The sequence below is a fragment of the Ruegeria sp. O4 genome (assembly GCF_056535125.1).
Genome location: NZ_JBQERO010000009.1, coordinates 1 through 57,671, shown reverse-complemented (window position 1 = coordinate 57,671; position 57,671 = coordinate 1). Strand labels below are relative to the sequence as shown.

The 57,671-nt window shown below is 57.1% G+C and carries 51 protein-coding genes (1 of these 51 running past the window's edge); 22 read left to right on the top strand and 29 right to left on the bottom strand.

Going from position 1 to position 57,671, the window contains the following annotated elements; genetic code table 11:
- A protein-coding gene (locus ACR0J7_RS11875; protein WP_267365200.1) for a coiled-coil domain-containing protein crosses the window boundary here: on the bottom strand, positions 1-415 show its 5' end (the start). The gene continues 665 nt to the left of window position 1, outside the view; the window shows 415 of its 1,080 coding nt (coding positions 1-415); it begins with the start codon at positions 413-415; its stop codon lies beyond the left edge, outside the window.
- 286 nt (positions 416-701) lie between these two features.
- Between ACR0J7_RS11875 and ACR0J7_RS11870 the strand changes: the two genes are divergently transcribed.
- Positions 702-2,177, top strand: coding sequence for an NAD-dependent succinate-semialdehyde dehydrogenase (locus ACR0J7_RS11870; RefSeq protein ID WP_480587288.1), 1,476 nt, complete (start codon positions 702-704; stop codon positions 2,175-2,177).
- A 168-nt stretch (positions 2,178-2,345) separates the two neighbouring features.
- On the opposite strand, the gene ACR0J7_RS11865 is transcribed toward ACR0J7_RS11870, so the two are convergent.
- The 7 genes from ACR0J7_RS11865 to ACR0J7_RS11835 all read right to left on the bottom strand — a co-directional run bounded on the left by ACR0J7_RS11865 (position 2,346) and on the right by ACR0J7_RS11835 (position 9,664).
- A complete protein-coding gene (locus ACR0J7_RS11865) occupies positions 2,346-3,272 on the bottom strand; it encodes a DMT family transporter (protein WP_480914389.1) in 927 nt (308 codons plus the stop codon).
- A 170-nt stretch (positions 3,273-3,442) separates the two neighbouring features.
- Entirely contained in the window at positions 3,443-3,910 is a 468-nt protein-coding gene (locus tag ACR0J7_RS11860) for an Hsp20 family protein (RefSeq protein WP_209599221.1), read from the bottom strand.
- Between the two features lie 122 nt (positions 3,911-4,032).
- Positions 4,033-4,848: a trypsin-like serine peptidase gene (locus ACR0J7_RS11855; protein ID WP_480914387.1), complete on the bottom strand. Its 816-nt coding sequence runs from the start codon at positions 4,846-4,848 to the stop codon at positions 4,033-4,035.
- Positions 4,845-5,636, bottom strand: coding sequence for a trypsin-like serine peptidase (locus ACR0J7_RS11850; protein WP_480900053.1), 792 nt, complete (start codon positions 5,634-5,636; stop codon positions 4,845-4,847). Before ACR0J7_RS11850 ends, ACR0J7_RS11855 begins: the two co-directional genes overlap by 4 nt.
- Positions 5,637-5,756: 120 nt before the next feature.
- Entirely contained in the window at positions 5,757-7,070 is a 1,314-nt protein-coding gene (glcF, locus tag ACR0J7_RS11845) for a glycolate oxidase subunit GlcF (RefSeq protein WP_480773966.1), read from the bottom strand.
- Positions 7,071-7,074: 4 nt separating this feature from the next.
- Entirely contained in the window at positions 7,075-8,175 is a 1,101-nt protein-coding gene (locus tag ACR0J7_RS11840) for an FAD-binding protein (RefSeq protein WP_480773965.1), read from the bottom strand.
- Positions 8,176-8,224: 49 nt separating this feature from the next.
- The gene (locus ACR0J7_RS11835; RefSeq protein WP_480900055.1) at positions 8,225-9,664 is read right to left on the bottom strand and encodes an FAD-linked oxidase C-terminal domain-containing protein; all 1,440 of its coding nucleotides are present in this window, start codon (positions 9,662-9,664) and stop codon (positions 8,225-8,227) included.
- An 80-nt stretch (positions 9,665-9,744) separates the two neighbouring features.
- Between ACR0J7_RS11835 and ACR0J7_RS11830 the strand changes: the two genes are divergently transcribed.
- The gene (locus ACR0J7_RS11830; RefSeq protein WP_480507274.1) at positions 9,745-10,455 is read left to right on the top strand and encodes a DUF599 domain-containing protein; all 711 of its coding nucleotides are present in this window, start codon (positions 9,745-9,747) and stop codon (positions 10,453-10,455) included.
- 35 nt (positions 10,456-10,490) lie between these two features.
- A complete protein-coding gene (locus tag ACR0J7_RS11825) occupies positions 10,491-10,838 on the top strand; it encodes a hypothetical protein (protein WP_480900095.1) in 348 nt (115 codons plus the stop codon).
- Between the two features lie 3 nt (positions 10,839-10,841).
- Here the strand turns inward: ACR0J7_RS11825 and ACR0J7_RS11820 are convergent, their stop codons facing one another.
- The 4 genes from ACR0J7_RS11820 to ACR0J7_RS11805 form a co-directional block, all read right to left on the bottom strand.
- Positions 10,842-11,327 (bottom strand): flavodoxin family protein, encoded by a 486-nt coding sequence (locus ACR0J7_RS11820; protein WP_480914384.1) that lies wholly within the window; start codon positions 11,325-11,327, stop codon positions 10,842-10,844.
- Between the two features lies 1 nt (position 11,328).
- Positions 11,329-11,799: a 23S rRNA (pseudouridine(1915)-N(3))-methyltransferase RlmH gene (gene rlmH, locus ACR0J7_RS11815; protein WP_480914382.1), complete on the bottom strand. Its 471-nt coding sequence runs from the start codon at positions 11,797-11,799 to the stop codon at positions 11,329-11,331.
- Between the two features lie 44 nt (positions 11,800-11,843).
- Positions 11,844-12,203: a ribosome silencing factor gene (gene rsfS / locus ACR0J7_RS11810; RefSeq protein ID WP_209599225.1), complete on the bottom strand. Its 360-nt coding sequence runs from the start codon at positions 12,201-12,203 to the stop codon at positions 11,844-11,846.
- Between the two features lie 164 nt (positions 12,204-12,367).
- Positions 12,368-13,720, bottom strand: a complete 1,353-nt coding sequence (locus ACR0J7_RS11805) for a mechanosensitive ion channel family protein (protein WP_480914381.1) — start codon at positions 13,718-13,720, stop codon at positions 12,368-12,370.
- A 32-nt stretch (positions 13,721-13,752) separates the two neighbouring features.
- On the opposite strand from ACR0J7_RS11805, the gene ACR0J7_RS11800 reads away from it, so the two are divergent.
- The 4 genes from ACR0J7_RS11800 to leuD are packed head-to-tail and all read left to right on the top strand — an operon-like array spanning position 13,753 to position 16,606.
- Positions 13,753-13,932: a hypothetical protein gene (locus tag ACR0J7_RS11800; RefSeq protein ID WP_480914379.1), complete on the top strand. Its 180-nt coding sequence runs from the start codon at positions 13,753-13,755 to the stop codon at positions 13,930-13,932.
- A 43-nt stretch (positions 13,933-13,975) separates the two neighbouring features.
- Complete coding sequence (leuC, locus tag ACR0J7_RS11795) at positions 13,976-15,379, top strand: 3-isopropylmalate dehydratase large subunit (protein WP_480900059.1); 1,404 nt, start codon at positions 13,976-13,978, stop codon at positions 15,377-15,379.
- 37 nt (positions 15,380-15,416) lie between these two features.
- The gene (locus ACR0J7_RS11790; protein ID WP_209507240.1) at positions 15,417-15,959 is read left to right on the top strand and encodes an HdeD family acid-resistance protein; all 543 of its coding nucleotides are present in this window, start codon (positions 15,417-15,419) and stop codon (positions 15,957-15,959) included.
- A 41-nt stretch (positions 15,960-16,000) separates the two neighbouring features.
- Positions 16,001-16,606, top strand: coding sequence for a 3-isopropylmalate dehydratase small subunit (gene leuD, locus ACR0J7_RS11785; RefSeq protein WP_480773959.1), 606 nt, complete (start codon positions 16,001-16,003; stop codon positions 16,604-16,606).
- Between the two features lie 24 nt (positions 16,607-16,630).
- Here leuD and ACR0J7_RS11780 read toward each other — a convergent pair whose 3' ends face one another.
- Positions 16,631-16,834: a hypothetical protein gene (locus ACR0J7_RS11780; protein ID WP_480914377.1), complete on the bottom strand. Its 204-nt coding sequence runs from the start codon at positions 16,832-16,834 to the stop codon at positions 16,631-16,633.
- 105 nt (positions 16,835-16,939) lie between these two features.
- Here ACR0J7_RS11780 and ACR0J7_RS11775 point away from each other — a divergent pair, with 105 nt between their 5' ends.
- Together ACR0J7_RS11775 and ACR0J7_RS11770 are read left to right on the top strand one after the other, a co-directional pair.
- Positions 16,940-17,770: a hypothetical protein gene (locus tag ACR0J7_RS11775; protein ID WP_480914375.1), complete on the top strand. Its 831-nt coding sequence runs from the start codon at positions 16,940-16,942 to the stop codon at positions 17,768-17,770.
- Positions 17,767-18,795, top strand: a complete 1,029-nt coding sequence (locus ACR0J7_RS11770; RefSeq protein ID WP_480914373.1) for an endonuclease/exonuclease/phosphatase family protein — start codon at positions 17,767-17,769, stop codon at positions 18,793-18,795. The genes ACR0J7_RS11775 and ACR0J7_RS11770 overlap by 4 nt, the downstream gene beginning before the upstream one ends.
- Here ACR0J7_RS11770 and ACR0J7_RS11765 read toward each other — a convergent pair.
- Complete coding sequence (locus tag ACR0J7_RS11765; protein WP_480773957.1) at positions 18,792-19,694, bottom strand: Rossmann-fold NAD(P)-binding domain-containing protein; 903 nt, start codon at positions 19,692-19,694, stop codon at positions 18,792-18,794. The two genes, ACR0J7_RS11770 and ACR0J7_RS11765, sit on opposite strands and share 4 nt — an antisense overlap.
- 84 nt (positions 19,695-19,778) lie before the next feature.
- Here ACR0J7_RS11765 and ACR0J7_RS11760 point away from each other — a divergent pair, with 84 nt between their 5' ends.
- The gene (locus ACR0J7_RS11760) at positions 19,779-20,672 is read left to right on the top strand and encodes a LysR family transcriptional regulator (RefSeq protein ID WP_209599231.1); all 894 of its coding nucleotides are present in this window, start codon (positions 19,779-19,781) and stop codon (positions 20,670-20,672) included.
- Between the two features lie 3 nt (positions 20,673-20,675).
- On the opposite strand, the gene ACR0J7_RS11755 is transcribed toward ACR0J7_RS11760, so the two are convergent.
- Complete coding sequence (locus tag ACR0J7_RS11755) at positions 20,676-21,203, bottom strand: redoxin domain-containing protein (protein WP_480900063.1); 528 nt, start codon at positions 21,201-21,203, stop codon at positions 20,676-20,678.
- A gap of 91 nt (positions 21,204-21,294) precedes the next feature.
- Between ACR0J7_RS11755 and leuB the strand changes: the two genes are divergently transcribed.
- Positions 21,295-22,398, top strand: a complete 1,104-nt coding sequence (gene leuB / locus ACR0J7_RS11750) for a 3-isopropylmalate dehydrogenase (RefSeq protein ID WP_209507247.1) — start codon at positions 21,295-21,297, stop codon at positions 22,396-22,398.
- 73 nt (positions 22,399-22,471) lie between these two features.
- Here leuB and ACR0J7_RS11745 read toward each other — a convergent pair whose 3' ends face one another.
- Positions 22,472-24,646, bottom strand: a complete 2,175-nt coding sequence (locus ACR0J7_RS11745) for a transglycosylase domain-containing protein (RefSeq protein ID WP_480870592.1) — start codon at positions 24,644-24,646, stop codon at positions 22,472-22,474.
- 259 nt (positions 24,647-24,905) lie between these two features.
- On the opposite strand from ACR0J7_RS11745, the gene ACR0J7_RS11740 reads away from it, so the two are divergent.
- Together ACR0J7_RS11740 and ACR0J7_RS11735 are read left to right on the top strand one after the other, a co-directional pair.
- Positions 24,906-25,244: a P-II family nitrogen regulator gene (locus tag ACR0J7_RS11740; protein ID WP_209507249.1), complete on the top strand. Its 339-nt coding sequence runs from the start codon at positions 24,906-24,908 to the stop codon at positions 25,242-25,244.
- Positions 25,245-25,277: 33 nt separating this feature from the next.
- A complete protein-coding gene (locus tag ACR0J7_RS11735) occupies positions 25,278-26,603 on the top strand; it encodes an ammonium transporter (RefSeq protein ID WP_480900065.1) in 1,326 nt (441 codons plus the stop codon).
- Positions 26,604-26,675: 72 nt separating this feature from the next.
- Here the strand turns inward: ACR0J7_RS11735 and ACR0J7_RS11730 are convergent, their stop codons facing one another.
- The 4 genes from ACR0J7_RS11730 to ACR0J7_RS11715 all read right to left on the bottom strand — a co-directional run bounded on the left by ACR0J7_RS11730 (position 26,676) and on the right by ACR0J7_RS11715 (position 29,637).
- Positions 26,676-27,860 carry an amino acid aminotransferase gene (locus tag ACR0J7_RS11730; RefSeq protein WP_480488174.1) on the bottom strand — a complete coding sequence of 395 codons (1,185 nt, stop codon included), beginning with the start codon at positions 27,858-27,860 and terminating at the stop codon, positions 26,676-26,678.
- Positions 27,860-28,714, bottom strand: a complete 855-nt coding sequence (gene sseA / locus ACR0J7_RS11725; RefSeq protein ID WP_480488175.1) for a 3-mercaptopyruvate sulfurtransferase — start codon at positions 28,712-28,714, stop codon at positions 27,860-27,862. Before sseA ends, ACR0J7_RS11730 begins: the two co-directional genes overlap by 1 nt.
- Before the next feature lie 93 nt (positions 28,715-28,807).
- Positions 28,808-29,077 (bottom strand): CBU_0592 family membrane protein, encoded by a 270-nt coding sequence (locus ACR0J7_RS11720; RefSeq protein ID WP_480483876.1) that lies wholly within the window; start codon positions 29,075-29,077, stop codon positions 28,808-28,810.
- The gene (locus ACR0J7_RS11715; protein WP_480483875.1) at positions 29,074-29,637 is read right to left on the bottom strand and encodes a helix-turn-helix domain-containing protein; all 564 of its coding nucleotides are present in this window, start codon (positions 29,635-29,637) and stop codon (positions 29,074-29,076) included. Before ACR0J7_RS11715 ends, ACR0J7_RS11720 begins: the two co-directional genes overlap by 4 nt.
- A gap of 108 nt (positions 29,638-29,745) precedes the next feature.
- Between ACR0J7_RS11715 and ilvD the strand changes: the two genes are divergently transcribed.
- Positions 29,746-31,578 carry a dihydroxy-acid dehydratase gene (ilvD, locus tag ACR0J7_RS11710; protein WP_480488176.1) on the top strand — a complete coding sequence of 611 codons (1,833 nt, stop codon included), beginning with the start codon at positions 29,746-29,748 and terminating at the stop codon, positions 31,576-31,578.
- Positions 31,579-31,705: 127 nt separating this feature from the next.
- On the opposite strand, the gene ACR0J7_RS11705 is transcribed toward ilvD, so the two are convergent.
- A complete protein-coding gene (locus ACR0J7_RS11705; RefSeq protein WP_209599235.1) occupies positions 31,706-32,524 on the bottom strand; it encodes a sulfotransferase family protein in 819 nt (272 codons plus the stop codon).
- 143 nt (positions 32,525-32,667) lie between these two features.
- Between ACR0J7_RS11705 and ACR0J7_RS11700 the strand changes: the two genes are divergently transcribed.
- A complete protein-coding gene (locus ACR0J7_RS11700) occupies positions 32,668-34,245 on the top strand; it encodes a DUF5928 domain-containing protein (RefSeq protein ID WP_480483872.1) in 1,578 nt (525 codons plus the stop codon).
- 318 nt (positions 34,246-34,563) lie between these two features.
- The gene (locus tag ACR0J7_RS11695) at positions 34,564-38,163 is read left to right on the top strand and encodes a flavoprotein (RefSeq protein ID WP_480914370.1); all 3,600 of its coding nucleotides are present in this window, start codon (positions 34,564-34,566) and stop codon (positions 38,161-38,163) included.
- On the opposite strand, the gene ACR0J7_RS11690 is transcribed toward ACR0J7_RS11695, so the two are convergent.
- From ACR0J7_RS11690 to ACR0J7_RS11680, 3 genes are all read right to left on the bottom strand, one after another.
- Positions 38,160-39,323 carry a hypothetical protein gene (locus ACR0J7_RS11690; protein ID WP_480520108.1) on the bottom strand — a complete coding sequence of 388 codons (1,164 nt, stop codon included), beginning with the start codon at positions 39,321-39,323 and terminating at the stop codon, positions 38,160-38,162. The genes ACR0J7_RS11695 and ACR0J7_RS11690 overlap by 4 nt on opposite strands.
- Positions 39,324-39,343: 20 nt before the next feature.
- On the bottom strand, positions 39,344-42,619 hold the full coding sequence (locus ACR0J7_RS11685; RefSeq protein ID WP_480914369.1) for an ATP-binding protein: 3,276 nt from the start codon (positions 42,617-42,619) through the stop codon (positions 39,344-39,346).
- Positions 42,620-42,715: 96 nt separating this feature from the next.
- The gene (locus ACR0J7_RS11680; protein ID WP_480914367.1) at positions 42,716-43,621 is read right to left on the bottom strand and encodes a LysR family transcriptional regulator; all 906 of its coding nucleotides are present in this window, start codon (positions 43,619-43,621) and stop codon (positions 42,716-42,718) included.
- Between the two features lie 103 nt (positions 43,622-43,724).
- Here ACR0J7_RS11680 and ACR0J7_RS11675 point away from each other — a divergent pair, with 103 nt between their 5' ends.
- From ACR0J7_RS11675 to ACR0J7_RS11655, 5 genes are read left to right on the top strand one after another with little or no spacing between them, the layout of a single operon-like run.
- On the top strand, positions 43,725-45,167 hold the full coding sequence (locus ACR0J7_RS11675) for an aldehyde dehydrogenase family protein (protein WP_480914366.1): 1,443 nt from the start codon (positions 43,725-43,727) through the stop codon (positions 45,165-45,167).
- Positions 45,167-46,141: a membrane dipeptidase gene (locus tag ACR0J7_RS11670; protein ID WP_480914364.1), complete on the top strand. Its 975-nt coding sequence runs from the start codon at positions 45,167-45,169 to the stop codon at positions 46,139-46,141. Before ACR0J7_RS11675 ends, ACR0J7_RS11670 begins: the two co-directional genes overlap by 1 nt.
- Before the next feature lie 4 nt (positions 46,142-46,145).
- Positions 46,146-47,834 (top strand): hypothetical protein, encoded by a 1,689-nt coding sequence (locus tag ACR0J7_RS11665; RefSeq protein WP_480914362.1) that lies wholly within the window; start codon positions 46,146-46,148, stop codon positions 47,832-47,834.
- Entirely contained in the window at positions 47,831-48,460 is a 630-nt protein-coding gene (locus ACR0J7_RS11660; RefSeq protein WP_480900083.1) for a DUF3726 domain-containing protein, read from the top strand. The genes ACR0J7_RS11665 and ACR0J7_RS11660 overlap by 4 nt, the downstream gene beginning before the upstream one ends.
- Before the next feature lie 11 nt (positions 48,461-48,471).
- A complete protein-coding gene (locus tag ACR0J7_RS11655) occupies positions 48,472-49,491 on the top strand; it encodes an Ldh family oxidoreductase (RefSeq protein ID WP_480900085.1) in 1,020 nt (339 codons plus the stop codon).
- 41 nt (positions 49,492-49,532) lie between these two features.
- Here ACR0J7_RS11655 and ACR0J7_RS11650 read toward each other — a convergent pair whose 3' ends face one another.
- Positions 49,533-50,840 carry an aminotransferase class I/II-fold pyridoxal phosphate-dependent enzyme gene (locus tag ACR0J7_RS11650; RefSeq protein ID WP_480900087.1) on the bottom strand — a complete coding sequence of 436 codons (1,308 nt, stop codon included), beginning with the start codon at positions 50,838-50,840 and terminating at the stop codon, positions 49,533-49,535.
- Positions 50,841-50,936: 96 nt separating this feature from the next.
- Between ACR0J7_RS11650 and ACR0J7_RS11645 the strand changes: the two genes are divergently transcribed.
- Positions 50,937-51,815 (top strand): LysR family transcriptional regulator, encoded by an 879-nt coding sequence (locus ACR0J7_RS11645; RefSeq protein WP_480900089.1) that lies wholly within the window; start codon positions 50,937-50,939, stop codon positions 51,813-51,815.
- A 261-nt stretch (positions 51,816-52,076) separates the two neighbouring features.
- On the opposite strand, the gene ACR0J7_RS11640 is transcribed toward ACR0J7_RS11645, so the two are convergent.
- From ACR0J7_RS11640 to ACR0J7_RS11625, 4 genes are all read right to left on the bottom strand, one after another.
- Positions 52,077-52,505, bottom strand: a complete 429-nt coding sequence (locus ACR0J7_RS11640; protein WP_480483860.1) for a phasin family protein — start codon at positions 52,503-52,505, stop codon at positions 52,077-52,079.
- Positions 52,506-52,648: 143 nt separating this feature from the next.
- Positions 52,649-53,773 (bottom strand): ABC transporter permease, encoded by a 1,125-nt coding sequence (locus tag ACR0J7_RS11635; RefSeq protein WP_480483859.1) that lies wholly within the window; start codon positions 53,771-53,773, stop codon positions 52,649-52,651.
- Positions 53,774-56,470, bottom strand: a complete 2,697-nt coding sequence (gene rbbA / locus ACR0J7_RS11630; RefSeq protein ID WP_480832793.1) for a ribosome-associated ATPase/putative transporter RbbA — start codon at positions 56,468-56,470, stop codon at positions 53,774-53,776.
- A complete protein-coding gene (locus tag ACR0J7_RS11625; RefSeq protein WP_480483857.1) occupies positions 56,467-57,462 on the bottom strand; it encodes an HlyD family secretion protein in 996 nt (331 codons plus the stop codon). Before ACR0J7_RS11625 ends, rbbA begins: the two co-directional genes overlap by 4 nt.
- Positions 57,463-57,671 lie beyond the last annotated feature (209 nt).

The following is a 57,671-nucleotide window of genomic DNA, read 5'->3' as shown; positions in this document are numbered from 1 at the left end:
GCCCTTGCAACAGCTTCACGATCACATCGGATTTGGCGATCAGGTCCTGCAATTTGTCGTCGATATTGGCCGTTCGCATCCGCTCTTGCCGGAGCGACTCGGATTTTCCCTTGGAAAAGATGCCGACAAACGACTCCCACCCGGTTTTCGAGCGCATCTCGTCGAAATCCTTGGAAAACGCGTTGGTAACATCGTCCAGACCCATGATCAGCTCGGCGATGTTGGCGTTCATCACCTCAGTATGGGCGTGAACATCCTCAAGCGTGGCATTTTCGATGTCGATATCGGCCTCGGCCGTTCCAATCTTGGCCCGCGCCGCTTCGATCCGCGAGGTCAGCCCCTCAATCTGCGACTGGCTTTCGCGCACTTTCGTTTGCGTTTCTTTGATAAGCGCTTCGAATTGCTGGTTCGACATCTCTGCTGTCCTTTTTTTCTTTAATTACCCAATAAGATAGGGAATGTTACGGTCATTTACATCCCCTTGAGTCCAAAAATCACGCAAACTCTGGCAAACTTGGGGTGGAAAGGAAAGCCACGTGATCGCAACCTGACGTAGAACTCAACGCTGCGACTATGCTGCAACGATTGGGTCTGAAAATAATTTGATCAAATCTGGGCTGATCGACCCGCATCGGTGGACATAGACAAAGCCCTCAACACCTGATTGGGTGCGGCAACTCAACTTCTGCGCGGAGAATGACATGCTGGACGCAACGACCGATCTGAAATCAATTCTGAAGAATCCTGACTTGCTTGTAACCAAAGCCTATATCGGTGGTCAGTGGGTGGACGGTGACAACGGAACTTTCGACGTGACCAACCCGGCCCGGGGCGATGTGGTGGCCAAAGTGGCCGATGTCAGCCGAGCGCAAGTCGCCGGAGCAATTGCACAGGCCGAAGCCGCGCAAAAGGAATGGGCCAAGTTGACCGGCAAGGAACGAGCGGTGATCCTGCGGCGCTGGTTCGACCTGATGATGGAGAACGCCGAAGATTTGGGCAAGATCCTGACCGCGGAGCAGGGCAAACCACTGGCTGAGGCCATCGGAGAAATCGGCTATGGTGCCTCCTTCATCGAATTTTTCGGGGAAGAGGCCAAGCGGGTGTATGGCGAGACCATCCCCGGGCATCAGCGCGACAAACGGATCATGGTACTGAAACAGCCCATTGGTGTGGCGGCTTCGATCACACCCTGGAACTTTCCCAACGCCATGATCACTCGCAAGGCAGGACCTGCGCTGGCGGCGGGGTGTGCTTTTGTTGCCCGCCCGGCGGCAGAAACGCCACTGTCCGCGCTGGTTCTGGCGCTTCTAGCGGAACAAGCCGGCGTGCCAGCTGGTGTCTTCAACGTGGTGCCTTCATCCCAGGCCAGCGAGATCGGCAAGGAGTTCTGCGAAAACCCCGGTGTGCGCAAGTTGACCTTTACCGGCTCGACCGAGGTGGGGCGTATCCTGCTGCGGCAAGCTGCTGATCAGGTCATGAAATGCTCGATGGAACTGGGCGGCAATGCACCCTTTATCGTGTTTGATGACGCCGATCTGGATGCAGCCGTCGAAGGCGCGATGCTGTGCAAATTCCGCAATAACGGCCAGACCTGTGTCTGCGCCAACCGCATCTATGTACAGGCCGGTGTTTACGACGCGTTCGCTGCCAAACTGAAAGCGGCGGTCGAAGCCCTGAAAATCGGCGACGGTCTGGCCGAGGGCACCACAACCGGTCCGCTGATCAATGCCGATGCGGTCGCCAAGGTGGAAGAGCATATCAAGGATGTCACGGACAAGGGCGGCGCTGTTCTGACCGGCGGCTTGCCTCACGATCTGGGCGGTACGTTCTTTCAGCCGACCATCGTGACCGGAGTGACTCAGGACATGATGGTGGCGCAGGACGAAACCTTTGGCCCGCTAGCCCCGCTGTTCAAGTTCGAGGATGAAGATGACGTGATCGCAATGGCGAATGACACGATCTTTGGCCTGGCCTCGTATTTCTATGCAAAAGATCTGAGCCGCGTCTACAAAGTGGCCGAAGCGCTGGAATATGGCATTGTCGGCGTGAACACCGGCATCATCTCGACCGAGCTGGGCCCGTTCGGCGGCGTCAAGCAATCCGGTCTGGGTCGCGAAGGCAGCCACCACGGCATGGAAGACTATCTTGAGATGAAATACGTCTGCATGTCGGTCTGATCTGGCGGCCATCGCCTTGGGGCGGTGGCCATTCTGCCCACAGGCAAGGCGTTGTTCCGGTCAAACGGGCCGGTGACGGCTGGGCAATGACCCAATTTCACCAAGCATGAATTCCCCGCGGGCAAGCTTCGTGGGGACTTTTCCTCTAGGCCTGATCCGATCCCAAGCTTAAGTCTTTCCCTCTTTCGTTATCACGGTCGTTACGGTGCGCGTCACCCGACTTCTGGTGATTGCAATCGCCCCTATGACCAAGGCACAGGCTATGGCTTGCGCAGTTGTGATTGCTTCTCCAAACGCGAAGAACCCGACTGCAAACATTGTGGGCAATTCAATGCTTCCGACAACCGCAGTTTGAGAAGCTCCGATCAGCGGCGAACAGATCGTGTAAACAAGCTGCGGCACAAGCGCCGTGACCAACCCAATTCCAATGATCAGAACCCATTCGGACTGACCTTCAGGAAACAGCGTGGAAACGTCTGCATTCAGCATCAAAGGCAAAAGCCCAAGAACCGATCCCAGAGACACCGAGGCGATACGTGCAAGTGGCGCAATTCGTGACAACCTGTGGACCAGAACAGAAATCCCGAAGCCAAAACCAAATGGCGCTGCCAGAGAGATTAGAAGCGTAGGAATGTGCTCGACCGGAACGGATGCTGGCGAGCCTGCTATGATGGCAGCCAGAATGATGAGACCAGACGCAAGAAACGCGCGCCTTGTGGGTGTATCGGCGAACAAGACCCACGCAATGATCAACGTGAAAACCGGATATGTCATATAGAGCACGCCCACCGTCGATGCGGGCAGTGTCTTTAGGGCTGTGACATATCCGATCCAGCCAAGCCCCATCACCACTCCGACCGCAAGACCCCAACAAATCTCGCGCCAGGCTTTTCGATGTACGACGAGAACTGGCAGTAACAAAACCGCCGGAACGATGTAGCGGTAGAATGCGACGGCGAAAGGTGCGACGCCCTGCTCGGTCAATCCCCTGCTGAAATAGGGAACAAGCCCGAAACAGACTGATGCGAAAAGTACGCCAACAACCGCAAGCGATTGGGGAATAGCCGGTCTGGTCTGCGTGGATGCCGTCGACATCTGCAAGTTCTAGCACAGGTTCACGACGAGTGTAGCCGAGTTTACCGGGCCGACGCTTTGATGTGCAAAGGCGCTTTCATCAAAGAACAACGCCCCGCGTCTGGAGGAACGCGGGGCGCGGGTGTTGCGGCAGCCCGGGAGGAGGAGACTGCCGCTAGGCTTTCAAAGCCTCAGTTCACGGCCTTGGCGTCAACAACATCTTTTTCGATGGCTTTGGCCGAGGTAATTTCGATCCGGCGCGGTTTCAGTGCCTCGGGCACTTCGCGCTTCAGGTCGATGTTCAGCATTCCGTTTTCATGGCTTGCGCCGGTGACACGGACGTGATCAGCCAGCGCAAAACGACGCTCGAACGCGCGGGTTGCGATGCCGCGATGCAGATAGCTGCGGCTCTTGTCCTCGGATGCCTTCTTACCGGCAACAACCAGCGAGTTTTCTTTCACTTCAACGGACAGGTCGCTTTCCGAAAAACCAGCGACGGCCACCGAGATACGGTACGTGTCGACATCGGTTTTTTCGATGTTGTAGGGCGGATAGCTTGGCTGTGCCACATCATTGGTCAGAACGCGATCCATCATGTCGGCGATCTGGTCAAAGCCAATGGTGGCGCGGTGCAGCGGTGCAAAATCAAATGTACGCATGTGTCATATCCTCAGTCTTGAGCGATTCACGATCTGGCCCTCCGGCTGGACGGACCAATGTTAATGACGGACCCCGTTGTGGCGATCCGATATCAGTGACATGGGAAGCGATTTGACCGAGTTCAACCCCCGCCGGAGCTGATGAATTTCGCACCAGACCCGGACGTGCCGGACCCAGCCTGTAACCGGCGGATCGTAGCCGTTGGTTTTGGCGCATCGCGCCGCATGATAGACTTGAGTTCGGCCACTATCTCGTCAAGCTCCATGCCGAACCCCACCTTTCTGCGACCGTTCGTGCCTACCGCTGAAACCACGGACAAAACCTGCCAGCGCGAGCCGTTTTTTGCCAGAATGGCGGATCCGGAAGACCCGAAGGTGACGTCGCAATCAAAAGTGATCAGGCCCTGCCTGCGATCCAATACGCGGCACGACCTTTCCCGCGTGATCGCCTCGGATCGTCCGCGCCCATACGAGGCTATGCTGATCTCGTTTCCCGAAACTCGCCCGCTGTGCAACACGAAAGGATCGGCAATCGAATACGGGATGGGCTCATTCAGCCGCATCAGGGCGACATCCATCCGAACGCCTTCGTGCGAAAGCGGGTTATTTGAAGCGTAGCCGGGCAGAACGGCAATTTGCGTAATCTGACGCTCGGCCAACGCGCTGCCGTTGCTCAGACCCGCACGAAACGTGATGTCTTCGGGCGCGTATGTTTCCCCGGTACGGCGGTCGACAGCACAATGGGCAGCGGTCAGCACCATGTCCTGCGCGATCAGAGTACCTGTGCAATAGGACTCTTCGCGCACATCCAGCCGCCCGATTGCTTCCCAACCGTAAAGGTCGTCCCGGTCTGTCAGCTTGCGTTTGTTGGCTTGCGCATGGGATGCGGTCGCCAGAACACTCAGGCCCAAAAGCAGACTTATGAAGACCTTGGTCATGGTCGGACAAACCTTGCACCGACGTTCTTGCCCGTCCCCGAACCGGAGGTCGACAATCCAAATCCGTGCCCGGCAGACAGCTCGTCGCGCAGCAATTGCAGCGAATGTTCAACCGCAGTCCCGATCGCAACGCTCTGGCCATCCATGCTGGCCTTTGCCGCCACAACCGACACGATCTGAGGGCGCGTGCCTGTAAAAGAAAAAACCGGTGCTCCTGAAGACCCGAAGTCGACGTCGCAAGACATGATCATAACGCCTGCCTGCCGGTTCATGACCGAACAAACCTGTTGCAACGATGGCGCTTCTGAGCGGTCATGTGCATAAGACACCACGCCCACTTCCGCACCCCGGCGCGGCTGATCTCCTGATTCAAACGGAATGACCGATGTGTTGCGGATCGGCTGCCAAAGCTCGATCAGGGCGACATCCGCGCCGACACGGTCCGTCGACGACTCGGCACTGAATTGATAATCCGGGTGAATTACAGCTTGTCTTGCCGTTCGATAAGCCAAAGCACGCCCCAGCCGCCACCCGGCCAGAAATTCGATATCGGACGGGTTCACCCGCTGCCCGGACACCTTGTCGAACAGGCAGTGCGCCGCTGTCAGCACAAGGGTTGGCGACACAAGCGTTCCGGTGCAGAACCCTTTTCCGGCAATATCCAGACGCCCGACAGCCATCCATTCGCGCCCGGAATCCGAGGTCTCCAGGCTTTCCAGCCTAGTGTCCTGTGCTGTAGCCGTCATCGGCAAAGCACAAAGAACAATCGCCTTAATCCAGTTGCGCACTCGGGTCTCCGGGGACTCACTCTGAGGCTTTTGTCCTACGTGTCACGTTGGGCAAAAATAGGGCGATCGGAGTCCAGGTGAATTTCCTGAGGAAATGATGCGGGGCGGCATCAGAGTGGCTTATCGCAAAATAGGAACAGAATCTCCTGCCCGTTGCAACGCGGGTGGTTTCGGCCCCCCTGTTGCCCAATCCAGCAACTCGACCGTATGAACGACTGGCACTTGGGTGCCGGACCCGATTTGCATCATGCAACCGATATTGCCTGCTGCGATGATATCAGGTTTCTTGACCTCAAGTGTCCTGATTTTACGCTGCTTCAACTGACCCGAGATTTCCGGCTGCATCAGGTTGTAAGTCCCTGCGCTACCGCAGCACAAATGGCTGTCGGCAGGCTCGACCACTTTGAACCCGGCACGTTTCAGAAGGTCTTTGGGATAGGTCTTGATCTTCTGCCCATGCTGCAGCGAACAGGCTGCGTGATACGCAACTGTAAGGTCCTGATCACGCCGTTCGGGTAGACTCAGCTTCATAACCAGCTCACTGATATCCATCGCGATACCCGAGACCCGCGCAGCATCGACCGAGAGCGCGTCGTTCCGGAACATATGCCCGTAATCCTTGACCGTCGTCCCACAGCCTGAGGTATTGATCACGATGGCGTCCAATCCGCCGCCGTCCATCTCGCGAATCCAGGCCCTGATATTGGCGATTGCGGCTGCGTGGCTGTCTTTCACCTTGCCCATGTGATGGGTCAGCGCTCCACAACATCCTGCACCCTCAGCCACCACAACCTCACATCCCAGCCGGGTCAGCAGACGGATCGTGGCGTCATTAATGTCAGTATTCAGCGCTTTCTGTGCGCAGCCCGTCATCAGCGCCACCCGCATTTTCCGCTCGCCTTCGGGCGCAAAGCTTTGAGGGTCATCGTTACGGCTGACCGGCGGAATGTTCTTGGGCGCCATGTCCAGCATGGCACGCAAACGGGCATCTGGCATCAAAAACCGGAACGGGCGACCCAGTTTCGCCCCGATCAGCGCCCAGCGAAAGCGCATCGGATAGGGCAGGATCTGTGCCAGAACCCAACGCAAAATACGATCCGCCAAAGGGCGTTTGTAATTCGCCTCGATATATTCCCGCGCGTGATCGACCAGATGCATATAGTGCACACCTGATGGGCAAGTGGTCATGCAAGCCAGACAGGACAGGCACCGATCGATATGTTTGACCGTCTTTTCATCGGGCTGCCGCTCGTTTTCGAGCATATCCTTGATCAGATAGATGCGCCCGCGCGGACTGTCCAACTCGTCGCCAAGAACCTGATAGGTCGGACAAGTCGCCGTGCAGAATCCGCAATGGACGCAATTGCGCAGAATTTCGTTCGAGCGCTTGGTTGCCGGGTCTTGCAGCTGCCGTTCTGAGAATGATGTCTGCATAAACCTATCCCATCAGCCCCGGATTAAACAATTCACGTGGGTCAAACTTAGCGCGCAACCCCTTTGTCAGGCTCGAGACGGCCACGTTTTCCGGTTGAAAACGCCCCAGTCGCGCGACTGTTTCTGCATCCGCTCGTACAAGTGTCGCGTGGCCAGAAAACACACCTAGACGCGCGCGCAGATCCGTACCTTTCGGGACGCGCAGCCAGACAAGCCCACCGCCCCAGTCGAAAAGCAACTGATCCGCTTCGGCACGCGCTGAAACTTCGGCCGCATCTCCGGGTTTTACTGAAAGCCGCCAGACATCCCCGTCCTGCCCCTGAAACGGATGAGCATCGCGGATACCAGCCCACAGCGTGTCTGCATCCGCTTCCTCTGAAATCTCTCCAAACCGGGACAGTTCAGCCGCCAACTTGCCTGTGCGATATGCGACCGCGTCCGTGAAGCCTTCGACCCTAAGCAGGGCTTTCCCGGCGTCGGGATCATACGCGGCCCCCGTTACTTCGAACGGCGATCTCAGCGCAGCGGACAGAACCCGAACCGCAGTTCCAGCTTCCCGGACCCCAACAGATAATGTTGCCACCCGTTCCGGTTTTGGAAGCACCTTCAGCGAAACTTCGGTCAAAACTCCTAAAGTACCCCAGGACCCGCCCATCAATTTGACCAGATCGTACCCGGTGACGTTCTTCATGACGCGGCCACCGTTCTTGATCACCTGCCCGCGCCCATCGACATAGCGTACCCCCAGCAGAAAATCCCGGCAGGCCCCGGCCTGAATCCGTCGCGGGCCCGAAATATTGGCCGCGACGACGCCGCCAATGGTCGGTTCACCTTGTGTCCCCAGCAATCCGCGATGATCCATCGGCTCAAACGCGAGGTGCTGGCCCTCTGCTTCCAGCGTCGCCGTGATCTCGGCCAAGGGCGTCCCCGCCCGTGCAACAAGGGTCAGCGCCCCGGGTTCGTATAGCGTAATACCGCGCAAAGCTCCGGTTTCGATTTCCGCATACGGGCTGGCAATTCCACGCGTCCCGCCTCCGACAATGCGTACAGGGTTTTCTAACCCGACCACCAGCTTTGCCAGATCGGCCTCAGTCTCAGGTCTCATTGGCTTCATCTTTTCCAAAATACTCCGGGGGCAAGGGGGCAGCGCCCCCTTATTCTGCAGCCATACGCCGCGGCTCCGACACGTCGAGCGGAAACACTTTGGCCGCGTTCAGCAGCCATTTGGGATCGAAAACGTCCTTAACCGCCATCTGCGCCTCAAGATCGGCAGGTGAATATTGATGAGACATCAGATCCCGCTTTTCGATCCCCACACCATGTTCCCCAGTCAGACAGCCGCCCTCGTCAACACACAGCTTCAGAATCTCTGCCCCAAAAGCTTCGCATTTTTCCAGATCGCCGGGTTTGTTGGCATCGAACAAGATCAGCGGATGCATATTTCCGTCGCCCGCGTGGAACACATTTCCGACCGGCAACCCAAACTCCCCACTCAATTCTCCGATACGACGCAGAACGGTTGGTAGGGCTGACACCGGGATCGTGCCATCCAGACACATGTAATCGTTCAATTGTCCCATGGCACCGAATGCAGATTTCCGACCCAACCAGATCTTGGCGCTTTCCTCGGCCGACTGGCTTTCGCGCAATTCAACCGGGTCATGGCGTTTTGCTATCTCGATGATTTTCGAAAGCTGAAAATCTATTTCAGCGTCAGACCCCTCCACTTCGACGATCAGCAGCGCGTTGCAATCGGGATACCCGGCATGGGCAAAGTTTTCGCAGGCCCTGATGCACAATGTATCCATGAACTCGATCGCGACCGGCAATATGCCCGATTGGATGATGTCCGAGACACACTGCCCCGCAACCTCATTGTCATTAAAACCCATCAGGACCGGTCGTGCGCCCTCGGGCTTGCGAAGAATACGCAACGTGGCCTCGGTCACCACACCCAGTTGACCTTCGGACCCACATATGACGCCCAACAGGTCCAGACCTGGTGCATCCAGATGCGCACCACCGATTTCGACAACGCTGCCGTCCATCATGACCATGGTCACGCCCAACAGGTTGTTTGTTGTTACCCCATATTTGAGGCAATGCGCTCCGCCCGAGTTCATCGCGATATTGCCAGCAATGGCACAGGCCAGCTGTGAAGACGGATCGGGGGCGTAGAAGAAATCCTCTTCCTCGACCGCACCGGTAACGCTTAGATTGGTGCGACCCGTCTGTACTTTGATGAAGCGGTTGTCATAGTCGATTTCCAACACCTCATTCATCCGTGCGACGCCCAGAATGACGCAATCCGCGGTCGGCAAGGCTCCACCGGCCAGTGAAGTGCCCGCGCCGCGCGGCACCACAGGCACGTTTTCGTCATGACAAATGCGCAGAACATCCGAAACCTGCTGTGTGCTTGACGGCAGCACGGCCAGCATTGGCGGGCATCTATAAGCCGTCAAGGCGTCACACTCGTAAGCGCGGGTTTCGGCGGGGTCGTGGATGATCGCCTCTTCGGGCAGAACCCGCGACAGCCGCGCAACAAGCGCAGATTTCCGGCTCAGAACATCCGGGCTTGGCTTTGGCATCTCCATGGCGCTCCTCCTTTTGGTAAAGTAATATTACCAATTTATCGCGCTGGCAAGTTCCCATGCCCGGCCTTACTGTCGCGGTCATGACCTGGATCGAACGTGCCGCTCTTTTTGCCCCTCTGGACTATGCATCGCTGCTTCTGCTGCTGGTTGCTTGGCTGTGGATTGGGTGGAAAATTGAACATCCGTCACCGCAGAGGCAATCCGTAGCCCTTATGATGGACGATTATCGGCGCGAATGGATGCGCGAGATGGTGACCCGCCAACCGCGCATGTTCGACGCGCAAGTCGTGGCGGCCATGCGGCAGGGCAGTACATTTTTCGCGTCGACCACGATGATTGCCATCGGGGGCGGGCTGGCCCTGCTGGGCAATACCGAAAGACTGGCAGGCGTCGCAATTGACCTTGCCATCGGCAGTGTCCCGGCAATGGTCTGGGAGATCAAAATCCTTTTCGTCGTATTGCTGCTGGCCAACGCATTTCTGAAATATGTCTGGGCGCACCGCCTTTTCGGATACTGCGCCGTGTTGATGGCTGCAGTTCCCAATGACCCCGAAGACCCGCAAACCTATCCCCGCGCCGGTCAGGCGGCTGAGATCTGTGTCACCGCCGCGCGCAGCTTCAACCGTGGTCTGCGCGCCACTTATTTTGCACTGGCGTCGTTGGCATGGTTTCTTGGACCTGTCGCGCTCATTTTGGGTACAGCGGTCACGTTTGGCGTCTTGTATCGGCGCGAGTTCGCCTCACACTCCCGGGAAATACTGATGGCCCGAGCCGCTAGCACGGATACGTGATACCGATGCGCTATCCCACTGGTTACACTGGTGCGATGCGATACTTGATTCTCTGCGCCATGTTGGCGAGCCCCGCCCTTGCCGACCCGCCAACAATCGAACAGGTCCGCACCAGTGCAAACGGTGATACATGGCGGTTCGATGTGACGATCCGGCATCCCGATACGGGTTGGGATCATTACGCCGATGGCTGGCGTGTTCTGGATATGGATGGAAACGAGTTGGGAATGCGCGTCCTGCTCCATCCTCACGAAACCGAACAACCCTTTACCCGCTCTCTGGGCGGGGTGGTCATTCCCGATGGCATGACACAGGTGCAAATTCAGGCACGGTGCATCGTCGATGGATGGAATGAAGGCACCACAGTGGTTAACCTGGATTGACCCTCAGAAAATTCCCATGGCCAGACCCGCACCCAAAGCGGCTCCTGTCTCGCGGCATTGATCCAGCTGGTCTTGCGGGATTGTCTTTTCGGCCAAAATGGTCTCGGGCGTTTGCGCATGGGTGCAGATGATCAGCGGAGGCTGAACAGCTTTCAATCGCCAACCAGTGGCTATCCGTGCGATCTGACGGGCGGCATTCTCGCCATCCGATCCCGCGCAAATCATCTGCGCATAGGGTCGGCCTTCTATTTTGCCCAGCACCGGGTAGTAGCAGCGGTCGAAGAATTCCTTCATCAGACCCGAAATTGCCGCCAGATTTTCAGGCGCGCAAAAGATGTAGCCATCGGCAGCCAACAGATCTTCCGGCCAGGCTTGATCGGCTGGCATAAGCTTTGTGTCAGCCTCACCTCGCGCGGCTTCGGCCGCGGCTTCGGCCATCTGCCGGGCACCGCCTGTGCGCGAGTGGTAGACAATCAGTAGCTGCGCCATGTCAGACCCGGTGATAGGGGCCACCTGACAGAATGGTCGCGGCCCGGTAAAGTTGCTCGGCCAGCATCACACGGGCCAGCATATGGGGCCAGACCATCGACCCGAATGAAATGGAAAAATCCGCCTCGGTCCGCAGAACCGGGTCAATTCCATCCGCACCACCGATCACAAATGCCAGGTCCTGCCGACCCGCGTCGCGCCAATCACCCAGCTTTTTCGCGAAATCGGGCGAGGACATGACACGCCCCCGTTCATCCAGCGTGCACAACACTGCCCCTTTGGGCAGGGCCTTACGCAGCAGCGCGGCTTCGGCTGCCATCCCTGCGTTTTTCTTGTCTTCAACCTCGATCACCTGCGCAGGCCCAAGGCCCAGCGCACGGCCGGTCCGGTCAAATCGGGTCAGGTAATCGTCAAGCAGTGTCTTCTCGGGTCCGGCGCGCAATCGCCCGACCGCAACTATGCTGATACGCATGTCTCTCTCGCCTCCGGCCTGTTAATGCAGGCCGGGATAGCGCCTCAGTTCGCCGAGGCGCTGCCGCCCTGAGGCAGCCACATCTTTTCCAGCTGATAGAATTCACGCACTTCGGGGCGGAAGATATGGACGATGACGTCGCCCGTATCGATCAGCACCCAGTCGCCGGTGTCCTTGCCTTCGACCTTCGAGGTGAAACCGAATTCCTGCTTGATGCGATCCGTCAGCTTTTCCGCCATGGCCGACACCTGACGGGTCGACCGACCCGAGGCAATCACCATGTGATCCGCAACCGATGACTTGCCCTGCAGGTTGATCTGCACGACGTCTTCGGCCTTGTCATCGGAAAGTGAGGAAAGGATTCGTTCAAGCAGCTTGTCGCTGATTGACTGAGAGTGGGCCATTATGTTGACCCCATCATCGGCGGGCAAACCCGCCTGTGTATGTAGAGACAGGACATAGTCCTCCTTTGCTGCGCGCCGTGAAACCCCGGCGCCGGGGTACTAATAAGGTAGCAAGGGGAATGCAACATTTCAATGAATGTACGCTGCAGGGCGCACACAGACGCTTACTCTGTGATGATCTGTTGCGCAGTTGCGCCGTCCGATAACAGTCGGATCTCGCGCTGTGGGAAGGGGATCGAGATACCTTCTTCCTTGAATGCGTCCCAAAGCGCCAGATAGACATTGCCCCGGATATTGGTCAGCCCCTTTGTCGGGTCGCTGATCCAGAACCTCAGCACATAGTCCACGCTGCTGTCACCAAACCCGGTGATGTGGCAAACCGGTTCATGTTTGCCGCCGCTCAGGACCCGGGCAACCGCCTTTACCGCCCTGATTGCGGTTGCGCGCACCTTATGCGGATCGTCGTCATAGCTGGTACCAAAATCCAGATCCAATCTCACGAACCGGTCGGAATGCGACCAGTTCACCACCTGGTTGGTAATCAGATCTTCGTTTGGTATCAGGTACTCGCGCCCGTCCCGTGTTACGACCGACACATATCGCGCGCCAAGTGCATTGATCCAACCGAACGTATCCCCCAACGAGATTACATCGCCCGGCTTGATCGAGCGGTCCATCAGGATGATGATCCCCGATATCAGGTTCGACACTACTTTTTGCAAACCGAACCCGATACCCACGCCGATGGCGCCAGACAAAAGCGCGATGCCGGTCAGATCGAACCCCAACGTTCGGATCGCAGCCATAAAGACTGCCCCGTAAAGCAGAACCTGTATGCCTTTTGACAGCAGCACCTGCATGGACGGAGTTATGTCGTCATTGCTTTGCAATGCGCGTTCGGCTGCGCGCGTGCCGATACGGGCCAGTGTCAGCAGGATGCCAATCAGCAAAGTTGCCTTGAGAATCCCAAGAGCCGAAATATGCAGGTCCCCAATGGAAATCGCGACACCGTCAAGAAAACCCGCGACATCATCCGTCAGATTCAGCGCGACAAGCGTTGCGTAGATCCACATTGCCCACTTGAAAATCCGGCGAAGTGTGCGGTTTTGGACCAGTCTCGCGACCAGTGCTATCGCCAGCCACGCCGCCGCCAACGTAGCTATCACCCCTATGATATAGCTTCGCGACGGCCAAGTGAGTTGCTGCATGGTCAGATACAATGCCCACGAAAGCAGGATGAAGTAGACCAGCGCCAACCGTCGCATCAGCTGCACCAGAACCCGCAGCCGCCATTTCGGCCATCCCGTGCGCGAACGAGCCCAGGCATCCCATCTAGACTGGGTCAGGAATTTCAGCAGCAAAGCCAGCGCCCACAGCAACAGGATGATGAGCAGTTGATATTGTCGCCAGCCCGGCGTGACGATCAGATCAAGCAGCCTCTCGAATTGCGCGGAAAAAGCCGCAACCATGTTGTTATAGAGGTCGGTCAGCGTACTTGGGATCAGGTCTTGGTTCATGCACGTCTCCTGCGGGGTCAGCTTGAACAGCAATGCAGGGCGATGCAAGCCTGACACTGGTTTTGAACCTTGATTGCCGGAAGGGCGCGGTATATCTGAACCGCATGAGACTCAATGTGGCCCAACTTCAGAATCTGGAAGATCGCGCGCGCTTGCGTGAACGGTTCTTTGGCGCTGCCCGCACGGTTCTGGCGCGCCTATCCGTCGCCTGAGCCAACTCGCCAGCTATTTCTCATTACATACGGGAGAGGACCGATGTCCCCCAAGACACTCTATGACAAGATCTGGGATGCCCATGTCGCGCACGAAGCCGATGATGGAACCTGCCTGCTTTATATCGACCGCCATTTGGTGCACGAAGTCACCAGCCCGCAGGCATTTGAAGGGCTGCGCATGGCAGGCCGTAAAGTGCGCGCGCCGGAAAAAACCATCGCTGTACCGGACCACAACGTGCCGACCACACCGGACCGCGTGAATGGGATCGAAAACCCGGAATCACGCATTCAGGTCGAGGCGCTGGACAAGAACGCCAAGGATTTCGGCATTCACTACTACCCGGTGAATGACGTGCGCCAGGGCATTGTCCACATCGTTGGACCGGAACAGGGTTGGACCCTGCCGGGTATGACCGTTGTCTGCGGCGACAGCCACACAGCGACCCACGGTGCCTTCGGCGCGCTGGCCCACGGCATCGGAACGTCCGAGGTTGAGCATGTTTTGGCCACGCAAACGCTGATCCAGAAGAAGTCCAAAAACATGAAGGTGGAAATCACCGGCAAGTTGCAACCGGGCGTGACCGCCAAGGACATCACTCTGGCTGTGATCGGTGAGACCGGCACCGCTGGCGGTACCGGCTATGTCATCGAGTATTGCGGCGAAGCGATCCGTAATCTGTCGATGGAAGGACGCATGACCGTCTGCAACATGGCGATTGAAGGCGGGGCTCGTGCTGGTCTGATCGCGCCGGATGAAACAACGTTCGACTATGTCAAAGGCCGCCCGCACGCGCCGAAAGGGGCGCAGTGGGAAGCGGCTCTGACATGGTGGAAAACCCTTTACACCGACGAAGACGCGCATTTCGACAAGGTCATCACTCTGCGCGGCGAAGATATCGCGCCGGTCGTGACCTGGGGCACCAGCCCCGAGGACGTTCTGCCGATCACCGCAACCGTCCCGAACCCCGAGGATTTCGAAGGTGGCAAAGTCGACGCAGCCCGCCGCTCCATCGAATACATGGGGCTTAAAGCCGGCCAGAAGCTGAGCGAAGTTGAGATCGACACCGTCTTTATCGGCTCGTGCACCAACGGCAGGATCGAGGACCTGCGAGCCGCCGCCGAGATTCTGAAAGGCAAAAAGATCAAGGACGGCATGCGCGCCATGGTCGTTCCGGGCTCGGGCCTCGTCCGCGCGCAGGCCGAAGAAGAAGGTCTGGCGGATATCTTCAAAGAAGCCGGTTTCGAGTGGCGTCTGGCAGGATGTTCGATGTGTCTGGCGATGAATCCCGACCAGTTGCAACCGGGTGAACGCTGCGCCGCGACTTCAAACCGCAACTTTGAAGGCCGTCAGGGCCGGGGCGGGCGTACCCACCTGCTAAGCCCGGCAATGGCCGCCGCAGCGGCAATCACAGGACGGCTGACAGACGTTCGTGAAATGATGTAAGCTACCCTCATAACTGGATATTTGAGGGATTGAAGACATGAGTGACTGGACAAAATGGCTATTGCTTGGACTTCTGTCCATCGTGTTCGGCATCTTTGTGCTGGGCGCACCGGTCGTGGCATCAATTACCGTGACGGTGGTCACAGGTGTATTGCTGTTGATTTCGGGCGCATTGCAGGTTGTTGGCGGCTTCACAGTTGAAGGGACCGGCAACAAGATACTGTCACTTATCATGGGTGTCGTGATGCTGTTTCTGGGCTGGTCCTTTCTGGATCACCCACTGCAAGGAACGCTGACACTGGCAACCGTCTGCCTGATCCTGTTCATGGCTGGCGGCATTGCCCGCGTGATCCTGTCGTTCCAGATGCGCGGAACACAGTATTTCTGGGCGACGCTGGTCTCGGGCATCATGTCGATTGTTCTGGCGATCCTGATCTGGCGCTTTGCCGCGATGGATCCTTCGGTGCTGCTGCAATTGCTGGGCATCCTGCTGGGGATCGAGATGATCTTTAACGGGCTCGGCCTTGTCTTCATGGCGTTCTTCGTCAAGGACGCACCAAAAGAAACGAAACAAGCTTAACGCGGGGTCTGGGCGCGGCCCTCTCCCGCAGGAGTGTGAACATGGATAAGTTTGAAAAAGTCCACGGGGTGGCCGCCCCAATGCCGCTGATCAATATCGACACCGATATGATCATCCCGAAAGTACACCTGAAAACAATCAAACGGTCCGGCCTGGGCGTCGTTCTGTTCGACGAGATGCGCTATCACGATGACGGTCAGGAGAATGAAGAATTCATCCTGAACAAGCCTGCCTATCGCGAGGCCGAGATTCTGGTTGCAGGCGACAACTTCGGCTGTGGGTCCTCACGCGAACATGCGCCCTGGGCGATCAAGGATTTCGGCATCAAGGTCGTGATCTCGACCAGTTTTGCCGACATCTTCTTCAACAACTGTTTCAAGAACGGCATTCTGCCGATCGTTGTCGAGGCAGAACACCACGCGATCCTTATGGATGATGCGCATAAAGGCGAAAACGCCCGCATGACCGTACATCTGGAAGACCAGCAGATCACCACATCGGACGGCGTCGTGATCGATTTCGAAATCGATCCTCACCGCAAGCACTGCCTGCTGAATGGTCTGGATGATATCGGGCTAACGATGGAAAAAGATCATCACATCGACAAGTTCGAGGATCACGCCAGTCAGGCCCGTCCCTGGGTGTGATTCTGGGGACGAATCTGTGGATACTCAACCTGACGGGGTCGCCAAGGCGGCCCCGCTCGCATTCTTGGGGTCGATTTTTCGCAAACCACAACATGTGGGTATCAATTTGAGATACACGTCGGATTTGCGTCGAAAATGATGCAATACCGCACCAGTTGCGCCATCTTTTTGCCCGAAATCCCGTGTTTTCTGCACCTCGGCTTGAGCAAAATGCCGCTTATCGTTCATGTTGGCGCTAAAGAGGCATCCGTCAACGTCAGACGAAGCGACGGGCACAAGTTGGAAACAAGTCGACAAAGATCGGCTGATCCGGTTTGAAAAAGGGTTCGGATAGTGATTGCGCGCACAACAGGGGCGGCGATACGCGGTATACTTGTTGCACTTTTGGTGCTGACACCTGCGTTGTACCTGCCTGTCTCATCTACGAACGGGACCGAGATACTGGTCTTTCTCGCGATCCTCGCGTTTATCCTGACCTTTGCCGAATACAATTCCGCCTTTCCCAGCTTTATCGAATTCCGCGACGCGCCCCCGGTCAATCGCCTTCGGTTTGTCGGCCTGATGTCGATGGTCACCTTTCTGACGCTGATCTGCAAAAACGCTTTTGAACCAACGCAGTTGACCACGTTCTCTTATTCGGTTGGTTTGGCTGTCGCAAATGTGGTGGACTTCCCCTATTCTCCGGTGCGCCTCATCGTGTTGATGTTGCCCCCGGATGCCGGCCACGCCCTGATCGAACTGGTTCGCATCACGGCCAGCGTGGCTTATGTCGCGGCTTTGGCCACGATTGTCAGCTTTGCCTATGCGGTCAGGGTTCGGGGATGGCCAACCGGAAATGGCGCCTTCAATGTGTGGACAAACCTGCCGCTGTTTGACCCGACCAAAGGGGGCGATGTCGTTACGCGCCTTCAAAGGGATGGCCGACTTAACATCTGTATCGGCATTCTGCTGCCATTCCTCATTCCGGCGATCATCAAGTTGATGAGCAGTGTGATCGCCCCGATCTCTCTCGGGAACCCACAGACGTTGATCTGGACCATGAGCGCATGGGCTTTCCTGCCCGCCAGCATGATCATGCGCGGCATGGCGACCCTCAGGATCGCGGGCTTGATCATGGAAAAACGCCGCGCCTATTCGACCAGCGAGTCAACACAGGCCGCATGATCCGCATCCTATGTCTGCTATTGTTGCCCTTTGCGGCACAGGCAGAGGTCGTGCGTATCGCCACCTATAATACCGAGCTCAGCAGAAAAGGTCCCGGCCTACTGGTTCGCGACATTCAACGCGATGACGCGCAAGTTCTGGCCGTTGTCGACGTTATCTTAGCCGCGCGCCCTGACATCATCGCCCTTCAGGGTATCGACTGGGACCTGAACAATACCGCTGTAACAGCCCTGACCGGGAAACTGCGCAACGCGGGGCTTGATTACGGATATTACCTTGCCACACAACCCAATGCCGGGCTGGAAACCTCGCTTGACCTGGACGGCGATAGCAAGGCCCAAGGCCCCGGCGACGCCCAAGGCTGGGGCCAGTTCACAGGTCAAGGTGGGCTGGCGGTGTTATCACGATACGAAATTATCACAGCTGAGGTTCAGGATTATTCTGCGCTGTTGTGGCGCAGTTTACCGGGCGCCACCCTGCCTGGCGTAAACGGGCAACCCTTCCCGTCTGACGCGGCACATCAGATACAACGCTTGTCTTCGACTGCACATTGGGTTGTACCGATCGAAACCCCGTATGGGCGGCTCAATCTCATGACCTTTCATGCGGCGCCGCCCGTTTTCGATGGGCCCGAGGATCGAAACGGGTTGCGCAATCAGGATGAGATCCGGCTCTGGTCCGTAATATTGAACGGTGAACTGGAGCCAGTCCCCGAAGGTGCCTTTGTGATCGCCGGCGATGCCAACCTTGATCCAACGCGTGGAGAGGGCCGTAAACAGGCCATTCAGTCCCTTCTGACCCATCCCCGTTTGCAAGACCCGCTGCCGAAAGACCCTTCAGGCTCGACCTCATCGGTCGCTTGGAAGGCCACGGGTGAAATGCGCGTGGATTATGTGTTGCCGTCCGCCGACCTGCGCATTTCGGATGCCGGTGTGACGTGGCCGGAAAAAGGCAACAAGCTTTACGAATCTGCCCTACGTGCCAGCAGGCACCGATTGGTCTGGGTTGACGTCACCCTGCCTTAAGGCATGATCGACTCTGGGGTCGCATAGGACAAAGTCACCAGGTTAGGTGAGATTGCAGAACGCAATGCATCATCCAGATCGGTCTGATGCTCAGAACCCAGTAACTCGGTCAGGTACGATCCGTCCAACTGGTGTGGCACCTGCCACAGATACCGCATTTCAATCAGGTGTGAAGACATGCGCCAGAATGGTCGCGCCAGCTGCAATGGCCACCATTGCATCGGCTTCACGGATATGTCGCGTCCGGTCACTCTCGTCAAAGACTGCGCGATCTGAGTTCCGGTCAGAGTGTAGCCAGCAAAAGGAACATCGCAGAACCGCGGCAGATCCTTTCGAATTTCACACAGCGCGACGGCAGCTTGGGCCAAATCAGGCAGATAGGCCCAGGCGTGCAAAGCTTCTGGATCTCCGGGATACACGAATTGATTGCGCGACAGATGCTTGATCATGACCTGATCGAACCAGTTTCCAGATGCCTCGGTGTCAATGAAATCACCCGCACGCAGAAGGATCGTACGGACGGTTGAGGCGCGATACGTCTCCTCCATCTCGATCCGGATGCGGCCAAGCGGATTGGTGGCCAAGTGCGGTGTACTCCCGGACCATGGGCCTTGCGTGTCCGCTCCAAACACATAGACGTTGCCTGGAACCAGTACGGTGGCTCCGGTCTCGGACGCGGCATCTATCACACGTCTGGTCAGGTCGGGCATTTCACGCGACCAATCAGGATAGAGCGGGTTCCACCCATTTACGATGACATCCACCCCTTTTGCCGCCTGGGAAAGAGAATCGGACCCGCGACGGAATGTCTGCACGGTCCAACCCGCATTCCGAAACGCCTTTGCAGCATTACGCCCAAACCGGCCCGACGCGCCGAGTATCAGAGCAGTTTGTGTCATTGAAACCTCCTGTTTCGGACCAATCTATCCATTCAATGCACGTATGGAATTGCCGGGAAATGTAGAATGTGTATTCAATTATGAATGGATAAAGCACTGACGCATGCGGATTGGTCTCTGATCCAAAGCTTTCTGGCCGTGGCCGAAACAGGATCCCTGTCTGCCGCTGCTCGGCACCTTGATCGCAGCCAACCCACATTGGGGCGGCAAGTACAAAGCCTTGAGACCGAACTGGGCGTATCCTTGTTCGACCGCCACGCGCGCGGCCTGAAACTAAGCGTGGCAGGTTCCCAGCTCTTGCCGATGGCGCAGCAAATGCACAGCGCCATGACTGCCTTCAGCCTTGCCGCCGCAGGGCAGTCGCAGCAGCTTGAAGGCTCGGTCCGCATCACCGCTTCGGTCTTCGCGTCGCATCATCTGCTGCCTCCGATTCTGGCGAATATCCGAAGGCAGGAACCCGCCATTCAACTTGAGCTGGTCGCCACCGATACCACGGAAAACCTGTTATACCGCGAGGCAGATATTGCCGTTCGCATGTATCGCCCCGCGCAGATGGATATCATTTCGCGTTATCTGGGCGAGGTGCCGTTATGCTTTTGCGCGGCCAGGTCCTATCTCGACCGTAAGGGACGCCCCAAGACACCCGAGGAACTTTTTTCCCACGACCTTGTGGGGTTTGACGCCAATCAGGAAATCATCAAGGCCATGCGCGAAAAAGGATGGCCCGCAAGCCGCAACAGTTTTGCGACCCGCTGCGATCTGCAAAGCGCCTATTGGGAACTGATCCGCGCGGGATGCGGCATTGGCTTCAGTCAGGTCCAGATGGCCGAAGCCGACCCGGATGTCGAAATCTTGCCGCTGGATGTTGAAATCCCGGTTCTGCCCGTGTGGTTGGCTGCGCCGCAGGCCATGCGCCAGACCCCACGTATCCGCAGGGTCTGGGATTTGCTGGCAGAAGGGCTCAAGGCCAGCCTCTGAGGATCAAAGAGGGCCCGTATACGTTCCGCGCGCCGGGTAGTTATTGCCCAACGTGAACTTCAGACCACCCGCGATATCCGACATCGACGGGCGACCGAAAGGCGTGGTCTGTCGCCAAGCATAGTACAGCGTCCGGTCAGGTGCGATGTAGAAATGTCCGGGCTCTGCGAACAGGTCTGGTTCGGCACTGCCTTCGCGCTTGGTCGAGATGTTCAGCCCCCAACCCTCCCGCGCCTCAGACAGGGGCAGGCTGTGGCCTACGCGTAAGCGGGAAACATTGGCTTTTGCGGCGGTTTCAGCGGCACGTTCGGCGGTATCGGTGGTGATCATGATAACCTCGACACCCAGCGCCGCGAAATCGTCCAGCGCCGCCTCGGCCTCGGTCATCTGTCTGATGCAGATCGGGCAATGCAATCCGCGATATTGAATCACCAGCGTTCCGTTTTCGCCCTTGTTGGTCTCAAGGTCGAAACCGCCATGGGCGACGGTTTCAATTTTCAGTGCAGGAACCGGATTTCCAGGTGTCAGCATGTATTTTCCTTGTGTTTTGACAGGTCTGTCTCATTGACCCGATGCTGCGCAGACGCTAGGGCCTGTGCAACAAAACGCAAGGAGACCCTTCATGCCCAACCCCTCGCTCCTCATCCTGCCCGGAGACGGAATTGGCCCAGAAGTTATGGCCGAAGTGCGCAGAATCATCGATTGGTTCGGTGCCAATCGTGGTCTTCAATTTGACGTGAGCGAGGACCTGGTGGGTGGTGCCGCCTATGACGCCCACGGCAAGCCTCTGTCCGATGAGACCATGGCAAAAGCGCAAGAGGTTGACGCGGTTCTGCTGGGCGCTGTCGGCGGTCCGAAATACGACGATCTGGATTTCAGCCTGAAACCCGAGCGTGGCCTGCTGCGCCTGCGTAAGGAAATGGACCTGTATTCGAACCTGCGCCCCGCGCAGTGTTTTGACGCGCTTGCCGATTTCTCTTCGCTGAAGAAAGACATCGTTGCCGGTCTCGACATCATGATCGTGCGCGAACTGACCTCGGGCGTCTATTTCGGTGAGCCGCGCGGCATCTTCGAGGAAGGCAACGAACGCGTCGGCATCAACACCCAGCGTTACACCGAATCCGAGATTGAACGCGCCGCGCGCTCGGCTTTTGAACTGGCAATGCGCCGCAACAAAAAGCTGTGCTCAATGGAAAAAGCCAACGTGATGGAATCGGGCATCCTGTGGCGCGAAGTCGTCACCCGCGTCGCAGCGGACTACCCCGAAGTTGAGCTGAGCCATATGTACGCCGACAACGGCGCGATGCAGCTTGTGCGCGCACCGAAACAGTTTGATGTGATCCTGACCGACAACCTGTTCGGTGACATCCTGTCCGACTGCGCCGCGATGCTGACCGGGTCGCTGGGCATGTTGCCTTCGGCCTCTCTGGGCGCGCCGATGGCTAATGGTCGGCCCAAGGCAATGTATGAACCCGTCCATGGCTCGGCCCCGGATATCGCCGGTCAGGGCAAAGCCAACCCGATCGCCTGTATCCTCAGCTTTGCTATGGCCCTGCGCTACAGCTTTGATCAGGGCGAAGAAGCGGATCGTCTGGAGGCCGCGATCGAGAAAGTATTGGCCGATGGTGTACGCACCGGCGACCTGCTTGCAGATGAGGGCGTTCAGCCCGTATCAACCACTGAAATGGGCGACGCGATCCTTGCGGCCTTGGATGCCAGCGTCTGAAACACGAAACAGCGAAATGACAAAAGGCGGTGCCCGATGCACCGCCTTTTTCGTTTTTCCATCAAAGACGGCACTAGTTTCCGCCGAAAATATTCTTCAGCAGATTGTTGATATCATCGGCAAAGCCTCCGCGCTTTCGACGCGGTTGTGGCTGTGCGACCTGAACCGGCGGCGCTGGTGCCATCATCGGCAAGGGTGTCGGTGTCATCCCTTCGGTGACACGCAGCATGGTTTCTCTCCAGATTTCCGCAGGCAAACCTCCGCCGGTCACACCAGATAGGGGCGTGTTGTCGTCGTAGCCCATCCAAACACCGGTTACGTAATCCGCAGTAAATCCGATGAACCATGCATCCCGCGCCGCCTGGGTTGTGCCCGTTTTGCCCGCCACCTGCCAGCCGGGCAACTTGGCCCGTCCACCTGTGCCTTCGGACACCACACGTTCCATCATCCATGTCAGCTGTTTGGCAGCCGCGTCGTTAATCACCCGTTCACCGATACCGGTTGTCGTAACCATGACAGGTGCTTCATCACCCAGTAGCTTCAACTCGGTCAGGCCATAAGGTTCAACGGCAGAGCCGCCGTTCAGAATACCTGCATAAGCCCCCGTCATCTCAATCAGCGTGCTTTCCGACGCGCCCAGCGCCAAGGCCGGACCTTGCGCCAGATCGCTGGCAATGCCAAAACCACTGGCCACGGTGCGGACGTTATCCAAACCCGAAATCTCGGCAACTTTCACCGCCGGAATATTCAGCGAGTTCTTCAACGCATCCGCCAGTGACACGCGCCCGTAGTACTTGTTGGTATAGTTCTTGGGGCACCATTGACCGGACCCGGGAATGTCCACGCAGTAAGGTTCATCCATCACCGTATCCAGCGGCGAATAGCCGAGTTCCAGCGCGGTAGCGTAGACAAAAGGTTTGAAGGACGAACCGGTTTGGCGCTTGGCGATGGTGGCCCGGTTGAACACCCCGGCAACCCGTGTTTCTCGGCCGCCGACCATGGCTCTCACCGCTCCGTCCGCGGACATGACCACGATGGCCGCCTGCGCCTTGGAGCCTTCGCGCACCTTTTCCTGAAAGATGAATTGCAAAGCCTCTTCCGCCGATCGCTGAATCCGCTGATCCAAAGTCGTCTGAATCACAACATCTTCGGTTGTGTTATCACCAAAATAACTGGGAAGTTCCGAAACAACCCAATCTGCGAAATAGCCGCCCGCTCGGGCAGCTGCAGCTTCAGACAGTTGCGCCGGGCGCGTACGCGCTTCGCTGGCTTGTGCGGCGGTCAGATATCCCTGATCCTCCATCAGACCGATCACCAGCCGCGCTCGATCCTGAGACCGTTGCAGGTTGTTGGTCGGCGCATAGCGTGTAGGCGCAACCAGCAGACCAGCCAGCATCGCGGCCTCTGCGGGCGAAACCTCGGCGGCAGATTTTCCAAAGTAGCGCTGGCTTGCGGCTTCGAACCCACGCGCGCCTGCGCCAAGAAAAGCGCGGTTCAGGTAGATCGTCAGGACCTCGTCCTTGGAGTATTTCACTTCCATTGCCAGCGCATAGACAGCCTCCTTGGCCTTGCGCCACAAGGAGCCCTGACGGCAGTCGGCCTCATACGCGGCCTCGGAATCCCAATCGCCGGGATCATAGGGAACACCCAGACACAGCAGTTTCGCGGTCTGTTGCGTGATCGTCGATCCGCCATGCCCGGACAAAGGCCCTCGGCCTTCTTTCAGGTTGATGCTGACCGCGCTGGCGACACCACGCGGGCTGACCCCGAAATGCCGGTAAAATCGTTTGTCTTCGGTTGCGACAACCGCGTTTTTCAGATGTGGAGACACGGTATCGGCTGTGATCACGCCACCAAACTGATCGCCACGCCAGGCAAAGACCTTGCCGTCACGATCCAGCAAGGTCACGGAACCCCGCGCGCGCCCATCTAGCAAGGCATCCACATCCGGCAAGGTTGCGTAAACGATACCCACCGCCAGCGCGAGCAGCATGGCCGAAACCGCACCGACACGCCAGGTCAAGCCCCAGATCAGCCGCCAGATCCATCGGAACAAGCGACGAAAGATACCCCCGCCTTTGCCCCCTGATGACTTGCGGGTTTTCCTGCGTGTGGTTTTGCGCGTGGCCGTTTTGCGCGCCGTCGATTTCTTGCCCGCCGCGCTTTTGGTCGCCGCCGGTTTTCGGCCCTTTGAAGGGTACCGTCTATCCGCGACCAATGTCGGCTTGCGGCGCTTGGACTCAGTCATGCTCAAACTCTGCCCGGTTATACTTTTTGGTCACCATACCTCGACAACCGCAGTATGTAGAGGTCCGAATTTCCGGAATTTCCCCTCTCTATAGTGCTCAATTATTAGTCGCAACGACTGTGTTGTGCAAAAATTGTGCAACTTCGCATTATTTTCCGACAGGTTTTGGCCCCGAAAGCGTTTCTTACTGCGCCGCGGCGCGCTTTTTTTCTGCAGGTGCAAACAAGCCGGTCCCACCGGACAATCAGAGGGGAAAGACGTGAAACTGATCATTGCGACAATCAAGCCGTTCAAGCTGGAGGAGGTGCGCGAAGCACTGACCGAGGCTGGCGTGCGCGGCATGATGGTAACCGAGATCAAGGGCTTCGGCTCGCAGTCCGGTCACACCGAAATCTATCGTGGTGCCGAATATGCGGTGAACTTCGTGCCCAAGATCAAGCTTGAGATCGTGGTGCCTGCGACAATGGCCGACCAGATCGTCGAGACCATCACCAAAACCGCCAAAACCGGCAAGATCGGTGACGGCAAGATTTTTGTCCTCGATGTCGAACAGGCGATGCGTGTGCGTACCGGGGAAACCAACGAGGACGCGCTGTAAGTGCGCCCACTCACAATCATTCGAGGACTGACAATGAACCTGATGAAATCTCTCATCCCTGCCGCCGCCATTGTTGCGCTGCCGCAGATGGGTCTTACGCAAGAGGCCGCCGCAACCGGCGAAGCGGCACAGCACACCCAGTATATCTTTACCACGCTGCTGTTTCTGATGGCGGGCTTTCTTGTTTTCTTCATGGCCGCAGGTTTCGCCATGCTGGAAGGCGGTCTGGTACGATCCAAGAACGTTGCCATGCAGATGATCAAGAACGTGGCATTGTTTTCATTTGCCGCAATCATGTACTGGCTGATCGGGTTCAACCTGATGTATCCCGGCGACGGTTGGTCCATCACGGGCTGGCTTGGCCCGTTCTTCTCGACCACAACGCTTGATGCGGTTGGTGTTGCGCCGGCGGATGCGGCACTGGACTATGCTTCGGTCGGTTCAGACTTCTTCTTCCAGCTTGTGTTCGTGGCCGCGACCGCATCCATCGTTTCCGGCGCCGTGGCGGAACGGATCAAGCTTTGGCCCTTTCTGATCTTCGTCATCGTGCTGACAGGCATCATGTACCCGATTTCCGGTTCATGGAAATGGGGCGGCGGCTGGCTGGATGCCAAGGGCTTCGCGGACTTTGCCGGTTCGACCATCGTACACTCGGTCGGTGGCTGGGCTGCGCTGGCAGGGGCCCTTATCCTGGGCCCGCGGATCGGCAAGTACAAAGATGGCAAAGTTCACCCGATGCCCGGCTCTAACCTGGCGCTGGCGACCCTGGGAACGTTCATCCTGTGGCTGGGTTGGTTCGGATTCAACGGCGGCTCGCAGCTGGCGATGGGAACAGTGGGTGATGTATCGGACGTGTCACGCATCTTTGCCAACACCAACATGGCGGCTGCTTCGGGCTCGGTTGCAGCGCTGATCCTGACTCAGGTTCTGTACAGGAAGCCCGACCTGACGATGGTGCTGAACGGCGCGCTGGCGGGTCTGGTCTCGATCACGGCCGAACCGCTGGCCCCAACCCTGTTCGGTGCCCTGTGGATCGGTGCCGTGGGTGGTATTATCGTGGTCTTCGCGGTCCCGATGCTGGACAAGTTCAAGATCGATGATGTTGTCGGTGCCATCCCGGTCCACCTGTTCTGTGGCATCTGGGGCACCATCGCCGTCGTCTTCTACGGTGACGCAAGCCTGGGCGCGCAGCTACTGGGCATCGTCGCATACGGCGTTTTCACCTTTGTCGGCGCACTGATCCTGTGGACGATCCTGAAATCCACCGTCGGCATCCGTGTCAGCGAAGAGGATGAGATCAACGGCCTCGACATGGCGGAACTGGGAATGGAAGCATACCCCGAATTCTCGAAAGGCTAAGCCTTGCCGCCACCTGACAAAAAAACCCGGGCGTTCGCGCCCGGGTTTCCGTTTCGAATGTCGCGTCGGCGTTTAAACCCCGACATCCACAATTGCTTTGGCCAAAATCGGCACAGTCGCTGCGTTCAGCCCGGCAATGTTCAGGCGACTGTCGCCGACCATGTAGATACCGTGTTCAACGCGCAGTTTCTCGACCAGTTCCGGTGCCGCCCCAAGACGCGAGAACATTCCGCGGTGCTGGGCGATGAACCCAAACCGGTCGGATCCGGCCAGACGCTGCAACTCGTCAGCCAATTGCTGGCGCAGGCCCAGCATGGACAGCCGAACCTCTTCCAGTTCAGTTGCCCAGTCTGCCCGCAACGCCTCATCCATAAGAATGGTCGTCACCACGCGCGCGCCGTGGTCAGGCGGGAAGGAATAGTTCTGGCGATTCAAAAACGCCAGCGTGGCCTGATTCAACGCCGTTTCAGCCGCGTTGTCACTGACGGCCATCAGCAACCCGGTGCGCTCGCGATAAACGCCGAAGTTTTTGGAACATGACGCCGCAATCAGACATTCCTTTACCGATGAGGCCACCAGCCGCACGCCTTGCGCATCCTCTTCCAGACCGTCACCGAAACCCTGATAGGCAATGTCGATCATCGCAACGAGGCCCAGCGCATTGATCAGGTTCACAACCTCCTGCCATTGCACCATGTTCAGATTGGCACCGGTCGGATTGTGGCAGCAGCCATGCAGCAAAACCACGTCACCCGCTTTGGCGGATTTCAGGTCTGCGATCATCCCATCGAAATCGACGCCCCGGGTCTCTTCATCGAAGTAACGATACTGAACGGTTTCCATCCCCAGGTAATTCAGGATCGACAGATGGTTGGGCCAGGTCGGGTTCGACACAAACACACGTGCCGAAGGGTTCGCCATCCGGATCAACTCGAACGCCTGACGGCAGGCGCCGGTGCCTCCGGGTGTCGCCACTGCGGCGATGTTGCCACGCGGCACCGAAGTACCCAAAATCAATCCGATCATCGCATCCGCATAGGCCGGATCACCGGCCAGACCGGTATAGGCCTTGGTTTCCTGTTCTTCCCAGATGCGCTGTTCGGCGGCTTTCACCGCGCGCATCACCGGCGTCACGCCTTCGGCATTCTTGTAAACACCAACACCCAGATCGATCTTCTGATCACGCGGGTCTTCGCGGTACATCTGCATCAGCGCCAGAATCTTGTCGGCGGGCTGCGGTTTCAGGTTCTCGAACATCAGTTCTCTCCGGTTGCGACGGGCAGGGTCGGGAAGGCACCCCATTCAGCCCAGGAGCCGTCATAAAGCGAGTGGTCTTTCTTGCCCATGCGTTCCAACGCAAGGCTGAGAATGGCGGCCGTGACACCCGAACCGCAAGAGGTGATCGCCGGCTTAGACAGATCGACGCCTGCAGCCTCGAATATGGCGCGGCAGTCCTCGGGCGACTTCATTGTTCCGTTGGCGTTCAACAACTGCCCAAAGGGCACATTGCGCGAGCCCGGAATATGGCCCGAACGCAGCCCTTCGCGCGGCTCGGGTGCGGTTCCGGCAAATCGGTCGGCCGAGCGGGCATCGATGATTTCGTGATCCGCCAGCTTGGCGGCGGCGGAAACTTGCGTGACGTCCCGGACAAGCTGGTTTTGCACGCGAACGGTCATGTGGCGGTCGCGAATGACCGGAGGCAGATCCTCGATCTCGCGCCCCTCGGCCTGCCATTTTGGCAAACCCCCATCCAGAACCGCGATGTTTTCCTGCCCCATAAGACGGAACAGCCACCAAACGCGCGCTGCGGACATCAGCCCGGCACCATCATAAACCACAACCTGATGACCATCACCGACACCCATGGCCCGCAGGCGTGACATGAATTTTTCGACCGGTGGCGCCATATGAGGCAAGTCGGAACGGTGATCTGATATCTCATCAATATCGAAGAACCGTGCTCCGGGGATATGCCCGGCATCATATTCGGCCTTGGCATCACGGTTTTGCGCGGGCAAATACCACGACCCGTCCAGAATCCGCAGATCCGGGTCTTTCATATGCGCGGCCAGCCATTCGGTGGATACGAGGGTTTTTGGATCGTCCTGCATCAAAGCCTCCCCTAAGCGAGCTTGGGGTTTCCCTATACCCCGTGGCATGGGCGTTCAAGGCTGGATAGCGCTAGCGCTTGTTGACCTCAGGAATTATCGCGCCTTGCGCAGGCGGAAATGCTGGATGATGCCGATGACACTGATCACAATCCAAAACCCTTCGATCAGCATCGAGGCCAGATTGAAATTCTCAAGCAGCGAAAAGACGATCAGGACAGACCCCAGCAGGTTGATCACCGGAAAGGCCAGGTCATCGGAATTCATCATCCGCATCTGCGTCGCGAAATACGCCGCCACCACGATCAGCGCCCCGAATGAGCCAATGGCATCCACGATGGTAAGTGTGTCAAAGATAGCCGTCATATCTGGGCCGTGCCATTTTCAGGAGATTCAGTGTGTTGCGCATAGTGATGCATGTTTAGAAACGCGGCTCCTTGCGAACCGGCGCGATACCCGTGCGGCAGGTCCGCAGCAAAGCGCAACCCCTGCCCGGCCTGTAAGGGCACCCATTCCTCGCCACGCAGAATTTCCAAAGTACCGCTGAGGACAAATACTTCCTCGGTCACCCCGGCGGCATGAGCCGGGGATTCGTGGCTTTGGTTCGCGGCAAGGTTCACGTGAAAAGTCTCGGCTCCCAGTGCGGGATCGAAGGGAAAGACGATCTTGACCTCGATACTGCCGGGAAAGGTTACAGTCTGAAAGACCGATGGATCGCCCAGCGTTGTGTCGATCAACCCGCTGAGCGGTATCTGAAAGCCTTTGGCGATTTTCCAAAGCGTGGCGATCGTTGGGCTCGATTCGCCGCGCTCAATCTGGCCAAGCATGGCTTTGCTGACCCCGGTCATCTCGGCGACTTTGGACAGGCTCAACCCCGAAGCTGTCCGCACATCCCGTAATTTCAGCGTAATGTCGTCCATAGCCATACCCGCGCCCTGCGATTTACCTTGTACGTTATAACGCACATGTGCTACGTGCGCTATAACGTACGAACCCCGAATTATGCAACCCGAGGCAACAGGGAAAACAGCATCATGCCAATGTACCGATCCAGAACCTCTACCCATGGCCGCAACATGGCTGGCGCACGTGGCCTTTGGCGGGCCACAGGTATGGGTGACGACGATTTCGGCAAACCGATCATCGCCATCGTCAACTCATTCACCCAGTTTGTGCCGGGTCACGTGCATCTGAAGGACCTGGGCCAGATGGTCGCGCGCGAGGTCGAAGCCGCAGGTGGCGTGGCGAAAGAGTTCAACACGATCGCCGTGGATGACGGTATCGCCATGGGCCATGACGGGATGCTGTATTCGCTGCCCTCACGCGAAGTGATCGCGGATTCGGTCGAATATATGGTCAACGCCCATTGTGCGGACGCTATGGTCTGCATTTCGAACTGCGACAAGATCACTCCCGGCATGCTGATGGCCGCCATGCGTCTGAACATCCCGGCCATTTTCGTCTCAGGCGGTCCGATGGAAGCGGGCAAGATCGACATCGCCGATCTGGAAGCCAAGAAGATTGACCTTGTGGACGCTATGGTGGCCGCTGCGAACGACAAGTTCACCGACGAACAGGTTCAGCACATCGAAGAAAACGCCTGCCCCACATGTGGTTCATGTTCGGGCATGTTCACCGCGAATTCGATGAATTGTCTGGCCGAGGCGCTGGGTCTGGCCCTGCCGGGTAACGGCTCGACTCTGGCGACGCACGCAGACCGCAAAGAACTGTTCCTTGAAGCCGGCCGCAGGATCGTCGAGATTACCAAGCGCCATTACGATCTGGATGAAAAAGGCTTTCTGCCCCGTGAGATTGCCACCTTTGATGCGTTCGAAAATGCCATGAGCCTTGATATCGCCATGGGTGGATCGACCAACACGGTGCTGCACCTGCTGGCCATCGCGCATGAGGGTGAAGTTGACTTCACCATGGCCGATATGGACCGCCTCAGCCGTCGTGTTCCCTGCCTCTGCAAAGTCGCGCCCAACACCGAAAATGTGCATATGGAAGACGTCCACCGTGCCGGTGGTATCTTCTCGATCCTGGGTGAGCTCAGCCGTGCGGGCCTGCTGCACAACGAATGCAGCACCGTGCATTCGGCCACGATGGGAGAGGCGATTGCCAACTGGGACATCACCATCGCCAACAACCCCAAGGCACAGGAACTGTTCAAGGCCGCCCCCGGCGGTGTGCGCACCACACAGGCGTTCAGCCAGTCGAACCGGTTCAAGGAACTGGACACTGATCGCAAGGGCGGCGTGATCCGGTCCAAGGAACACGCGTTCAGTCAGGACGGTGGTCTGGCGGTTCTGTTCGGTAACATCGCCCGCGACGGCTGCATCGTGAAAACCGCTGGTGTGGATGCCAATATCCTGCAATTCACTGGCTCGGCTTACGTGTGCGAAAGCCAGGATCAGGCAGTCAGCGATATTCTCACTGGCAAGGTGAAAGAGGGCGACGTGGTGGTGATCCGCTATGAAGGCCCGCGTGGCGGTCCGGGGATGCAGGAAATGCTGTACCCGACATCCTATCTGAAATCGAAGGGTCTGGGCAAAGCCTGCGCCCTGCTAACCGACGGGCGGTTTTCGGGCGGAACATCCGGTCTGTCGATCGGCCATGTCTCGCCCGAGGCGGCTGAAGGCGGAGAGATTGGCCTGGTCCAGAATGGCGACACGATTGAAATCGACATCCCCAACCGCTCGATCAATCTGGCCGTGTCAGATGAAGAGCTTGCCGCCCGGCGCGAAGCACAGGACGTAAAAGGCTGGGTGCCTGCTGCGCCGCGCAAACGCAAGGTGTCTACCGCGCTGAAGGCCTATGCCAAGCTGACCACCAGCGCGGCAAAAGGAGCCGTGCGTCAGGTCTAAACCTATGCATTATCGGTCTGCTGACGTGGCGGACCGGTAAGCCGATCATGCACAGGCGCTCTCGGGCCAACCAGAGCAGATGTTTCGCAAGAAACGTTGACAGAGGACGAGGCATCCAGCCTTAAGATCAATCGCCCAGCTTGGCGTGAATTTCGTCCAGATCGATTTCGCCGATCGGCATCTTGTTGGCCGGGTTTTCGAAATCGTATTTGAACAACTCGAAATCCTGCTTGTAGATCTCATAGACCAGATGCATCGACAGGTCGTCGAAATAATCCTCGACCGGATGTGCGCGCTTGGGGCCATGGCCTTCGGATTCGTTGAACCGGGGTATTTCGGACAGCGAAACTGAATGCTTCAGCTTGGTATTGTCCAAGACACCCTGCATCCCGTCGTTGAACGCTTCGGTCCAGAAGATCCGATCATAACGGCCACCGTTCACGATGAAGGTCGACACGTGACCAGACATGGCCGACCAGTGAATGTCCGGGTCCATCGGGCGTCGCCAGCGGATGGTATCCCGCGCAAACAGCAGGAACCGGCGAAAGCTGGCGATTTGGTCAAACTCTCCCTTGCCATCGTCACCGCCCACCTCGATCCCGTAATTGTAGATCAGCGTCGGCACCAGATTGCCACGATACCGTTTGCCGTTGCGCTGAATCCCGCAGATCTTGTCGAAAAACGAGCTCAGAATACGCGTGTATGGGTTGCGCACACAGGTAAAGGAATACGAAGCATGATCGCGCACATTTTTGGAAATCAGATCCTGGCTCTGATCAAAGGCCCATTTGTGCATGCCATCCTTGGCGTCATGGATGTCACCGTCAAAGAACTGGCCGTGATCCGAATAATACATGATCTGCCCAATGGTCGAGCAGGCGCATTTGGGCACGACGCGGTACACCATGCTTTCGCTCTCGGTCATCCAGGTACCGGGAAAACCCATCTGCTGTGCCTCCTACGCTGGTCTGGTCTCAAACCGATATGCCAGCTTTTGATAACAAGGAACCAAAATTATTCTGTTTATTCAATCGCTCATCCTCAGTATCACGGTTGAAACCGGGCAGAAACGGAAATTACCTAACCTCGATGGCGAAGATTGCTTATATATTGCTATGCCATAAGGACCCTGATGCAATCATTGCACAGGCTGAACAGCTGACCGCTGCGGGCGATTGCATGGCGATCCACTTTGACGCCAGCGCCAGCCCCGAAGCTTACGGGCGCATCCGTTCCGCGCTGGCTCAAAATCCGAACGTGACCTTTGCAAAAAGGCGCATCAAATGCGGCTGGGGAGAGTGGTCGCTGGTGCAGGCCACGCTGAACGCCTTGCAGGCCGCCGTCGAAACCTTCCCCCGCGCCACGCATTTTTACATGCTGTCCGGTGATTGCATGGCGATCAAAACGGCAGAATACACCCATCGATTTCTGGATGATCACGACAAGGATTTCATCGAAAGCCACGACTTTTTCGAAAGCGACTGGATCAAGACCGGCATGAAAGAAGACCGGCTGATCTATCGCCATTATTTCAATGAACGCACCCAGCCGAAACTGTTCTACGCTGCCTATGAAACGCAGAAGCGTTTCGGGCTGACGCGGCGAATTCCCGAAGACGTTCAAGTGATGATCGGCAGCCAATGGTGGTGTCTGCGCCGCCGAACGGTCGAAATGATTCTGGACTTCCTGCGACAGCGCAGGGACGTGATCCGGTTTTTTGCGACCACCTGGATACCCGATGAAACCTTCTTTCAAACGCTGGTACGCCATCTGATCCCGAAGGGTGAGATCGAAAACCGTACTCCGACATTTCTGATGTTTTCGGATTATGGAATGCCCGTCACGTTCTACAACGATCACTATGACATGCTTCTGGGTCAGGACTATTTGTTTGCCCGCAAGATCAGCCCAGAGGCGCATGAGCTGAAAGAGCGTCTCGGCTCACTTTACGCGAGTGAGGGCATCGACTTTTCCATCTCGAACGAGGGGCGCAGTCTGTATGCGTTTCTGGCCGGCCGGGGGCGCATCGGGCGCCGGTTCGGGCAACGTTTCTGGGAGGCCGGAAGTGTTCTGGGCCCCGACCGAGAGCTGTTTGTGATCGTGTGCAAGAAGTGGCATGTCGCCAAAAGGCTGGTCGATCAGATCGCGTCTGAAACAGATATCCCCTGCGTCGAATACCTGTTTAACGAAGAGGAAACTCAACTGCCTGATCTGGGTGGTATTGAAACGACGCTGACCAAGCGCTCGCGCCATCGGCGGGCTGTTGTACGAATGCTTTTCGAAAGTTTCGGATCAGACCAGTTGGTTCTGTGCCTCGACCCGGCCAATCTGGACGTTGTTCAGGATTTCAGCGGTGATCAGGCCAAAACCCATGTGCTTGAGGTCGAATGCGAATACTCGGACGAATACCTGATTGGCCACGCGCGGCGCGTCGGATTGGCGGGTGACAACAGCCCGGTTGAGACTGTTTCCCATCTGCTGCCGACACTTCGCAACGACCTGAGTTACGAGTCCCAACAAATCCGCGCCGCCGGTTTGGACAATTACCTGCGACTGCGGGAAACCGCCCAGCGCGCCGAAAACATAGCTGTCATATCCGAATTTCTTGGGGTGGACAAAGAAAAGGCCGACGCGGTGATGCGGCTGGACTACCTGTTCGCCGACTAAACGGAAAGTCAGCCTGACATCCGACAGCTTTTCGGCCCCCTTTGCTGCATTGGGTGCACCGCATATTTGCCTGTCGGAAAGGACAGCCTAAAACCCAACATCACTGCCATCGTGATTTTTATTCAAAAATCGGATACTGTGCAGCCAATTGGGCCAATTTGCTTATACTTTTTCTCTTTGGCAGGCCGGCCCTGGCCAGTGAAAGGCAAAAACAGACGCGTCCTTAATTCTGAATGACGGGTATCTGCGCATCGAAAACCCGAAAGCCCCTGCTGGCCGCAATTAGACATTTGAAACGCAACTCCGGGGGGAACAGTTGTGCTTATAGATCAAATTGAAACATCCAGATCATATATCCCAAATGACGCAGACTGGAACCTGATATACAAGGTTCTGCCGGGCGAGGCCAAGATTGCCGACCCGTCAGTCATCAACCGTCATTTCGAATGTATCGAGGTGACCGACAACACGGTTCTGCCAGCAAGCGGCATGTATGTTGTTCTGCGCGGTGTGGTTCAGCTGCGGCAGAACGGTAATCCTTTGGCCAGCGCGGATGTCGGTGACTATTTCTATGAAGAGCACCTTCAGATATCAGACATTCCCGTCAGCCTCGAAGCGCTCGCGCTGGACGGATCGCGGGTGGCTTTTCTGTCCAGCGAGAACTGGCGTCAGATACCAGAGGAAATCCGGCAACCCTGCTTCGCCACGATGTTCGGCGATCTGGTCAGTGTTCAATTGCAGAACTTCCAGCAGCCGATCAATTGTTGCAGCGTGACGGCTGCCGCCCTCAGCATGTCCGCGTTGGGCTTCAGTTGCGAAGTGAACGACATTTTCCGTGAATGCGCGCTGCCTTCGTCTTTCGTCGTCAATGACGGTATCTCACTGGGTGAGCTGTTTGACGTCGCCTGTACCTACATTCATTCGCAGGGCTTGCGGGACAGTGTTCAGGTTCAGGCCTATTTCATGGACGAGGACACGACAAACGTGCAGCTGTTGCTGGATGCGATTGACGAATCCAACCGGCTGGGTGGTGACAATGATATTCTGGTGGCGAATTTTCAGGTCGGCGTCGCCCATGGCAAAGCGAATATGCCGGGCGGGCATTTTGCCGTAATCGCCAAGTGCAACCCAAGCACTGGGCTGGTGCACATGATGGACGTACATCCTGAGAAATACGGCAAGCTTTGGGTTACAACCGCAGACCGGCTTTGGAAGGCGATGTCGGACCGTGACGGAACCTCGATGCGGTCGCGTGGCATTCTGCGCTTCTCGGCGCGTGCCGCGGTCAAGACGCATCTGAAGACATTCAAGCAACGATGCAACTATGTCGACAGCACGCTCTATCTGGCAAAAGACCCCAAGAAACGGCGCAACCTGTTCCGCCGCGCCACTCCGAACATGAACTCCTTAGGTGTGTTGGTGGAAAGCCTGGCCATTCACGGCGATGACAAGGTGGACGAAGACGAGCTGCTGCGGGCCACCGAAGCCTCTTTCACGGATGTTGTCTCACGGGTGGCCACGGCCGCGGACATGCACAACATGGCCCAGAAATATCTGAACGCGGCTGAAAACATACACCTGAGCAGTTCACTTCGCAGTTTCGGAACGCGCGAGGACACATCGATCCTTACCCCCGAAGACTGGTTCAAGATGCAACTACAGGGCCTGGACGCCAACACGGACCGTCACCTGATGATCAATATCGACTTTAATCGGGTAACCGGGATCGAAGCCATCCGCCCGCCGGTAAACGTTTACCGGGAAACCGCGTTGCTCGAAGAATTCTGGTGCCTGTGTATCGCATATGATGAAGCAACCGACCTTGTGACGATCGTCGACATGAGCCCCGCAACGTCACAGGTCTGGCAAGCCCCTCGTGGCAACATCTTCCGCGGCCTGCGCGATCTGGAGGACCCGGCTTTGCTGGTGATCGAAACAGTTGAGCCGCCCGAAGATCCCGGGGATGTCGCCAGCATTATCCGGAACAACCCCATGGTTCTGTTTTATGAAGATGAAGACCCGTGGTCCTACATGCTCAGAAGTGTTCTTTCGAACATCGGTGCGACCAGCGTAAAGCAGGTAGATGTGGGCGGTCGCGACCCCAACGCGATAAAGATGCGACGTCAGCTGATATCTTTAGGTGAAAAACCCAAAGTTCCCTACCTGTTTTTCCAAGGCCAATGCATCAGCAAAGGCGAAAAGCTGGAAGACATTGTGGACATGATCAAGGCGGGTCACCTTCAGGACCGCATGATCGAAGCGGGTCTTCCCGTTTCCAAGCTTGAAGAGACGCCCAGCCTGAACAAGAACATGTTCGGCTATCCCAAAGGTGTGATGAACCAGGTAAGCAGCGGCAAACGCAACGTGCTGCTTTGTGCCTGCGGATCATCAGCGGCAGACAAGATCCCCGAACTGGTTGAGCGCATCGTCGACGCCGGACACAATGTCAAACTGATCCCTTCCACTTCGGCCGAGAAGTTCTTTCGGGACTTCGGCGCTGAACGGATCGACGCCAAGATCACCCATAACGACTACTACCGCGACGATGATGAATGGAACTTCCGTTACATGGAATTCGACATGCCGGTGCGAGCGTCTCATCTGGCGCTATGCGACTGGGCCGATTGCGTGATCGTCGCTCCTATCACCTGCAACACCATGGGCAAAGTGGCAAACGGGATCGCCGATAACCTTCTGACCTCGGTCTTTGTGGCGTGGCAGTACCAGAAGAAGCCCGTGATCCTGTGCCCGGCCTGTAACACGAATATGTGGAACAACATCACCACCCAGAACAATGTCGCAAGACTGAAGACGCTGGGCATTGATTTCATAGGTCCCCGGGAAGGCCGGCTGTCAAACGGTCGGATGGGGATTGGCATGATGGCCACACCTGACCAGATCATGGAAGCATTGGGCGAAGCGTTCGAAGAACTGGACGACCAAAAATACCGCGTGTGCAAATGGGCCCGAGAGGCTGCCGCCGCTGATGATATCAATGAATGGAAACGTGTGTTCCGCGCCATCGATGAAGGTGTCGTGGGCATCAATATCGTGGACGAGGCCCACGGCGATTCATTGCTGCATTATGCGGCCGGTGGCGAAGGAGAGTTGAACGAAGGCGGTCACGATCTGGGCAAGCCAGACTATGAAGCGGCACAGGATTTGATTGACCGCGATATCGACGTCAATATCGTCAACGATCACGGTTTCACGGCATTGCATGTGGCTGTGATGAACAAAGCCCCAAGGATGGTCGACATCCTGTTGCGCGCCAAAGGCATGGATGCAACCTCGTGCATTGAATTTGTTCAGGGCGTGGATATCGCACCCGAAATCCGGACCATGCTGGATGCTTGGGCGCAGGATCACAATCTTAAGATAAAAAACGCGGAACAGGGCCGTGACGAAACCTTTATTGCCGTTCAGGAACCCACCTATCTGTATTTCACATACGGCTCCCTGAAACAGGGGTTCCCGAACCATGAGGCACACAGCCGGGTCTTGAATGACTTCGTCGGGCCTGCCCGCACGCGGCAACCAATGCCCCTGATCGTTCCAAATGAACCGTACTGCGACAATCCGAACTGTGGCTTCCTGCACCGAATGGCGACCCTTGTCGATCAGCAGGGCATGGGCAAACAAGTAAGCGGAGAGGTTTACCGAGTGACGGAATCGGGCCTGCACGAGCTGGACAAGCTGGAAGGTTATCATGGTCCGGGCTCGTCCAAGAACGTCTATATCCGCAAAAAGATCAACGTGATCTTGGATGGCGTGATGAAACCCGCCTACGCCTATGTGATCGCCGATCCTGAAAAGTACATGCAAAACTGGCGTGACGGCAAATCAGATGTCATCAGCGACTACACGCTGGATATGGCGCAGGGTGAACCCAAGCCCGGATTCGAGCCGGCTATCTAGTTTTCCACTGTGCTGACTGGTGGCGGTTTCGGGCTTTCCTTGGAACTGAGATTATAGGCCGTGATCACCACCATACAAAGCAGGACGAACGGCCAGAACCCGGCCTTGGGAATAAGGTTGTCCCGATAGTGGATGATCCGCAACGACGTCTCAACGTCGGACGCAAACAGGTATGTATTGACCGAAACTGCCAGCAGCATGAAGTACATCAGGAAAAAGAACGACTCCATATAGATCACAGGAGAACCTGCGAACCCTTCACGCAGCTGCACATGGGCCAACAGGATCACGAAAAACAGAACCGAGCAGGTTCCGATTACACTGGACGTGCTGAAGTCATGCCGATCGGCCAGCCCCTCGCGGCGCGTGACGGTCATCAGCGCCCCAAACAGCAGCATTGTCACGACAAGCAGCGGGACCATGTGCACGATGAACGCGTTTGCGAAATTGCGTTTGATGACAAAGTTATAATGCAGCTCGGGCATGTTGGTTTGATAGGCGTTCTGAGCGATGCCCAACGTCGTATCCAGGCTTGACAACTTATAGTCGAAATAGGTGTTCTCACGTTCCCACGTACCCATCACGATCTGACTGTCGATGCCGAAAATATCATCCGGACCGGTCGCGGAATAAGCCTCAAAGTCAGGAACCAGCGCAACATTGATGTCAAAAGATGCGGGCCAGAAGCGCACCCAGACCGTTTTGTGATCAAAGGGGTAGCGGGTGTAGTCAAAACTCTGCCGAAGGGTTTGTTCAAAATACCACCCGATCAGCAACCCATCTTGTTGCGGCAGCCGATAGGCCTCTTCGATCAGGCCGTTTGCTGTATCGACCGCTTCCGGCAGAAGAAAACCGATCTCACCCTCGGCCGGACGGATCTCATCATGAACACCTGTGATGTAGCGCTGCCAGACGTAACCGGTGACCTGCACGTCGCTGGCACCAAGAAAGCTGAATGATTTTAAGAAGATCCCCGTTTTAACGCGGTAATCCGGCACGGCATCCAGTTTTTCCAGATATGCGTCCACTGATGCCTGATCCGGAAGTTGAGTGGGATCACCCTCAAAATGATTCAGTTCGATCCAAAGTTTGAGCAAGAGACCCCCAAGCCCAAGGGTCAACAAGCCAGAAATCAGCCACACCTTTCTTTCAACGCTCATTCAGCCTCCTGCCGTGTCACCTAATCAGCCAGAAACCCCACTGAACCCAGAAGGGATTGCGTGATACCCATAGCGGCAAACTGCGTTGTCAGATCGGCATACCCCCCGTGTTGTATTGGCGGAGTGTTCTGCTGTCCGCTTTCAGCCAAAAGTCGTGTTTGACAAATGGATAAATCGACCATTGGCAAAGGCTCGGTAGTCGTGAAGGCTGCAAGCCCATCCGCATATTCAATTGCTGCGTCCCAATCGCCGCGCGCCAGCATGACGGCGCTGGCATCCGAGTAAAAGTGCAGGTGACTGTGCCCCACACATCCCTCGGCAATGATTTCAGACCCCAGGTTCAACAAGCGCGTTTGCTCATCAGGGTTGGTCTCGGCCATTGCCAGAGCCGACAGAGCCTTGGGCCCTACAAAGTTCCGCCCATGTTCAAGCGCGATTTCAACCGCGCGACGCCCAGTCGTACGCGCGCGGTCTGACTGTCCGGTATAAACCTGTGTTCGCGCCAGGTGTTCAAGGGCCTGCGCCTCAAGACGTTTTGCCCCGACGCGTTCCGCAATTTCGGCTGAAACAATGAACGCGTCCAGCGCCTGATCAAGGTTGCCCAGAAAGGTCTCGGCCACGCCCAGGCAGGTCTGTGCAACGCATTCCGGAACAAAGGCAAAGTACTTTTGCGAGATTTCAATAGCCTCAATGGCGTCCGCCTTGCCCTGTGCGACGTCCCCGGTGTAACTGCGCGCGACGCTGAGATTGTGCAGATTGGCAGCCAGATCGCGGACCAGCCCTTTTTCGCGCGCCCGCTCAACAGCCTGCGTATAAAAGCCTGTCGCTGTCTTCATGGTGGCTTTCATGAAGTTTGCATCACCAAATCCGCTTAGCGCCCCTACCTCAAGGCGGGCAGAGCCAAGTTTGCGGGCAAGCGTCAGGGCGCGTTCATTGGCGCTCAGCGCTTCCTTGTCCCGGCCCAGAGGGAAATAAACATTACCGCGCACGTAGCTGATCTGAGCCACATCCCGCTCTGACCCGCAACGCTCGGCGGCGGATTCAGCCATATCGAGTGCCTCCAGGGCATCCTGATACAGGCTGGCTTGCCGTGCGGCCTGCGCCAGCCCGATATGCGCGCGGCTGATTTGCTCATCGGTTTCGGCAACCCGGGCAGCTTCCCGAAATTCACGCAGTGCGTCGCCGGACAGACCCTGAAGCCTGTGCGTCTCAGCACGAGCGCACAGCAGGTCGAACCGGACACCTGCAGGGGACGGCAGTTCCAGGGCGCGTTCGATCAATGGGCTGGCATCGTCGAATCTGAAGGCCTGGATCAGTTTGTCTGCCGCCTCCAGATACGCCTGCGCGGCGTTATTCGCCCCGGCCCGGTCCAGATGCTGTGCGCACAGGGTCGCATCGCGATCCTCGAACCACTTGGCGGCCTGCCTGTGCAGGCGCGCGCGCTCGGATTTGACCAACGTCGCATAGGATCCATCCCGGATCAGCGCGTGGGCGAACATGAGGTCAGGCCCTGCCTCTCGGACCAGCGCGGATCGGATCAGGCTGGTCGTATCCAGATGCCCTTCACCCAGAATGAAGTTCAGAACTTCTGGCGAGAACCGCTGCCCCAATACCGATGCTGCCTGAATGGCGGCGCGGCTGGTTCGATCAAGTGCATCCAGTCGGGACTGAACGATCCCCTGAATACTGCCGGGCACGCTTTGTTGGGTAAGTACATCCGTATTGCGCAACAACTGTTCAAGAAACAGCGGATTGCCCCCGGCGCGTTTGACACAGGTGTCCAGCAACTCGGGGTCGATGGCCGTGAATTCTTCGACCAACAGTCTGGCCTGTTCTTCCCCCATCGGCGCCAGTTCCATCTTGGACACCAGCGCGCCATCGGTTGCCATTTGCCAGTCCCGGTCAATCGGATCGCCTTCGGCCCGGCTTGTCATCATCAACACGCAAGGGATATTCCGCGTTGCCGCCGCTATATGAGAGCAGGTCATCAGGATCTCGGGCGAGGCCCAGTGGATGTCCTCGATCTGGATCAGCAAGGGGGCTTCCTGGCTGCTGGCCGACAGCAACTCTTCAATGACCTGCCGCCGTCCGCGCAGGCGGGTTTTATTGTCCATCACCGCAAACACCTCAGCCAGACCCGAATCCTGCTCCAGCTCAAGCAGCGCATTGAGGTGCGCGGCGTTCGGGGGGCTGACCCAGCCCCTGGCGATTGCGTCCCTAGCCGCTGCGGCAACTGTTTCCGCGCCATCCGACGGGTCAAGACCCAGAATGCTGCGGGCGACCATCTGAATGGCCGAATGCCCTTCGCGCGCGCCGAAATCCATAACGACACCGTTGTGGATCGTGTAGGACTCGCCGGATGCCAGTTCAGCGACTTGCTCGGACAAATGGGTTTTCCCGATCCCGGGCTCACCCAGAATCACATGGACTTCACCCTTGCCGTGGCGTTTGCATCGGTCGAATGTGGCCGAGAACACCGACAGCTCCCGCTCGCGCCCGATGAATTTGTGACGCCGTGTGCGAATGTTCCGGGCCAATCGATCCAGACGCCAAACTTCGACAGGATCATTCAGCCCTTTGATGACCTTCACACCAATGGATTCGCCCACGAAAAGCGGCCCCAACGCGCGCTGAATGTCATGTGAAACCAGAGTCTCACCCCCAGCGGAAATATCCGTAAGGCGGGACGCCAGATTCACCCCATCCCCTGTAACGGTGTATTCCGTATGCGACTGACTTCCGGTCGTACTGGCAATGACCTGACCTGACGCAATACCGATGTGGCAGGAAAGCGGCGGCGACAAGGTCGGTAGAACTGCATGTATCTCGGCAGCAGCACGCGCCGCCCTTTCGGTGTCATTGGTATGTGAAATCGGCGCTCCGAAAACGGCCATGACCGCATCACCGATATGCTTGTCTATACGACCACCATACTTTTCGACGACATTGTCCACTTTGCTGAAGAATTGATTCAGCAGCGCATGCAGATCTTCTGCATCCAGCTCGCTGGATAGTTTCGTGAATGCGGTCAGATCGGCAAACATCACTGTAACCTGTCGGCGCGCGGGCTCGAGCTGCGCGGCAGGTTCAGGCTCTGCTGATGTTTGGCTGGCATCAATCTGTTCAATGGCGCGCAGTAGCCGCCGCCGATCACCGACAGCCGTCACCCCGATTTCGATCAAATCCTCGGCCGTCAAATCTGGCAGGATGGAGAAATCGATTTTGTTGTCTGCGAAGGCCTGCGCGTACTCGTTTAATCCAATTGCGCTCAGCCAGCCCCTCAGGTCCTGAGACATGTTGCCCCTCTGAAGTCCCCCGCTTCATCCTGGAACCTAGCATGTGCACCGCTTCGAGTCTGCTAAAACCAAATTAATTTGTGATTTTGAGCAGGGTTAATCCGGTACTCGTTCTTGTACCAAGCCAGCATTTCCAAATCCGCTCGTCAGGACATACGAACAGCACGTCTGGGTGATCTCGCGGAAGCGGGCTCTTTCCCGGCGGTAAAGATATACCTCTCGCTTGTCTGGCAAATCTGAAATCGGGCGAAAGGCGACCGCATCCGGGATGAATTGCGCGACGGTCTGCGGCAGGACCGTGATCCACTCGCCTGCCCTGACCGTTGTGATCAGCGAGTGCGTGTTGTGAATGCTGACCTCGGCCCGGTCCAGAATCTTTTTGAACGAGGAGGATTCAATAATGTCGCACAAGGCGTTTCGCACGAAGGGTGCCGCCATCAGGTCACAGATTTCGGGCGGTTTGGCCCGTGTCATAAGCGGATGATCGGATGCTGCAACCAGTCCAAAACGATCCTGAAAAAGCGGCTCGGCACTGACCCCATTCAGGGGATGATGGCCAGATGCAATGCCGATATCCGCCTTGTCCCCGGCAACGGCGTCCAGAACATGTTGCGAATCCCCGTCTCGCAACTCGATCTTCAACCCCGGAAAGCGTGATGTCATATGTCCCAGCAAGGCGGGAAAGACCAAGGCCCCCACCGACGGCACGGATACGATACGGATCAACCCATGTTCCGCCTGCGCCGCCATTTCTATGTTCTGAACAGTCTGATCAAAATCGCGCACCTGTTTGAGAGCAAGGTCCAGAACCTGCTGACCCAGCGGCGACAGGTGATTTTTCCGTTCACCTTCAAACAGTTTCTTGCCCAAGTGATCTTCAAACTGCTTCAGCATCATTGAGACGGCGGATTGTGTCCGACCCAGACGGCTGGCAGCCTCGGCAAGGTTTCCGGTTTGGGCCACGGTACAAAAACACCGCAGCATCTCGACTTTCATCGCCATACTTCAAACTTTCTGAAGCTTCCTAAAGTTATTTGAGTTTGACTGATGTTAGCCGAAAGTTCCATCCTGGCCCAAATCGAAATTTGCGAATTTGGGGCCTGACGTGACCAAACTGAACCTGATTGCCGGCGAATGGCTGGCGGGCGAAAGCGAAATTGAAAACCGCAATCCTTCGGATCTAAGCGATCTGGTTGGCATGTTCACACAGGCCAGCGCCGATCAGCTTGAGGCGACGCTGGATCAGGCGCGCGTCGCGCAGGCCGAATGGGCTGCCTACGGGCTGGAGCGAAAACAGGCCGTCCTGAACGCCATCGGCAACGAGTTGATGGCCCGCGCCGAGGAACTCGGCACTCTGCTCAGCCGCGAAGAAGGCAAGCCGCTGGCCGAAGGCAAGGGCGAGGTTTACCGCGCCGGTCAGTTCTTCACGTATTACGCCGCCGAGTGTCTGCGCCAGATCGGTGAAAACGCCGATTCCGTGCGCCCCGATATCGAAGTGGATGTGCGCCGCGAAGCTGTTGGCGTAGTTGCGATCATCAGTCCGTGGAACTTCCCCACTGCAACCGCCTCGTGGAAGATTGCCCCGGCGCTGTGCTATGGCAACGCGGTGGTGTGGAAACCCGCCAACATCACACCCGCCTCGGCTGTGGCCCTGACTGAAATCATCGAACGTCAGGATATCCCGAAAGGTTTGTTCAGCCTTGTGATGGGCTCGGGCCGTTCGGTCGGGCAACGTCTGGTGGAAAGCCCCAAGGTCAATGCGATTTCCTTCACCGGGTCTGTGCCCGTGGGCAAAGGCATCGCCGCCGCGGCGATCCAGAACCTGACCAAGGTGCAAATGGAAATGGGGTCCAAAAACGCGCTGGCCGTGATGGACGACGCCGATCTGGATCTGGCAGTAACTCTGGCGCTGGGCGGGGCCTTTGGCGGTACCGGTCAAAAATGCACCGCCTCATCGCGGCTGGTGGTTCACGCGGGCATCCACGATGCCTTTGTCGAGAAACTGGTTGCCGGAGCGCAGGCAATGAAAGTGGGTCACGCGCTGGAAGCAGGCGTGCAGATGGGCCCCGTCGTCAGCCAGCAGCAGTTGAATGAAAACCTTGCCTATGTCGACCTGGGCAAATCCGAAGGGGCCGAGCTGGCCTGCGGCGGTCAGCGTCTGGAGATGCCCCATGACGGGTTCTACATGTCGCCGGGCGTCTTCCTGAACACCACCAACGACATGCGCATCAACCGCGAAGAAATGTTTGCGCCCCTGACATCCGTCATCAAGGTCGGCAGCTATGACGAGGCGCTGAGTGTGGTCAACGACACCAATTTCGGCCTGACCTCGGGCATCGTGACCAAATCGCTGGCCCGCGCCAACCATTTCCGCCGCAACGCGCGCACCGGTGTTGTGACGGTCAACCTGCCCACCGCTGGCACCGATTACCACGTACCATTCGGTGGCCGGGGCGACAGCTCGTACGGGCCGCGCGAACAGGGTAAGGCAGCGGCTGAATTCTATACAACCGTCAAAACCGCCTATATCAGCGCAGGCCCGGTCTGATGCGGATCGACGGGCTGCAATACGCCAACTGGTCGGAAAAGATCTTCCGCCAACTGCGCGAAGGGGGCGTGGACGCGATCCATGTCACCATCTCTTATCATGAGAATTTCCGCGAAACGGTTCTGAACTTCGAGAAATGGAACCGCTGGTTCGAGCAATATCCGGATCTGATCATGAAAGGCCGGTGGGCCAGTGATATCGACACAGCCCGTGAAACAGGCCGGACCGCCGTGTTTTTCGGATTTCAGAACCCTTCGCCCATTGAAGACGATATCGGGCTGGTCGGAATCCTGCACGATCTGGGCGCGCGGTTCATGCAACTGACCTATAACAACCAATCCCTGCTGGCGACCGGTTGTTATGAGGCCGAAGACACCGGCATCACCCGCATGGGCAAGCAGGTCATCAAAGAGATGAACCGCGTGGGCCTTGTGGTCGACATGAGCCATTCGGCAGACCGGTCCACGATCGAGGCGGCTGAAATCTCGGACCGGCCCATCGCGATTACACACGCCAATCCGCACGAATGGTCCCCGGCCCTGCGCAACAAACGAGATGATGTTATCCGCGCCGTGACGGAAAACGGTGGGATGCTGGGTTTTTCGGTCTACCCTCACCACTTGAAGGACAAGTCAGATTGCACACTGGAAAGCTTTTGCGAGATGATCGCCCGCACTGCGGACAAATATGGAGCCAGTCATCTGGGGATCGGCACTGACCTGTGCCAGGATCAGCCTGACAGCATCGTTGAATGGATGCGTGTGGGGCGGTGGACAAAAGAAATCGACTATGGCGAAGGCTCGGCCTCTGCGCCGGGGTTTCCACCAATGCCGGGCTGGTTTCAGGACAACCGAGACTTTGGAAACATCGAACAAGGGTTACGCGCGACCGGCCTGAACGATGACGAAGTGGCCGGGATCATGGGCAGGAACTGGTATCGGTTCTTTGCCGAGAACTTCGTCCCACAAAGGTAACCAAATGGAACCACACGCGCAGACAGAGATCGCCAGACGTGACCCCGCTATGGTCATGCGGTTGTCACGGCTGGGATCACTGCATCAATGTCGGCTCAGCTTTATGCGGCAACTGACACGCCGCATGGCCGATGAAAACTGGAGCTTTTCGCGCCCTGCATTTGAAATTGACGACAAAGGTGTCGGCCATGCGGTCTATACCGCGCAAGGCCCCGATCGCGCCTATTCGCTGGTCGCCTTTGCCCATGACCTGCCTGCCGATCAACGGTCAGACCGGGTTATCGCCGAAGCCTGGGACGCCACCTTTGCACTGTTCGATGGCATCCCCACGCCAGAAGACATTGATCGCCTGTCGCAGAACGTGCCGCTGCAAGAGGCAGGGCGTGTCGGCGAAACCGAATTGTCACTGTCACGCGCCAACCGTTCCGTGCGACTCTGGGCTCATGTGGTGGATCGTCTGGCTGCGGGCCAGCAACCGGACCTGGAACAGATTTATCAGGTCGGCTATCTGATGAGGACCACGGCCGTTTATGGGTCGGGCAAATTCGGCGCTGCGGATCGTGAGAAAACGGCGGACCGGGATGAGGTCAGTGGTCCCTTCCAGATCGAAATGCTGTCAGTCTATCTGACCCGGGTTTTTGTACGCGATCTGGTGCAATATATGGCGCAGGTCAAAGGCGGGGGTCAGACCGTCGCGCTTGATCCTGAAATCGCACGCTGGCTGGGCATCGGAAATTCCACAGGACTGGGAATGGCGCCGTTCATCGTGAACCATCCCGTTCTGTTCAACAACTGGATCATGGCGCGGGAACAGGCCATCTCGCGCGTGCGGTCAATTAAGACAGCGACCGAAAAAGACGCACGCGTCTTTCGCGACGTTTTCGCGCGCAGCAAACAGTCAATCGCGTGGTGGCAATCCGAACACCCGATACAGGTTGAAAAACTCGCTGCGCTAAAGGACGACCTGAATTCGATCGACGTATTTCTGGCTACAGACGACCTGACACAAGACCATCCGTGGGATCGCATGATCCGATGGTCGGAAACCGCGCTTAGCGAAGAAGGCCAGGAGTTGCTGGCCTCACTGATCCTTGAGCCTTACGGAGATGTCGTGGATGGGCTGTCCAGCTGCATGGCGGACACAAACACGGCTGCACAGGTTATTGATGGAACAATGCCGGTGTCAGGGGTGCGTACCTTGATCCGGAACAGTTTTGACTGGGCGCTGGATCTTGATTGGAGTGATCCGAAAAACTGCGCGCGCGCCTGGTACGTTTCCGAAGAGAAACTTGAACCCAGACTGGGTGAACGGTTTGAAGAACCAATTGCGGACTATGAACAACCGCTCGCGCCCGCGCGTGATGCGGCGATGGCTTTCAGGGCTCTGCAAGACTGGCCGGATGATGCGCCGATAGCAGAATTTCTTTTGCGCCACCCCGAGCATCGCCACACCGTACGCCGCGCCCAAATCAGCCGTATCGCGCCATATGGTGAGATTCATGACAACACAATCGGCGCGAAAGTGATGCCCATCGATATGTTGCGCGCAAAGCTGTCCTTCTTTGGCGCGACGCATTTCGACCCTCGTTCAGATCGCTGGGTCCGCATCTGCATGTATGCCGGCGCCCCCTACCCTGATGAGCTAAATACCGCGAACGCAGATTTGTGGGTTTATCCGGAGGTTGCGCAATGACTTTTTCATTGAACGAAGTCGAAGCAACCGCCAAACGCGCAACCCGCGGGGCCGGATATGCCTGGGGCGTGGCGGAAGAGGCTGCAAAAGCCACCCGTTGGCTAAGCGCCCAAGGGTTCGACGGGCCCGCTATTCTGGCCCAACTGCTCAAACGTGAATATGCGCCCTGTCTGGAACGCCACATTCCTGTGCTTCAGAACGGAGTATGGGTTGGCGAACAAGACCTGTGCCCCCTGATGACTGGAGCTGTGATATCGGATTCCCCGACCGTCCTGTCCCAAGGCACCATTGCGATTTCAAATCTCGCAGCACCGCTGCTGTTGCTGCCCTTTGTCGCTGCGGGGGCCAAAAAGCTGGGAACGACCGTAAAAGTCACCTTCGACGGGTATTCTGCGACAACTGATGGTGTTCATCTAAGCTGTGCAGACAGCAATTTGGACCGCGCTGATCATGTTGAGATAACCGAGGGCGACCACATTCAAAACGGTCGCCCCCTGCTAAGCCGTGCCGCCCCAAATGCAGAGGCGTGGCAGATCCTCAACTCCATGGCGCACCGTACATATGCCCCTGCAACTGAAGAATCCCGACTGCTTGGCGCTGGTTCCGGCCTGTCGGACAATGACTGAAGGATCATCAGATGACCGAGACCCAAACCCTGTCGCTTGCCGAAATCGAAAAGCTGTCCTTCACCGCGTTGGTTGCCGCTGGCACAAATGAAGAAAACGCGCGCCCTTTGGCCGTGGCCACGGCGGCAACCGAAGCGGATGGGGTGGCCAGCCATGGTCTGGCTTACATTCCGATTTACTGTGAACATGTACAATGCGGTAAAGTCGACGGTCAGGCAGTACCGGCGCTGGAAACCCCGCGCCCCGGCCTTATCCGCGTAGACGCTGCGACCGGGTTCGCACATGCAGCCATTGAAATGGGCTTCGAAGCATTGATCCCGGCGGCTCGTGAACAGGGCATCGCGGCCCTTGCGATCACCAACAGCTACAATTGCGGTGTGTTGGGTTATCACACGTATCGACTGGCGCAGGCGGGTCTGGTTGGTCTTGGATTCACCAATGCACCAGCATCCATTGCACCTTCGGGTGGATCGAAGCCCGTTGTCGGCACCAACCCGTTCTCTGTTGCGGTGCCGGGCCCAGACGGGCAACCCGCCTTGCTGATTGATCAGAGCGCCAGCACCATCGCCAAAAGCGAAGTGATGAAACACGCCAGAGAAGGCAAGGCCATCCCGGTCGGCTGGGCACTGGACCCGGACGGAAACCCGACAACAGACCCGAATGTCGGTCTGAAAGGAAGCATGGCCCCATCCGGCGGGTACAAAGGTGTGGGTATCGCTTTGCTGACTGAAATCATGGCGGCGGCTTTGACAGGATCTACTCTTGGGCTGCATGCCTCTCCGTTCTCGGGTACGGTCGGGGGTCCACCGAAAACCGGGCAGTTCTTCATCGCTATTGACCCTGCGGTTTCGTCAAATGGACTGTTTTCAACCGCAATATCGGATCTGGTCGCGTCGATCAGAGATCAGGACGGCGCGCACCTGCCCGGAGATGGGCGCCGTGCATGTCGCCTTGCCGCAGGTCAAAAAGGTGTCGCCGTCAACACTGCTACATTGGCCAGAATTGACGCGATAATTCAGGAAAACAGTTAAGAGCAGCCACCAGACCGGGCGGATGTGGTGGCCGCTTGCGCCTAGTTCACGAAATGCAGCGTGTCGAATTCACTACGCCAGGCAGAGACTTCCGAAGCGACAGGCGCGTCGTCCAGTCCTCGCCTGATCAAATCGGCGAGGCGATCAGCATCTCGAGAGGTCATGCCCCAGCGAACCAATTCAGGAGTGCCAATCCGCAACCCGTTCAAGTCCCCTTCAACCGGCTTGACAGGCAATCCGATGCCGCACGCAAGAAACCCGCTTTCGCGAAGCTTCTTCGATGCCGCCTGCCCTCCGCCATAGGGCTCTGCCAGAACCGCGAACTGATGCGAATTGGTGAAGCCTTCCGCACCCTCAAAGACGCGAACACCCTGCGCATCCAACGCTGCGGCCAGTGCTTTTGACAATGCGATCATCTCGTTCGCGTACGCCTGACCAAAGTCTTTCCAATCCAGCATGGTAACCGCAAGCGCGGCCGTTTTGGCGGCATCGAAATTGGCTGTCATCCCGGGAAAAGCAATTGCATCCAATGATTTGGCAATGTCGACATCATTCGACACGATCAATCCACCTGCTGGTCCACCAAGGCTTTTATAGGTGCTCATGGTCATGAAATGCGCGCCCTCATTCAACGGGTTCGACCATGCACGCCCCGCGATTATCCCGCACTGATGCGCGGCATCGAACATGACTTTCGCTCCAACTTCGTCCGCAATGGCCCGCACCTCGGCAACAGGGTGTTCAAAAAGGTTCAGACTTCCGCCGATCGTGATCAGCTTGGGGCGCTCAGCCCGCGCCAGGTCGCGCAGTTGGTCCAGATCGACTGTGTAGCCATTTGTGTTAACCGGTGCCTCGATCGTGCGCAGCCCGAACAGCCCTGCACAGCCCGCAGTATGATGGGTCACATGGCCGCCGATCATTGCGGGTGGCGCAATGATTGTATCCCCCGGCTTACAGGTCGCCATGAAGCCATAAAGATTTGCAATTGCGCCCGACGGCACACGAACCTCTGCAAATCGGGCATCAAAGACCTCTGCACAAAGCTCGGCCGCGATGACTTCGATTTCTTCGATTGCTTCCAGCCCCATTTCATATTTGTCACCGGGATAGCCCAGCGAAGGCCGCGACCCGATGCCCGACGACAAAAGCGCCTCGGCCTTGGGGTTCATGACATTGGTCGCGGGGTTGAGGTTGAAACACTCTTTCTCGTGAATGCGGCGGTTTTCCTCTGCCAGATGCGCGATCCGGTCCAATAGGTCGCCAGACGATGCCGATGCTGTCTTTGTCGCGATATTCTGAACCAATGTTTCGCTTGCGGTGGGCACCCAGTCTCTATGTGCAAGTGTCATCTGACATCCTCCTGTTTCGTGCACTGTGACTGCTGCTGCGTGACTTCGCAAAGCAGATTTGTTATTTCTTGGCGTAGAAAAACTAAGGCTAAGGTGATGAGCGTTTCCCCAAAACGTCCCAAAGGGCCCCCACTGAACGCAATGCGCGCGTTTGAGGCAGCGGCGCGCCACATCAGCTTTGTCGCCGCGGCTGAAGAGTTGAACGTCACACCGGGTGCAATCTCGCAACACGTCAAAACGCTGGAAGGCTGGGCCGGTGCAGCACTTTTTCGGCGCAACGCGCAAGGCGTAGAACTCACGCCCGAGGGGCAGTCGCTTGTCGCTGAATTTACCAGGGCTTTTGACCAATTGGCCGACGCGGCCCGTGCGCTGCGCAACCTTAAACCCAATGCAGATTTTCATATCGCTGCTTTACCGGCCATTGCTCAGCTCTGGCTTCCCAAAAGGCTGCGCCAGATCCGATCTCAATTTCCTGACATCAGTTTTTCCGTCACTGCGCTGGAAGCGCCGCCGAGCCTGGGGCGCGAACTGTTCGACCTGTCAATCTTCTTCGCTCCACCGGACGGCACGGCCAATCAGGTGGTCGTTTGCCCGGACGAGATCGTGCCGGTTTGCGCCCCGGCGCTTAAGGACCAAGTTTGCCGCGCAAACGGTTTTCTGGGCGTACCGTTGCTGCACGATCTGGTGTGGAACGAAGATTGGACCAAATGGGCCCAACACTCTGGCTATGACCTGCATAGTGCCAAGGGCGGTGCTCAATTCTCCCTCTACAGTCTGGCCGTAGAGGAGGCGAAGGCCGGCGCAGGTATACTGATGGGACACCTGTGCCTGATCGAAGACGCCTTGGCCACAGGCGAGCTGACAGCTGCGCACACCAAATTGTTCCCAACCGACCGATCTCTGGTTATCCAAATGCCACAACGAACCCGCAGGAGACCGGAAACGGACCAGATTATCGCATGTTTGTCCCGTTGACCCAAATTGTCCCAGACCTCAGCGCGGGATAGATGGGAACTGAAAGGGGGGCGAAAGATTGCCCAAAACACCGGGCACTTATCTTCGTCAAACTCGAACGCTTGGTCCCAACTTTGCATGTTCAATCATGTTTGGGTACACACGAAAAACTGTCAGAGCGCTTCCGCAATCGTGGCCGCTCGGTTTGGCCAGCGACACGTGGAGGGTTACAGTGCACCGCGCCCGTCGAAGAAAGGCTGCGTCAAACGGGTTTAGTCGGTCTCAGCTTTTGGCTTTGCCTGCGACCTTGGAGGCAGCTTCCATGTTTTCGCCGATGATGTCTGCTTCTGTTTCGCTTACGTATTTTGCACAGCGCGACACCATTTCGAACCATTCACGTGCGTCTTCCACCATTCGTTCCATGGAATGGCGTTGCCATTCGGCGACGGCTTGCATCGTTTTGCTTGGATCTGGGCTGTCGCCAAACGTAGCTTCCCGGGCAGTTTGCAGCGCGGTGCGTGCAGCCTCATGGCGGCGCTTGAACCAGAGGCGGGAGTATTCCTCCGCCTCGCTCAGCAGGTGGTCCTGCGCTTTCCAAAACTGCTCAATCTGCGGCGTCACCGCGGAGTTCATGGACATCATGCCCTGCATGGATTTCAACACGTCGGTAAGGGCTTCCTGTGTCTCGATTTCGGCTGATTTTGTGGGCATTTGAACTCTCCCTAGAAAAGAAGACGGTGATTAATTTTACCACACCCAGAGGTGCACTCACATTAACCGAGATCAAATTCACTGGGTAATTCGCGCCGTCGTTTCACAATACGCCCGTCCACAACATACACGGTCGGTTGATATCAACTCATCTGGGCGACTGACCGTCTGAACATAACCAGACTTGTCATCAACAGGGCCAGACCCAACACAGCCATCCAAACGAATTCCGGCCAGACCGTTTCGATTCCAGCACCTTTGAAAACAATTGCTTGGCTGGCTGACATATAGTGGCGCGATGGCAGAAACAGCGTTCCGGCTTGCAACCAGCCTGGTTGCCCTTCGACTGGTGTTTCCCCTCCGGACAGCATCAGCATTGGCAGGACAATCAGCATGACCAGAAGCGCAAATTGCGCCATTGAGCGCGCGATCGTCGCCAGAAATACCCCAAGCGCCGTAGCTGTAAACAGAAAAAGTGCGGTTCCAAATAGGAACAGTGTCTTTGATCCGGCAATGCGAATGTCCAACGAACCCTGCATGACAAAAGTCAGCGATAACCCCGCAGCGATCAGAACAACGGCCGCATTGGCCCAGATTTTTGCCATCGCAATGTCGAGCGGAGTTAGAGGCATGGCGAGCAGATGCTCAATTGTTCCATGCTCTCTCTCCCGGATCATGGCAGCGCCGGTCAGGATGGTCGTGAGCCACATGATCTGACCGATCAGCGCAACGATGCCCGCAAAACGCACCGTATCTCTGTTTGGGTTGAAGGCACTTCTCAGAATGACATTGATTGCGGGAGGATCTACGAGGTCAACACCAACTGCAAAGCGATGGATTTCAGCGCTCAATATACTGGTGATGTAATTGGCGCCGATACCTGCCTGCTCCATAGCCGTGGCGTCTATCAGAACCTGTATCTCTGGTGTGCTTCTGGCGCGCAGGTCTTTTTCAAAACCTGGAGGAATGGCAACGATGAAGATAAACCGCCCGGCATCCATGTGCGCTGGGCCGGTCCCCGGTTCAATTTGCACGACCGGTTGAAACTCCGGTGGGAAAAACGCAGTGGCAAGGGTGCGCGATAGTGGAGAGTTATCCTCATCTGCAAATGCGATTGAGGCGTTATTCACCGAGCTTGCAACGCCTGTTGCTTCCATGATCGGAGCCAGCGTGAATGACCAGACCAGCAAGGCCATCATCACCCAATCGCGGCGCAGGCTCATCATTTCCTTCAACCCCAGCCAGAATATGCAAAAAAGGCGCTGCATTCACTTCTCCTGCGCGCGCAGGCAAAGGGCGGCGGCGAGTGTCAGCACTGGACCGAAACAGGCAAGCGCAAGAATGTCCGGGGCAAGTGATTCCCACCCCAAGCCCTTGGTGAACGCGCCGACGTTCAGGTGCAGAAAATAGGAAGATGGCCAGAGCGAGCCGATGAACTGAGCCCCCCCTTCCAAAGTGGAAACGGGCTGCAACAGGCCCGAGAACTGGATGGTCGGCACAACCGAGGCGATGGCTGTCGCAAATGTCGCTGCCACCTGGCTGGATGTCATTGTGGCAATCAGCAATCCATAGGACGTCGTTGCCCAGATATACAAAAACGCACCAACCGCTAGCGGAATGGGATCGCCTTTGAGCGGCACACCGAAGACGAGAATGGTCATCGCTGCCAGCAACAGAAAGTTTGCAAAAGCAATTGCAATATAGGGAATTTGCTTACCAATCAGGAATTCGAGCCGGGTTGTCGGTGTTACGTAGAAATTCACCACAGATCCCAGCTCACGCTCACGCGCGACACTGACCGCCGTCAAGACGGCCGGCAACATGATAAGCAAAATCGCCGGCATGGCCGGGGCCATTGCTGCAATGCTTTCAAAACTCTGATTGTAGCGAAATCGCGGTTCTATCCGGGCAATCTCGAAGTCCCGTTGCCCCGTCTTTCGGGCGTGTTCGTCCAGAAAGGACTGATGCAGTCCCGCGACATATCCTTCAACGGTCTCGCCTTTGAACGGAATGGCACCATCGACTGTCGCGAGGACCTGTGTTGGCTCGCCTGTGCGCAGCTTACGACCGAAGTTCGGTGGCAACTCTAAGACCAGTGAAACGTCTCCTGCCTGGAGCCGGTTGTGGCCTTCCATAGCGCTTTCCAATGGCGGCGTGGGTTTGAAATAGGACGACCCCGCGAACTCAGTTGCATAGGCACGGCTCTCAGGACCCTGAGAAAGGTCTAGAACGGCAAAGTCCAGTTCATCAATGTCAAGCGTGATGCCAAAGCAGAAAACCAACATCAAAATGGCTGACCCAAGAAACGCAAAGGCAAGGCGCACAGGATCGCGCGCCACCTCGACGGCCTCGCGTCGCGTATAGGCCAGTGCGCGCCCGACACTGCCACCGACGTGTTTGGAATTGGTGGCCAAATCAACTCTCGGTGCTTCAACCGGCGCCGGTCTTTCTGCCGCCTCCAGAATTGAGATGAACGCAGCCTCAAGGCTGTCGGCGCTTTCAGCGGCGATCAATTCGGCTGGTGTGCCTTCTGCCAAGACCTGGCCTGCGTGCATAAACGAAACACGGTCACATCGTTCTGCTTCTGCCATGAAATGGGTGGAGACAAAGATCGTTACCGCGTCTTGTCGGGACAACTCGACGAGCAAGGCCCAAAACGTATCTCGCGCCTCTGGGTCCACTCCGGATGTCGGCTCATCCAATATCAGCACACGCGGGCGATGGATGATCGCAACCGCCAGCGACAGGCGCTGTTTGATCCCAAGGGGCAGGGCGGCCGCAAGGGTATCACGATGCGTGCCGAGTCCGAATCGTTCCGTCAGTTCCGAAATGCGCGCGTCGCGGTCAGGGATTGCGAAAATCCGGGCGTGCAACTGAAGGTTCTGATACACTGACAATTCACCGTACAATGAAAACGCCTGACTCATGTACCCAATCTCGCGGCGCACCTTTCGATCCCTGGCGTCAACGGGTTTGCCGAATAACAATGCCTCGCCTGAGCTTGCAGGCAGCAAACCGGTCAGCATTTTCATCGTCGTGGATTTTCCGCATCCGTTTGATCCCAGAAACCCGAAAATCTCTCCGCGATTGATCGAGAAATCAACGTTGTTCACGGCGATGAAATCGCCAAAGCGCCGTGTCAGCCCGCGTGCAGTAATCACGGGATCCGATTTGATCTGTCGAACGATTGATTGACCCGGCGCTGAACCAGATGCCTCGTCTGCCCGCAAGCGTCGGTACGCAGTTTCGAAGTCCTTATCGGCACGCTTCAATTCGGCGGGTTTACCCTGAAAGATGACGCGACCTGCGTCCATCGCGACGATCCAGTCAAAGCCTTCGGCCTCCTCCATATAGGCTGTAGACACAAGGACAGAGAGCTTGGGGTTTTCCGTTCGGATAGCGTCGATCAATGCCCAAAACTGTCGACGCGACAACGGATCAACCCCGGTTGTTGGCTCATCCAGAACCAGGAGTTTGGGGTCATGAATCAACGCACAGCACAGGCCAAGCTTCTGTTTCATTCCACCAGAAAGCCTGCCCATCAGGCGATCCTCAAATGGTGCAAGCGCGGTCGCTGTCAGCAATGCGGTGATCCGGGCGTCACGCTCGTCGTGTCCCTGTCCGAAAAGGCCCGAGAAGAACTCCAAATTTTCGCGTACCGACAGTTCTGAATAGAGATTCCGACCCAAACCTTGCGGCATGAATGCGATCGCAGGGCATATTCGTCTACGATGAGTGGGCTCATCAATCGCTCCGCCCAGAACGTCGATTGATCCGGATTGAAGCTTTTTTGCACCGGTGATCAACCCAAGCAATGTGGACTTGCCCACCCCGTCTGGGCCAATGAAGCCGACAAGCTGTCCGGTTGGAAGGTCCAAGGTTACAGAGTTCAACGCGATGTGTTTTCGATACCTGTGTGTAACACCGGCAATTCGAAACTCTGACGAGGCGACTGTGGCATTCATTCGAACAGCTCTTGCGGGATGGGCTGTTCAAGCGCCTCGGGCCATGCGCTGGTGGGATCGATCCGTATCACGGCAATGCCGCGCAGGCCCGTTTTTACGTGTTCAATCCGGCTTTCAACCAGGTCCTGGGGGATACGAACGCGGACACGAAAGACCAGTTGCTCGCGTTCATCCAGAGTCTCGACTTGTTTGGGCGTGAATTGCGCCTCGGGAGAAACAAAGCTGACATATGCAGGTGTGGCGTATTCGGGTAAAGCATCAAGCACGATGCGAGCTTCGGCTCCAATCGGCAACAGCCCGGCTTCCCGCGCAGGAAGGAAAACTTCCATATACACGTTCTCGAGACTGAGAAGGGTCAGGATCGGTTCACCCGCTCCGACGACCTCGCCCGGCTCGGCCAATCGATAAAGAACGCGACCCGGCATTGGTGCCAGCAAGGAACTGTCTTCGATTTGCGCCTCAATCCTGCGCACCTCGGCTTCTGCAGCGGCAATCCGGCTTTCTGCGGTTGCAACTCGGGCTTTGGCGGCACCCAACACAGCAGACGCAACTTGGTGGATGGTTTCACGTTCCTCAAAAACTGTCTTAGAGATATTGTTCCCGGTCAGTAGCGCTGTAGCACGTTCAAGTTCCTGCGCCGCCCGACGTTGCTCACTTTGGCGTTGCAGAACCAAGGCTTCAGCTTCTGCTTTTGTCTGGCGCGCCAAGGCGACCTCGGCTTTTGCCCGGTCCAGCGCTGCAGACAATTCGTCTATATCCATCCTGGCAAGTACATCACCGGCGGCGACCATGCCGCCTTCAGGTGCCAGAACTTTGGCAACACGCCCGGCGATCGTTGGCGCAATTTCAACCTGCTCTGCCTCAATCCTTCCATTACCCTGTACGAAGCCACTCGGCAATTGATCGCCGTCTTGGGAGATGACGGAGTAAACAACCGCGCCAGCAACCACGATGACTACCAGAGCAAAAAAGATGGGCGAACTCTTCTTCATAGCTTTTGCCAGATCGTTGAATGCGACGGTCAGTCTAGTGCCTGGCAGGATTGGGGACTTTGCGATGGATCAAGCGTTTCCAAAGCATGCTTGGGGGAACAACATATCCTGTTGGTCGGAATGGACGTGTCGCGGTTTGCTGCCGCTCCTTTGATAGCATTTATTGCAGCAAAGGAGACGAACTATGGGACTGAAACGGACGGACGAAT

Coding starts and splice junctions, on each gene's coding strand:
- ACR0J7_RS11870 (WP_480587288.1), top strand. CDS start 702: ATGCTGGACGCAACGACCGATCTGAAATCAATTCTGAAGAATCCTGAC.
- ACR0J7_RS11865 (WP_480914389.1), bottom strand. CDS start 3,272: ATGTCGACGGCATCCACGCAGACCAGACCGGCTATTCCCCAATCGCTT.
- ACR0J7_RS11860 (WP_209599221.1), bottom strand. CDS start 3,910: ATGCGTACATTTGATTTTGCACCGCTGCACCGCGCCACCATTGGCTTT.
- ACR0J7_RS11855 (WP_480914387.1), bottom strand. CDS start 4,848: ATGACCAAGGTCTTCATAAGTCTGCTTTTGGGCCTGAGTGTTCTGGCG.
- glcF (WP_480773966.1), bottom strand. CDS start 7,070: ATGCAGACATCATTCTCAGAACGGCAGCTGCAAGACCCGGCAACCAAG.
- ACR0J7_RS11840 (WP_480773965.1), bottom strand. CDS start 8,175: ATGAGACCTGAGACTGAGGCCGATCTGGCAAAGCTGGTGGTCGGGTTA.
- ACR0J7_RS11835 (WP_480900055.1), bottom strand. CDS start 9,664: ATGGAGATGCCAAAGCCAAGCCCGGATGTTCTGAGCCGGAAATCTGCG.
- ACR0J7_RS11830 (WP_480507274.1), top strand. CDS start 9,745: ATGACCTGGATCGAACGTGCCGCTCTTTTTGCCCCTCTGGACTATGCA.
- ACR0J7_RS11825 (WP_480900095.1), top strand. CDS start 10,491: ATGCGATACTTGATTCTCTGCGCCATGTTGGCGAGCCCCGCCCTTGCC.
- ACR0J7_RS11820 (WP_480914384.1), bottom strand. CDS start 11,327: ATGGCGCAGCTACTGATTGTCTACCACTCGCGCACAGGCGGTGCCCGG.
- rlmH (WP_480914382.1), bottom strand. CDS start 11,799: ATGCGTATCAGCATAGTTGCGGTCGGGCGATTGCGCGCCGGACCCGAG.
- rsfS (WP_209599225.1), bottom strand. CDS start 12,203: ATGGCCCACTCTCAGTCAATCAGCGACAAGCTGCTTGAACGAATCCTT.
- ACR0J7_RS11805 (WP_480914381.1), bottom strand. CDS start 13,720: ATGAACCAAGACCTGATCCCAAGTACGCTGACCGACCTCTATAACAAC.
- ACR0J7_RS11800 (WP_480914379.1), top strand. CDS start 13,753: ATGCAGGGCGATGCAAGCCTGACACTGGTTTTGAACCTTGATTGCCGG.
- leuC (WP_480900059.1), top strand. CDS start 13,976: ATGTCCCCCAAGACACTCTATGACAAGATCTGGGATGCCCATGTCGCG.
- ACR0J7_RS11790 (WP_209507240.1), top strand. CDS start 15,417: ATGAGTGACTGGACAAAATGGCTATTGCTTGGACTTCTGTCCATCGTG.
- leuD (WP_480773959.1), top strand. CDS start 16,001: ATGGATAAGTTTGAAAAAGTCCACGGGGTGGCCGCCCCAATGCCGCTG.
- ACR0J7_RS11780 (WP_480914377.1), bottom strand. CDS start 16,834: ATGAACGATAAGCGGCATTTTGCTCAAGCCGAGGTGCAGAAAACACGG.
- ACR0J7_RS11770 (WP_480914373.1), top strand. CDS start 17,767: ATGATCCGCATCCTATGTCTGCTATTGTTGCCCTTTGCGGCACAGGCA.
- ACR0J7_RS11765 (WP_480773957.1), bottom strand. CDS start 19,694: ATGACACAAACTGCTCTGATACTCGGCGCGTCGGGCCGGTTTGGGCGT.
- ACR0J7_RS11760 (WP_209599231.1), top strand. CDS start 19,779: ATGGATAAAGCACTGACGCATGCGGATTGGTCTCTGATCCAAAGCTTT.
- ACR0J7_RS11755 (WP_480900063.1), bottom strand. CDS start 21,203: ATGCTGACACCTGGAAATCCGGTTCCTGCACTGAAAATTGAAACCGTC.
- leuB (WP_209507247.1), top strand. CDS start 21,295: ATGCCCAACCCCTCGCTCCTCATCCTGCCCGGAGACGGAATTGGCCCA.
- ACR0J7_RS11745 (WP_480870592.1), bottom strand. CDS start 24,646: ATGACTGAGTCCAAGCGCCGCAAGCCGACATTGGTCGCGGATAGACGG.
- ACR0J7_RS11735 (WP_480900065.1), top strand. CDS start 25,278: ATGAACCTGATGAAATCTCTCATCCCTGCCGCCGCCATTGTTGCGCTG.
- ACR0J7_RS11730 (WP_480488174.1), bottom strand. CDS start 27,860: ATGTTCGAGAACCTGAAACCGCAGCCCGCCGACAAGATTCTGGCGCTG.
- sseA (WP_480488175.1), bottom strand. CDS start 28,714: ATGCAGGACGATCCAAAAACCCTCGTATCCACCGAATGGCTGGCCGCG.
- ACR0J7_RS11720 (WP_480483876.1), bottom strand. CDS start 29,077: ATGACGGCTATCTTTGACACACTTACCATCGTGGATGCCATTGGCTCA.
- ACR0J7_RS11715 (WP_480483875.1), bottom strand. CDS start 29,637: ATGGCTATGGACGACATTACGCTGAAATTACGGGATGTGCGGACAGCT.
- ilvD (WP_480488176.1), top strand. CDS start 29,746: ATGCCAATGTACCGATCCAGAACCTCTACCCATGGCCGCAACATGGCT.
- ACR0J7_RS11705 (WP_209599235.1), bottom strand. CDS start 32,524: ATGGGTTTTCCCGGTACCTGGATGACCGAGAGCGAAAGCATGGTGTAC.
- ACR0J7_RS11700 (WP_480483872.1), top strand. CDS start 32,668: ATGGCGAAGATTGCTTATATATTGCTATGCCATAAGGACCCTGATGCA.
- ACR0J7_RS11690 (WP_480520108.1), bottom strand. CDS start 39,323: ATGAGCGTTGAAAGAAAGGTGTGGCTGATTTCTGGCTTGTTGACCCTT.
- ACR0J7_RS11685 (WP_480914369.1), bottom strand. CDS start 42,619: ATGTCTCAGGACCTGAGGGGCTGGCTGAGCGCAATTGGATTAAACGAG.
- ACR0J7_RS11680 (WP_480914367.1), bottom strand. CDS start 43,621: ATGGCGATGAAAGTCGAGATGCTGCGGTGTTTTTGTACCGTGGCCCAA.
- ACR0J7_RS11670 (WP_480914364.1), top strand. CDS start 45,167: ATGCGGATCGACGGGCTGCAATACGCCAACTGGTCGGAAAAGATCTTC.
- ACR0J7_RS11665 (WP_480914362.1), top strand. CDS start 46,146: ATGGAACCACACGCGCAGACAGAGATCGCCAGACGTGACCCCGCTATG.
- ACR0J7_RS11660 (WP_480900083.1), top strand. CDS start 47,831: ATGACTTTTTCATTGAACGAAGTCGAAGCAACCGCCAAACGCGCAACC.
- ACR0J7_RS11655 (WP_480900085.1), top strand. CDS start 48,472: ATGACCGAGACCCAAACCCTGTCGCTTGCCGAAATCGAAAAGCTGTCC.
- ACR0J7_RS11650 (WP_480900087.1), bottom strand. CDS start 50,840: ATGACACTTGCACATAGAGACTGGGTGCCCACCGCAAGCGAAACATTG.
- ACR0J7_RS11645 (WP_480900089.1), top strand. CDS start 50,937: ATGAGCGTTTCCCCAAAACGTCCCAAAGGGCCCCCACTGAACGCAATG.
- ACR0J7_RS11640 (WP_480483860.1), bottom strand. CDS start 52,505: ATGCCCACAAAATCAGCCGAAATCGAGACACAGGAAGCCCTTACCGAC.
- ACR0J7_RS11635 (WP_480483859.1), bottom strand. CDS start 53,773: ATGCAGCGCCTTTTTTGCATATTCTGGCTGGGGTTGAAGGAAATGATG.
- rbbA (WP_480832793.1), bottom strand. CDS start 56,470: ATGAATGCCACAGTCGCCTCGTCAGAGTTTCGAATTGCCGGTGTTACA.
- ACR0J7_RS11625 (WP_480483857.1), bottom strand. CDS start 57,462: ATGAAGAAGAGTTCGCCCATCTTTTTTGCTCTGGTAGTCATCGTGGTT.